Origin of the sequence: Micromonospora sp. NPDC005710, from assembly GCF_040630995.1 — a bacterium.
GTDB lineage: Bacteria > Actinomycetota > Actinomycetes > Mycobacteriales > Micromonosporaceae > Micromonospora.
Window position 1 is genome coordinate 1 of the sequence record NZ_JBEXYP010000018.1, and the last position, 57,671, is coordinate 57,671.

The window sequence follows — 57,671 nt, forward strand, 5'->3', positions numbered from 1 at the left end:
GGTACTGCACTCGTGAGGGTGTGGGAGAGTAGGACGCCGCCGGACAATCTTCCAGTCGAGGGCCGCCCCATCCGGGTCGGCCCTCGACTGCGTAGCGCCATTGGTGGCGCAATCAGGAAGGATGTACCTGTGAGTTCAGGACCGCAGGGCGGAGACCGTCCCCGTCGCTACGAAGACCGTACTGACGGCGCGGGCGGACGCGACCGCGGCCCACGCCGCGACGACCAGGGCCGGCCCCCGTACCGGGGAGACCGCGACAGCAGCGGCGGCGCCCGAGGCGGATACGCCGGCGCCCGCGACGCTGGATCCCGTGGTGGTGACCGGGACAGTTCGCGTTCCAGCGCACCCCGTGAGGGCGGCTACCGCGGTGGCGACCGCCGTGAGGGTGGATTCCGGTCCGGCGACCGCGACAACTCCCGTTCGAGCGGCCCGCGTGAGGGCGGCTACCGGGGCGGCGAGCGTGACGGTTCCCGCTCGGGTGCCCCGCGTGAGGGCGGTTTCCGGGGCGGCGACCGTGACAGCTCGCGTTCCAGCGCTCCGCGCGAAGGCGGCTTCCGTGGCGGCGACCGCGACGGTGGTTTCCGGGGCGGCGACCGCCGTGAGGGCGGCTTCCGTGGCGGCGACCGCGATGGTTCGCGCTCGGGTGCGCCCCGTGAGGGTGGTTACCGTGGTGGCGACCGGGACGGTTCACGTTCCAGCGCTCCGCGCGAGGGTGGTTTCCGTGGTGGTGATCGTCGTGAGGGCGGTTACCAGGGTGGCGACCGCACTCGTTCGGGTCCGCCGCGTGAGGGTGGTTTCCGTGGTGGTGACCGGGACGGTGGTTTCCGTGGTGGCGATCGCCGTGAGGGCGGCTTCCGGGGTGGTGACCGGGACGGTGGCTTCCGCGGTGGTGACCGGGATGGTTCTCGTTCGGGTCCGCCGCGTGAGGGTGGTTTCCGTGGTGGTGACCGGGACGGTGGTTTCCGTGGTGGCGACCGCCGCGAGGGCGGCTTCCGGGGCGGCGACCGCGATGGTTCTCGTTCCAGCGCTCCCCGTGAGGGTGGTTTCCGTGGCGGCGACCGCGATGGTTCTCGTTCGGGTCCGCCGCGTGAGGGTGGTTTCCGCGGTGGTGACCGGGACGGTGGTTTCCGTGGTGGCGACCGTCGTGAGGGCGGCTTCCGGGGCGGCGACCGCGATGGTTCTCGTTCCAGCGCTCCCCGCGAGGGTGGTTTCCGTGGTGGTGACCGGGACGGTGGTTTCCGCGGTGGTGACCGTCGTGAGGGCGGTTACCAGGGCGGCGACCGCACGCGTTCCGGCCCGCCGCGTGAGGGTGGCTTCCGTGGTGGCGACCGCGATGGTTCGCGCTCGGGTGCTCCCCGCGAGGGTGGTTTCCGTGGTGGCGACCGCGATGGTTCGCGCTCGGGTGCACCCCGCGAGGGTGGTTTCCGTGGTGGCGACCGCGATGGTTCGCGCTCGGGTGCACCCCGCGAGGGTGGCTTCCGCGGTGGCGACCGCGACGGTGGTTTCCGTGGTGGTGACCGTCGTGAGGGCGGTTACCAGGGTGGCGACCGTACCCGCTCGGGTCCGCCGCGTGAGGGTGGTTTCCGCGGTGGTGACCGGGACGGTGGTTTCCGTGGTGGCGACCGCCGCGAGGGCGGCTTCCGGGGCGGCGACCGGGACGGTTCGCGGTCCGGTGCCCCCCGCGAGGGTGGCTTCCGTGGGGGCGACCGGGACGCTTCGCGGTCGAGTGCTCCCCGTGAGGGTGGTTTCCGTGGTGGTGACCGGGACGGTTCTCGTTCGGGTCCGCCGCGCGAGGGTGGTTTCCGTGGTGGCGACCGTCGTGAGGGCGGCTTCCGGGGCGGCGACCGCGACGGCTCGCGTTCCAGTGCCCCCCGCGAGGGCGGCTACCGGGGCGGAGAGCGTACCGGGGGCTTCCAGGCCGACGAGCGGCCGCGTCGCGAGGGGGAGTTCCGTCGCGACGACCGCGCGGGTGGCTCCGAGTCGTTCGAGGGCGGGCGTAGTTCGGCCCCGGCGCTGCCGGACGACATCGTCGCGACCGACCTCGACAAGGACGTCCGCGCAGAGTTGCTCTCGCTGAACAAGCCGGTTGCCGAGACGGTGGCCCGACACCTGGTGGCCACCGGGCAGCTGATCGACGAGGACCCGGCCGAGGCGTTGGCGCACGCGCTTGCCGCCCGGCGGCTCGCGTCGCGCATCTCCGCTGTCCGTGAGGCCGTGGGCCTGGCCGCGTACCACGCGGGGGAGTGGCAGTCGGCGATCGCCGAGCTGCGTACGTACCACCGGATGAGCGGGCTGCAGAGCCACCTGGCCGTCCTCGCGGACTGCGAGCGGGCCCTCGGCCGGCCGGAGCGGGCCATCGACCTGTTCCGTGGCGCGGACCGGGAGAAGCTGGACCAGGCTGTGGCGATCGAACTGCTGATCGTCGCCGCCGGCGCGCGGGGCGACCTCGGGCAGAAGGACGCCGCGGTCGCGATGCTCCAGGTCCCGGACCTCACCAGCGAGGCCACTGTGCCGTGGACGGCTCGGCTGCGGTACGCGTACGCCGACGCGCTGCTCGCGGTGGGTCGGCGCGACGAGGCCCGCGAATGGTTCTCCCGCGCCGCCGACGTGGACACCGAGGACGAGACCGACGCCGCCGAGCGGCTGCTCGAACTCGACGGCGTGGTCATTGAAGGCGACGACGAGGACGAGGCCGCCGAGGAGATCGCCGCAGGCCCGGGCGCTCCTGGTGCGGTGCCGGCCCAACCCGACGCCGACCTGACCGGCGACGACGACTTCGAAGACGACGAAGACGACGAAGACGACGACGAAGACGACGAAGACGACGACGACGAAGACGACGAAGACGACGAGGACTTCGACGACGACGAGGACGAGGACGCCGCTGTCGGCCGTCCCGCCGACGACGAAGGCTTCGACGACGAGGACGAGGACCGTCACCCGACCGAGAGCGGCAACGCCGACGCGGACACCGCTGGCGACAGCGGCGTGACGTCCGGCGGCACCCCGGCGGACGGCGCCCCGGCGGACGCCGACGGGACCGCCCCGGCCCGGAACGACGAGTCGGGTTCGACGCAGCGGTGAGCGCGGGCGTGGGGGAGCGGCTGGTCGACGGGTACACCCTCGTCGTCTTCGATCTGGACGGCGTGATCTATCTGATCGACCGGCCGATCCCCGGCGCCGTCGACGCGGTGGCCCGGTTGCATGCCGAGGGGCGGGCGGTGGCGTACGCCACGAACAACGCGTCCCGCCGGTCCAGCGAGGTCGCTGACCTGCTGACCGGGATGGGTGTGCCGGCCCGGCCGGAGGAGGTCCTCACCTCAGCCGCCGCCTCGGCCGAGTTGCTGCGTGACCGGCTGCCCGCCGGCGCGTCGGTGTTGGTGGTCGGTGCGGAGGCGTTGCGTGCGGAGTTGCGCGCTGTCGGTCTCACCCCGGTCACCCAGGCCGATGAGAAGCCGGCGGCTGTGGTGCAGGGGTACGGCCCGCAGGTCGGCTGGGCCGATCTGGCCGAGGCGTCGGTCGCGGTGCGGGCGGGTGCGATCTGGATCGCCACCAACACCGATCGGACCCTGCCCAGTGGGCGGGGGCCGCTGCCCGGCAACGGTTCGCTTGTCGCCGTGCTGCGTACGGCGTTGGAGCGGGACCCTGACGTGGTGGTCGGAAAGCCGGAACCGGCGCTGTTCGAGACGGCCGCTCGGCGCAGTGGTGGTGGGCGGAGCCTGGTGGTGGGTGACCGGCTGGACACCGACATCGAGGGCGCCCGTCGGGCGGGGCTGGACAGCCTGCTCGTGCTCACCGGCGTCAGTGGCGTACCGGAGTTGCTGGCCGCCGAGCCGCAGCGCCGTCCCACGTACGTCGCGAGGGACCTGGCGGGGCTCTTCGACCCGGCTGCCGCGGTGCGGGTCCCGGGCTCGGCGGACGCCGGCGGTTGGTCAGTGACCGACCGGGACGGCACGCTGGAGTTGGCCGGGGCCGGTCGGCCGCTGGACGCCCTGGCCGCGCTCTGCGCGGTGGCCTGGTCGGCGTCGGTGCCGGCGCTGCCGAAGATCCGCCCGGTGGGTGTGGACGCTGCCCACGCGATGGAGAGTTTCGGTCTGACCGCGGCGGTGTGACACCCGCGCGGTCGTCAGAGCAGCTTGCGCAACTTGAGCAGGTCGAACGGATTGGCCTTGATCGAGACCCGGCGGGAGGTCACCGCGTTGGTGACGTCCAGGTCGCCCCGGACCAGGGCGAGCAGGTCGTCGCTCGACGTACTCAATGCGATCTTGGCCTTGGGGTTGTCACCATCGGTCAGCTCGACCAGCCGACCGCCGGTGATCCGACCGTGGAATGCAGTGTCCAGGTCGGTGATCCGGCACGCCAGCGTCCGGTCCAGGTCGATCCGTTCGCGAACCGTCTCGGCGTTTCGATCCAACCGGGCGGCCAGCTCCTGCAACGCCTGCCGGCACTCGTCCACGCTGGCCACATCTCCCCCTCGTTGATCGCCACGCCGTCCTCGGCACCGTACCGCACGGGTTGGTCCGGGGCGCCCGGTAGCGTGACACCTGCACACCTCGCCCCGTGGAAGGACTCAGGCATGCAGGACGCGTGGCGCGCCTACCTCGAACTGGCCATGGGCCTTGCGGAGGCGCCCCGGAAGAAGGCCCAGGACGTGGCACGTCGCCTGGTCGGCTCCGGTGGTGCGACAGCAGCCCAACTCCAGGCCCTCGGCGAGGAGCTGGTCACCACCGGCGCCGCCAACCGGGAGGCGCTGACCAAGCTGGTCCGTTTCGAGGTCGACCGGGCGCTCGGCGCTGTCGGTCTGGCCACCGCCGACGAGGTCGCCGAGCTGACCCGTCGGGTGCACGACCTGGAACGGCAGCTACGGGAGGCCCGGTCCGCCGAGCCGGCCGCCGGGCCGCCCGCCGCCGCCACGCCGCAACCGGACCCGACGGCTGCCGCGCGGCCCGGCTCCGGGCTCGTGCCGTCCGACGCCTCGGCGGGTGCCCCGGTCTCCGCGCCGGTGGCGAAGAAGGCCGTGGCGAAGAAGGCGGTCGCCAAGAAGGCCATCGCCAAGAAGGCGCCGGCGACCGTCAGCCGCACCACCGACGAGGACGTCCCGACGCCGGCCGTGATGCCCGCGAAGAAGGCGGTCCGCAAGCTCCCGCCGGACGACGCCGAATGACCCGGCCCGGTCCACCGCCCGGCGGGTCCTTCCCGGCGCGGCCCGGCCCGCCGGCCGGTGGTTCGTTCCCGGTTCGCCCCGGCCCGCCGGCCAGCGGCTCGTTCCCGGGCCGTCCCGGCCTGCCGGCCGACGGCCCGGCCCGGCCCGGTCCGCCGGTGGGTGCCCGTCCCGGGCCGCCACCGGACCTCGGCGACGACGAGACGCGGCATCCGGCGGTGGACGCCGCAGTGCGGTCCCTCGCCAACGCGGCGACGCTCGCCCCCGCCGACCAGATCGCCCAGTACGAGGCGGCCTACGAGACGCTGCGGGAAACCCTCGCCACCATCGACCAGACCTGAGCGGGACGACCAGGCCTGAGCAGACCGGAGAACCACACCCATGGCACGTCGTAACCGGCTGGACGCCGAACTCGTCCGCCGCGGTCTGGCCCGCTCCCGGGAGCAGGCCGGCGCGTTGGTGGAGGCCGGCCGGGTCCACCTGCGGGGCGTGGTAGCCCGCAAGGCGGCCGCGATGGTCGACCCCGCCGACCCGCTCCTGGTGACCGGCGCGGACCCGGCCGAGGAGTACGTCTCCCGGGGTGGGCACAAGCTCGCCGGCGCGCTGGCCGCGTTCGCCCCCGGTGGGCTGCACGTCGCCGGGCGGCGTTGCCTGGACGCGGGAGCGTCGACAGGTGGGTTCACCGACGTGCTGCTGCGCGCGGACGCGGCCGAGGTGGTGGCAGTGGACGTCGGTTACGGGCAGCTCGCCTGGCCGCTGCGCACGAACGAGCGGGTGCGTGTTCTGGAGCGCACGAATGTCCGTACCCTCGATGCGGACGCGATCGGTGGCCAGGTCGACCTGACGGTGGCCGACCTGTCGTTCATCTCGTTGCGGCTGGTGCTGCCGGCGCTGGCGGGCTGCACCCGCGACGACGGTGACCTGGCGCTGATGGTCAAGCCGCAGTTCGAGGTCGGCAAGGACCGGGTCGGTGCCGGCGGTGTGGTCCGCGATCCGGAGTTGCGCGCCGAAGCGGTGCTGGACGTGGCCGCGACTGCCGCGCGGCTCGGCCTCGGGTTGGCCGACGTGGCGGCCAGCCCGCTGCCCGGGCCGAGCGGCAACGTGGAGTTCTTCGTATGGTTGCGCCGGGGCGCACCGGCGGCCGACCCGCAGCGGGTGCGGGCCGTGGTGGCGGCCGGGCCGGACGGCTCGACGACGGCCGGCGGGGTGCCGGACGTGGCGGCGGAGGAGGTCGCAGGGTGAACACGCGTAGCGAGGGTGTCACAACGGGCCGCGCGCCGACACGCGGTCGTGCCGAGGCGTCGGTGGCGCGACGCCGCCCGGTCCGGTGCGGGCGGGTGGCCCGATGAGTCGGACCGCGCTGCTGGTGACGCACACCGGCCGTCGGCGTAGCACGGAACACGCCCGTTCGGTCGCCGCCGACCTGATCGACGCGGGTTTCGAGGTACGGGTGGTCGCCGACGAGGCCGACGACCTGGACCTGCCCGGCGTGGTGCCGGTCGCGGGCCCGCTGGCCGCCGAGGGCGCCGAGATCGTCTTCGCGCTCGGTGGGGACGGCACCTTCCTGCGCGCCGCCGAGCTGGCCCGGCCCGCGAAGGCGCCGCTGCTCGGCATCAACCTGGGCAAGGTGGGCTTCCTGGCCGAGGCGGAGATCGACGACCTGGACACCGCCGTGCGGGACGTCGTCAGCCGCAACTACACGGTCGACGAGCGGCTCACCCTCGACGTCACCGCCGAGTTCGACGGTGGGCCGACGATCGAGTCCTGGGCGCTCAACGAGATCAGCATCGAGAAGGGCGAGCGGGCCCAGATGCTGGAGCTTCTCGTCGACGTGGACGGGCGGCCACTGTCGCGTTACGGCTGCGACGGTGTCGTCTGCGCCACCCCCACCGGGTCCACCGCGTACGCGTTCTCCGGTGGCGGGCCGGTGGTCTGGCCGGAGGTGGAGGCGCTGCTGCTGGTGCCGATCAGCGCGCACGCGCTGTTCAGCCGCCCGCTGGTCACGGCCCCGACGTCCACCTTCGTGATCACCGTCGACCCGTTCACCACCCTCGCGGTGCTCTCCTGCGACGGCCGGCGCGTCTACGACCTGCCACCCGGTGCGCGGGTGACGGTGCGCCGGGGTGCCCTGCCGGTACGCATCGTGCGGCTGCGCCCCCGACCGTTCACCGACCGGCTGGTGGCCAAGTTCGGCCTCCCCGTGCACGGGTGGCGCGGCAGCCGCCGGTGACCGTGGCGCACACCGTCGGTGGATGTCAGCTGTCCACCTGACGACATGTCGCCGCTGCGGCGGCGGGCGACTAGTGACCTGGTGACACGCTCCGACGCAGACTCCGATCGGCCCTCATCTACGGATGGTGGGCCTGGAGGAGTAGAGGAGCCCATCGCATGCACTGGTCCCCACGCTGGCTCGCCGTCGGCGCGGTCGGCGCGTTGGTGGTCGGCGTCGCCGCACCGGCGTCCGCCGACCCGCCCGCCCGGCCCACCGGCCCGACATCGGGCACGCCCACCCCGCACACGGCACCCGTCCGCGTCACCCTGATCACCGGCGACCAGGTCGACCTGGTGCAGGGGGCACCCGGTCGGGTCGCGGCCACCGTCAACCCCGGCCCGGGGCGCAACCGGATCACCTTCCAGACCATCGAGGCCGACGGGGGGCTGCGGGTCCTGCCCAGCGACGTCGTGCCGTACGTCTCCTCGGGGGTGCTCGACCCCGACCTGTTCGACGTGCAGGAGTTGGCGGCCGACGGGTACGGCGACGCCGCGCAGGGCGCGTTGCCGCTGATCGTCAGCTACCAGGAACCGGCCGCCGGGCGGGTCAGGCCGCTGGCCGGCGCCACCGACGCGCGTCCCCTCCAGAGCATCAACGGTGCCGCGCTGCGGGTCGGCAAGGGTGACCTCGGTGGCCTGTGGACGTCGTTGCGTGGCGCACCCGGGCAGCGGGCCGCAACCGGTTCGCCGGCCCGGCTCGGCGCCGGTGTCGCGCGGATCTGGCTGGACGGGAAGGTCCGCCCGACGCTCGAGTACAGCGTGCCGCAGATCGGTGCCCCGATCGCCTGGGCCGCCGGCCGGGACGGTGCCGGCGTGAAGGTGGCGGTGCTCGACACCGGTGTCGACGACACCCACCCCGACCTGGCCGGTCGGATCGCCGAGGCGCAGGACTTCTCCGGCAGCGGCAGCGCCCGTGACGGGCACGGCCACGGCACCCACGTGGCCTCCACCATCGCCGGCAGCGGGGCGGCGTCCGAGGGGAGGCGCAAGGGCGTCGCGCCGGGCGCGCGGCTGCTTGTCGGCAAGGTGCTCGACGACGCCGGCTCCGGCTACAGCTCGTCCATCATCGCGGGCATGGAGTGGGCCGCCCACTCCGGCGCGAAGGTGGTCAGCATGAGCCTCGGTGGCGACCCCACCGACGGCACCGACCCGATGAGTCAGGCGGTGAACGACCTGACCGCCGAGACCGGCGCGCTATTCGTCGTCGCCGCCGGCAACTCGGGCGCCGCGCGGACCGTCGGCGCGCCCGGCGCGGCGGCGGCCGCGCTGACCGTCGGCGCGGTGGACCGCGCCGACAACCTGGCGGAGTTCTCCAGCCGGGGCCCGCGCCTCGGCGACAACGGCCTCAAGCCCGAGATCACCGCGCCGGGCGTCGGCATCATCGCCGCCCGCGCCGCCGGCACCACAATGGGTACGCCCGTCGACGACGCCTACACGACCGCGTCGGGCACGTCCATGGCCACCCCGCACGTGGCCGGAGCGGCGGCGATCCTCGCCCAGGAACACCCGGACTGGCCCGCCGCGAAGCTCAAGGACGCGCTGGTCAGCACCACGAAGGCGAACCCCGCGTTGACCGTCTTCGAGCAGGGCGCCGGCCGGGTCGACGTGGCCCGCGCGCTCGGCCAGCGGGTGTACGGGTCCGCCACCGCCGACTTCGGCCGGCTCGGCACCGGTGGCGCGACCGTCGAGCGGACCGTGACGTACACGAACGGCGGCACGGCCCCGCAGACCCTGCGGTTGGCACTGGATCTGCGCAACCTGGACACCCGCGTGGCCGAGACCGACGGGGTGAGTGTCGGTGGCACCGACGTGACCGTACCGGCCGGTGGCAGCGTCGCCGTGCCGCTGCGGGCCGACCCGGCGAAGCTGGACCGGGGTCTGCACAGCGGGTGGCTGGTCGCCACCGGCGCGGACGGCGTCACGGTGCGCACCGCCGTCGCGCTCACCCTCAGCGGCCCGCTGCACACCGTGACCGTGCGGGCGCTCGACATGCAGGGTCAGCCCGGTCTCGCCTCGGTGCTCACCCTCTTCGGTGAGCAGCCCGAATCGGACTGGCTCGGCTGGGTCGGCGGCGAGGTGCAGCTCCAGGTCGAGGAGGGTCCCTACCTGGTCCAGGCGCTGATCGAGCACGGAGCCCCACTGGACGAGCAGATCACGCTGGTCACCGACCCGGAGCTGCTTGTCGACCGGGACGTCACGGTGGTGCTCGACCCGCGGAAGGGCACCCCGGTGCGGATCGAGACACCGAAACCGACCGAGCAGCGCTCCACGATCAGCTTCTACGAGCACCGGGTCTTCGGCAATGGCCGGCAGGTCGACCACGGCGTGATGACCTACAGCACCGTCCAGCAGGTGAACGTCACCCCGACCCGTGCGGTTCGCCGGGGCGAGTTCGAGTTCGCCTCGCGCTGGCAGTTGGTCGCGCCGATGGTGGACGCGACGATCAGCGGGGTGTCCGGCCCGCTGGACATCAACCTGATGGGTTCCTCGCCAGCGACCGCCGACCGGCGTCGGCTGCCGCTGGTCTGGGCCGGCACCGGCACCCCCGCCGAGCTGACCCGGGTACGCGGCGCCGCGGCGCTGCTCACCGCCAGCCCGGACGCCTCGGAGGAGCAGCAGATCGCGGCGGCGGCCGCCGCCGGCGCGACTGTGGCGCTCGTCGTCCGACCGGCCGACCAGAGCGCGTGGACGTCGTGGACCCCGTTGGGCGACCGGCTGCCGATCCCGGCGATGGCGGTGGCGTACGACGACGGGCAGAAGATCGTCGCGGCGGTGCGGAAGCGCCACACGACTCTGGACCTCACGCTCACTGTGGAGAGCCCGTACCTGTACGACGTGTGGCAGGTCTCGAAGGGCCGCGTCCCGGAGCGGATCGTCCACAAGGTCACCGACGGCAACACCGCCGAGGTGACCACCCACTACGGCAACGTCGGCGGGGAGTGGGCGAGCGAGCAGCGGTTCGGGTGGCGTCCGTGGCAGGAGACCGCCTGGAACGACAACCAGCGGATGGTTCGTGCCGGCACCACCCGGCGAGACTTCGTCAGCGCCGGTGACAACTGGTGGCAGCAACGGGTGTTGCACAAGCTCATGTTCATGCAGTGGGGGCAGCTGACCGGTGGTCTGACCCAGCAGCCCCGGCGGTACGCCGCCAACGACAAGGTGACCGAGACCTGGCACGCGCCGGTGATCCGTCCGGCCGTCCCGGCCCGGGGGGTGCCGGTGCCCACCCGCACCGGTGACAACCTGGATGTGCGGGTGCCCGAGTTCGTCGACGCCGCCGGGCACTACAGCGTGGCCGGCGAGAGCGAGGAGTCGGACACGGTGACGGCGCGGGTCAGCCGCAACGGGCAGCAGATCGCGGACCTCTCCGAGGGCTGGGCGCCGGTGCCCACGACCGCCGGTGCGGCCCGTTACCGCCTGGACGTGACCACCCAGCGGTCCTCGGTCGAGTGGCGGTACGGCACGCGTACCGACACTGGCTGGGAGTTCACCTCGGCCCGACCGGCGGGCGACGCCGCCGCGCCGCTGTCGCTGCTCCAGGTCGACTACCGGGTGCCGGCCGACCTGCTCGGCGCGGTACGCGGCAACCGGCCGCACCAGCTCGGGTTGACCCTGCGGCAGCCGGCCGGGGTGCCGGCGCCGGCAGGTGCCAGCGTCCGGGTGCAGGTCTCCTTCGACGAGGGCGTCACCTGGCGTAACGCGCCGACCACGGGGTCGGGCGCCCGGTACACCGCCACCGTGCCGGCGGGACGCGGAACGGTGTCGTTGCGGGTGCACGCCGCCGACCGGGCCGGGAACACCGTCGACCAGACGGTGCTGCGGGCGTACGGGCTGCGCTGATCGGGCCGGGCGGGGGTCCCGCCCTGCGGTGAAGGGTCCGCCGTCGGTCGACGGCGGACCCTTCCGGCGTCAGAGCCAGCCGCGGCGGGCCACCTGGAACGCCAACCCGGGTCGGGTGTCCACGCCGGCGGCGGCCATCAGGTCGGCGATCCGCCGTTGCACTGTGCGCCGGCTCACCCCGAGCTGGGAGGCGATGGACTTGTCCGGTACGCCCGCCACGAACAGCGACAGCAGCCGCGCCTCGTCGGCGTCCGGCTGGTAACCGTCGCCCGGCCGGTCCTCGGGCTCCGGCCGTCGGGCCTCCGGCGTGGCCACGGCGAGCGGGTCGTCGAGCCGCAGCCGGGTGGCCACCCGCCAGTGACTCTCGAAGAGGGCGAGCAACGCGTCGAGCAGTTGACTGCGGCCGATCACCGCGGCGCTCGGCTCGCCGCCGTCGCGGTCCGGCACCAGCGGGCAGATGGCGGTGCTGGCGTCCACGATGGCCAGACGGACCGGCAGCCGGTCCAGGACGCGGGCCTGTTCCCCGGCGGCCACCCCCTTGGCCAGGTCGGCCAGGGCACCGGGCTCCAGCAGCAGGTCCCGCTCGTAGATGGCCCGGTAGCTCACCCCACGGGCCAGCGCGTCGAACTCCTCGACATTCTCCGGGCCGGCCATCGCGAGAGGATTGGCCCGGCAGAACCAGAGCACCTCGGTCCGCGCCGAGTTCTGCAGGTCACGCAGCCGGTCCCGCAGGACCCGGGCGCCGGTGATCACCTCCACCAGGTGGTCGACGTGGTGTCGGCGCAGCCCGGAGCGGTACTCCTCGGCCAACTGGGTGACCAGTCGGCGAGCCGACTCCAGATCCTCCTGACGGCGCAGCAGCGTTCCGCCGAGGGCGACGTCCGGGGCGGTCGGGCGCAGCGGGGCGTCCGGGTCGTTGTCGGTGGGCTGGACGAGACCCTTGGCGCGCAACGCCTCGACCTGGGCGACGACCTGCTCCCGGGGCCGGTGCAGGCGACCGGCCAACTCGTCGACACGGGCGGTGGTGAGCTGGAGCAGGCAGCGGTAGAGCTCCTCCTCAGCCGAGGTCAGGCCGATGACGTCCAACACGGGGCAGAACTGTACGTCGGCCGGGTACGGGCCCAACCCGGGCCCGTCGGCTGGTCAAGTGTCGGGCCTCGCGTCTACTGTCGGTGGCTGTGCTGGATGAGCTGCGCATCACCGGACTGGGCGTCATCGAAGACACCACGCTGCCGTTGACCGGCGGCATGAACGTCATCACCGGCGAGACCGGTGCGGGCAAGACGATGGTGGTCACCGGCCTCGGCCTGCTCTTCGGCGGCCGGGCCGACGCCGGGCGGGTCCGTGCCCAACCCGGCCGGGCCGTGGTGGAGGGGCGGCTACGGCTGCACGGGCGGGTCGGCGACGCCGTGCACGCGCGGATCGTCGAGGCTGGCGGCGAACCCGACGAGGACGGCTCGGTGCTGCTGAGCCGCACGGTGACAGTGGAGGGGCGCTCGCGCGCCCACGTCGGCGGCCGGAGCATGCCGGTGTCGATGCTCGGTGAGGTCGGTGAGCAGGCGGTCGCCGTGCACGGCCAGTCCGACCAGCTGCGGCTGCTGCGCCCGGCCGAGCAGCGGGCCGCGCTCGACCGGTTCGCCGGCCCCGCCCACGAGAAGCTGCTCGACGCGCTGCGCGAGGCGTACACGGGGTGGCGTCGGGTGGTTGACGACCTGGCCGACCGGCGGCGCAACGCCCGCGAGCGCAACCAGGAGGCCGACCTGCTGCGGTTGGGCCTCGACGAGATCACCCGGGTCGATCCGCAGCCCGGTGAGGACGACGAGCTGAAGACCGAGGCGCAGCGGTTGGAGCACGCCGAGGGCCTGCGCACCGCCGCGCAGATCGCCCAGCAGTGCGTGGCCGGTGGCGTGGAGGCCACCGACGAGACGCCGGACGCCGCGGCGTTGCTCGGCACCGCCCGGCGGACCCTCGAGGCGCAGTCCGGCACCGATCCGGCGCTCGGTGAGCTGGCGGCCCGCCTGGAGGAGGCTGCGACGCTCGTCACCGACGTGTCGGCGGAGCTGTCGGCGTACCTGGCGACGCTGGACGCCGACCCGGCCCGGTTGCAGCACGTCTACGAGCGGCGGGCGGCGCTGCGCGCGTTGACCCGCAAGTACGCCGACGACGTCGACGGGGTCATCGCCTGGGCTGACCGGGCGCGCACCCGACTGTCCGATCTGGACATGTCCGACGACGTGCTCGACGAGTTGGAGCGGGAGGGTCAGCGGCTCGCCGTCGAGGTGGCCGACCTCGCCGGGCGGGTGTCCACCTCCCGGCAGGAGGCGGCGGTCCGTTTCGCCGACCAGGTCACCGTCGAGTTGGCCGGGCTGGCCATGCCGCACGCGCGGATCGAGGTGGCGGTGCTGCCCCGTCCGGCTGGGCGCACCGAGCCGACGCTGTCGGTCAACGGCGTCGAGGTGGGTGTCACCCCGGACGGCGGTGACGAGGTGGAGTTGCGGTTGCTGGCCCATCCGGGTGCGCCGTCGCTGCCGTTGCAGCGGGGTGCCTCCGGCGGTGAGCTGTCCCGGGTGATGCTCGCCATCGAGGTCGTCTTCGCCGGCTCGGGTGGCCCGCCCACGTTGGTCTTCGACGAGGTCGACGCGGGGGTCGGCGGTCAGGCGGCGGTGGAGATCGGCCGCCGGTTGGCCCGGTTGGCCCGCAGCCACCAGGTGCTCGTGGTCACGCACCTGCCGCAGGTGGCAGCGTTCGCCGACCGGCACCTGGTGGTGGCGAAGGACACCGGCGGCGCGGTGACGACGAGCGGGGTGCGTGTGGTGGAGGACACCGAGCGGGCCCGTGAGCTGGCGCGCATGCTCGCCGGTTTGCCCGATTCGGATCTGGGTATCGCTCACGCCGAGGAGCTTCTGGCAGTGGCCGCCAAGGAAAGGCGTCTGTGACGCCGCGTATTGTGAGCGCAAGCACACCGGCTTGTGCCGGTGTGTGCTTCCCTGGGTAGGCGGCCCTGCTCAGGCATGTCGCGACAGAAAAGCCTGCCTCACATGCCAGGATGGTCACGATGCGTCTACCCACGTTGCGCCGGAACCGGAACTCCGAACCGGGCAGAGTCCTCGGCACCGCGCGCCTTGATCGCCGGACGAAACGCCTGGTCGGTCGGCTGCGCCCCGGTGACATCGCGGTCATCGACCACGTCGACCTCGACCGGGTGGCGGCCGACTCGCTCGTCGCCGTCGGAGTCGCGGCAGTGCTCAACGCCAAGCCCTCGGTCTCCGGCCGGTACCCGAACCTCGGCCCGGAGGTGCTGATCGCCGCCGGCATTCCGCTCCTCGACGACCTGGGTGAGGGTGTCTTCGAGCGCATCCGCGAGGGCGACCAGGTGCGCATCGAGGGCAACACGGTCTTCGCCGGTGACGAGCCGGTGGCGCACGGCAGCCTCCAGGACGCCGAGTCGGTGGGCAAGGCGATGGCCGACGCCCGGGAGGGCCTGTCGGTGCAGTTGGAGGCGTTCGCCGCCAACACCATGGACTACCTGCGCCAGGAGCGCGACCTGCTGCTCGACGGTGTCGGTGTGCCGGACATCGAGACCCAGATGCAGGGCCGGCACTGCCTCATCGTGGTGCGCGGCTACGACTACAAGGCCGACCTGGACGTGCTGCGCCCGTACATCAGGGAGTTCAAGCCGGTGCTCATCGGCGTGGACGGCGGCGCGGACGCCCTGGTCGAGGCCGGCTACACCCCCGATATGATCATCGGGGACATGGATTCGGTCACCGACGACGTGCTGCGCTGCGGCGCCGAGGTGATCGTGCACGCGTACCCCGACGGGCGCGCGCCCGGCCTGCCCCGGGTCAACGGCCTCGGTGTGCCGGCGATCACCTTCCCGGCCGCGGCGACGAGCGAGGACCTGGCCATGCTGCTCGCCGACGAGAAGGGTGCCTCGCTGCTGGTGGCGGTCGGCACCCATGCCACCCTCGTCGAGTTCCTCGACAAGGGGCGCGGCGGCATGGCGTCGACGTTCCTGACCCGGTTGAAGGTCGGCGGCAAGCTTGTCGACGCCAAGGGGGTGAGCCGGCTCTACCGGCAGAACATCTCCGGTTCGTCGCTGCTGCTGCTCGTGCTGTCGGCGATCGCGGCGATGGCGTCCGCGGTGGCCGTGTCGACAGTCGGGAAGGCGTACCTGGGCGTGGTCGCCGAGTGGTGGGACAATTTCGTGTTCCAGCTGTACCGGCTCTTCTAGTTCCCGACCGATCAAGAGGCTGCAAGCGTGATCAACTTCCGCTACCACGTGGTGTCCCTCACCGCGGTCTTCCTGGCTCTGGCTATCGGTCTGGTGGTCGGCACAGCCGCCCTCAACGGCCCGGTCGCCGACTCGCTCGAGGGGCAGGTCACCGGGCTGCGCAAGGACAACCAACACTGGCGCCAGACGGTCAGCAACATGGAGAAGCAACTCGCGCTGGAAGAGGAGTTCGCCGAGGAGATCTCCCAGGTCGTCCTGCCCAACACCCTCACCGGGCGTCGGGTCGTGGTGCTCAGCCTGCCCAACGGGCGCGACCACACCGAGGGCGTGCTCAAGAAGCTCCAGCTCGCCGGGGCCACCGTCACCGGCCAGGTCGACCTGCAGGACAAGTTCATCAACCCGGACAACAACTCCAACCTGCTGGAGTTGGCGGTCACCGCGGCCCGCCCGACCGCGCAGACCACCGGCCTGCCGGGTAACGGGCACGGCGTGGAGACCTCCAGCGCCCTGCTGGCCAGCGTCCTGCTGGACCGGGCCCAGGGCGTCACGCCGGTCAGCGACGCCGACCGGCGGGCGGTGCTCGCCGCGTACAACAACGCCGGCTACCTGACCACCGACAGCAACAAGGTCACCGCCTCGGCGGAGGCCGTCATCGTGGTCAGCGGTCAGCCGTACGTCGACAAGGACTCCGACAAGCGGGACGAGTCGGTGGTGAAGATCGCCGAGCAGTTCGACCGCACCGGGTCGATAGTCGTCGCCGGCAACGGCTCCGTCGGCGGCAACCTGGTCGGCGTGGTCCGCGGCGACCCGGTGCTCGCCCAGACCGTCTCCACGGTCGACAACGCCAACACCGTGCAGGGCCAGGTGGTCACCACCCTCGCCCTGGTGCAGCAACTCACCGAGAAGAAGGCCGGGCAGTACGGCGTCGGCGACAACGCCGCGTCGCTGCTGCCTAGACTGCCCCAGTGAGCGAACGACGTACCCAGGTGTCCGGATCCGACGAACTGGCGCGTGAGCGAGCCGCCGAGGTGGCGGCGTGAGCGCGCTGGACCGGCTGTTGATCGCCGGCGCGGGAGCCGCCGCGGCCCGGTACGCGCTGCGTGAGGCGCGCACCTCGCCGGCCGGCCCCGCGTTGGAGCGCACCAACTTCCGTGGCCGCACGGTGAGCCTGGCCGCCGGGCCGGCGCTCGCGGTCGGCGCGGCAGCCGCTGGCGCGTTCGGTGCCACCGGCGGCGCGGCCGGTGGGGCCGCCCTGGTCGCCGGTCTCGGCGCGGGCGGCGTCGGCCTGTACGACGACGTGGTCGGCGCGCGGCCGGAGCAGAAGGCGGCCAAGGGCTTCGCCGGGCACCTCGCCGCGCTGCGTGAGGGGCGGGTGACCGCCGGTCTGGTCAAGGTCGTCGGGGTGGGTGCCGCCGGGCTGGGTGCCGCCGCCCTGCTCGCCGCCGACCCCCGGGTCGCCGCGCACCCCCGCCGGCAGCGACACGGCGCATTCGGCCGGGGCGTCGACGTGCTGCTCGGCGCCGGTGTGATCGCCGGCACTGCCAACCTGCTCAACCTGCTCGACCTGCGGCCCGGTCGGGCGATCAAGTCCGGGCTGCTGCTCGCCGCGCCGCTGACCGGCGGCCCGCAGGGCGGGATCGCCGCGGGTACGGCCGGTGCCGCGGCCGGGCTGCTCGGCGACGACCTCGCCGAGGACGTGATGCTCGGCGACAGTGGCGCGAACGCGCTCGGGGCGCTGCTCGGCGTCGCGCTCGCCGCCCGTACCGGCCCGCTCGGCCGGGCTGGCCTGCTCGCCGTCCTCGCCGGGCTCACCGCCGCCAGCGAGAAGGTCAGCTTCACCGCGGTGATCCAGCGGACCCCGGGGCTGCGCAAGCTCGACGCACTGGGCCGACGCGCCGACTGACGTGAACAGACCGGCACCCCTCGCCGGCGCCGGCCGGCTGGCCGGGGCAGCCGCGCTCATCGCCGTCCTCACCGTCGCCAGCCGACTCGCCGGCTTCGGCCGCACCGCCGTCTTCACCTGGGTGGTCGAGCAGAGCGACCTGGGCGGCATGTACGTCATCGCCAACACGGTGCCGAACATCGTCTTCGAGATCGTCGCGGGTGGGGCGTTGGCCAGCCTGGTCGTGCCCCTGCTGGCGGGGGCGGTCGCGGCCGGGGACCGCCGGACGGTGGCGGCCACCACTGGTGCCCTGCTGACCTGGACGGTGAGCCTGCTGGTTCCCCTCGCCGTGCTCGTCGTCCTGTTCGCCGACCCGATCATCTCGCTGATCAGCGAGGGCCGGTCGGCGTCGGAACTGGCCTCCGGGGCCCGGATGTTGCGCGTGTTCGCCCCGCAGTTGCCGCTCTACGGGATCGGCATCGTGCTCACCGGTGTCCTCCAGGCGCACCGACGTTTCGCGTGGCCGGTCATCGCGCCGCTGCTGTCCAGCCTCACCGTGGTCGTCGTCTACGTGGCCTTCGGCGCCGCCCAGGGTCGCGGCGTGGCGGTGGCCCAGGTCGGCCGCAGCGGCGAGTTGCTCCTGTCCGGCGGCACCACACTGGGTGTGGTCGTGCTGTCGCTGTCGCTGCTGATCCCGCTGCGCCGGTTACGGCTGCGGCCCCGGTTCGGGTACGCGTTCACCGCCGACGCCCGGGCGCGGATCGGCGGGTTGGCCACTGCCGGCGCGGTGACGGTGGCCGCGCAGCAGATCGCGCTCCTGGTGGTCCTGAACCGGGTCTCCGGAGGGCCGACCGGTTCCCCGCAGGTGTTCAACCTGGCTCAGGCGATCTACCTGCTGCCGTGGGCGGTCCTCGCCGTGCCGTTGGCGGTGGCGTCCTATCCCACCCTGGCCACCGCCAGCGCCGCCGGTGACGAGGACGGCTTTCGGCGGACCCTCTCCGGCACGGTCCGCGGTGTGCTGCTCTTCAGCTGCCTGGGTGTCGCGGCACTGATCGGCACCGCGCAACCGATCGCCGCCCTCTTCTACCCGGACAGTCCGGCGTCCACCGCGGCGGCCATCAGCGGGTTCGCGCCGGGGCTGCTCGGCTACGGCCTGTTCGCGGTGCTGTCCCGGGCGCTGTACGCGCGCGGCGACACCCGGTCGGCGACGGTGGCGATCACCCTCGGCTGGCTTGTCGTGCCGGCCGTGGCGCTGCCGTTGACGGTGCTGCTTCCCACCGCCGACCGGGTGCTCGCCGTGGCGTCCGCGAACTCGGTGGGGATGCTCGTGCTCGGCGCGTTGCTGCTCGTGGCGGTGCTGCGCGGTGTCGGCCGGTCCGCCCTCGCGGGAGTGGCCCGGGCCGGGGCGGCCGGTGGCCTCGCCGGAGTGCTCGCCGGGCTCGCCGGGTGGGGCCTCACCCGGTGGCTCGACGGGCCGGACGACGGCACCCCGACGATGGCGGCGGCGTTGGGTCAGGGCATGCTGTCCGGGGTTCTGGTTGGTGTGGTGTTCCTCTCCGTGGTCTGGTTCGTCGACCGGCGGGACGTCCAGCCACTGCTCGCCGGGGCGCTGCGGCGTCTGGGCCGGCGGGGGCCGTCCGGCGGTGCGCCGCCGGGCACGGGCTCCCCGCAGCGGGGCGACGGGAAGGAGACGGTGGGCCAGTGAGCGCGGGACATGAGCCAGCTCCCTCCACCGGGTGGTCGGGCACCGTCGCGTTGGTGCTCGCGTCCAGCACCGGTGGGGTCGGCCAGCACGTCCGCTCGGTGGCCCGTGGCCTCGTCGCGGGCGGCGCCACCGTCCTGGTGTGCGGGCCGGCCGCCACCCAGGAACAGTTCGACTTCACCGGTGTCGGTGCCCGGTTCGAGCCGGTCGAGATCCCGGCCAGCCCGACTCCGGCCGACGCCCGGGCGGTGCTCGTGCTGCGCCGGGTGCTCGCCGCCGCCGCCGTCGACGTGGTGCACGCGCACGGCCTGCGGGCCGGTCTGGTCGCCGTGCTGGCCCGTCCGGCCGCCCCGCTGATCGTCACCTGGCACAACGCGGTGCTCGCCGGGGGACTGCGGGGCGGGGTGTCCCGGCTCGTCGAACGGGTGGTGGCCCGCGGCGTCCGGGTGGCGCTCGGGGCTTCCTCGGATCTGGTGCGACGGGCCGCCGAGGTGGGCGCCGCCGACGCCCGGCTCGCCCCGGTCGCCGCGCCGACGCTGCCGATGCCGCGTCGACGCCGGGCGGCGGTACGCGCCGAGTTCGGTGTCCGCCCGGACCAGCCGCTGATCCTCTCGGTCGGCCGGTTGCATCCGCAGAAGCGCTACGACGTGCTCATCGACGCGGCGGCCCGCTGGCGTACGCGTACCCCGCCGCCGGTGGTGGTGATCGCGGGCAGCGGGCCGGCGTATCTGCCGCTCGCCGCACGGACTTCGGCGGCCCGGGCGCCGGTGACCCTGCTGGGGCACCGTACCGACGTGGCCGACCTGCTCGTCGGCGCCGACCTGGCGGTGGTGACGAGCGACTGGGAGGCGCGGCAGCTCTTCGCCCAGGAGGCGCTGCGCGCCGGTGTGCCGTTGGTGGCCACCGCGGTGGGTGGCCTCCCCGAGTTGGTCGGTGACGCCGCCACGTGGGTGCCCGCCGGTGACGTGGACGCCGTCGACGCGGCCGTTCGCGCGTTGCTGGACGACCCGGCGGCCCGGGCGGAGTGGGGCCGGCGTGGCGCCGACCGGGCGGCGACCTGGCCGACCGAGGAGGACACCGTCGCCGCGCTGGCCGCCCTCTACGCCGAGCTGACCGGGGATCCGGGTGGCCCGGCGGCCGCCCCGGGCTCCGACGCCCCGAGAACGGGACACCGGTGATGCTGCGCCGAATCGCTCCCGCCCTGTTGACGGTCCTCGTGGTGGCGCTCGGCGTCACCGCGCTCGCCGCCCGCCCACCCCAGGGCACCCCGCAACGTACCGCCGACTTCGTGGTGCTCGCCGGGATTGCCGGGCTGCGCTGGGAGGACGTGGACCCGCAGAGCACCCCGACGCTGTGGCGGATGGCCGAGGAGGGGTCGATCGGCTCCCTGTCGGTGCGCTCCGCGCACCGACCCACCTGCCCGGTTGACGGCTGGTTGACGATGGGCGCGGGCAGTTTCGCCGCCTGGAACGGCAGCCGGTCGGTCGACGGTTGCCCGTCGGCCGGTGTGACAGTGGAACAGCCGGACGGTATCGGGGCGAACCTGCCCGACCAGGAGGGCGTGGTCCAGTACAACCAGCAGCGACTGCCCTGGGGTGCCGTGCCCGGCTCGTTGTCGGAGTCGGTGCGGTGTTCCGTCGCCGTGGGTCCGGGCGCGGCAGTGGCCGCCGCCCGACCGTTCGGCCGTGTCGACAGGTACGCCTCGGGGCTGCCGGCCGATCCGCGGCCACTGCTCGGCTCGTGTGTGCTGAGCATCGTCGACCTGGGCACGGTGGCGGGGGCCGACCCGGCGACCCGCGCCGAGGAGGCCCGCGCGGCGGACGCCCAGCTGGCCCGGGTGCTGGCGGCGCGACCCCCGCGGTCGTTGGTGCTCGTCGCGGGGATCTCCGACACCGCGCAGCCGTCGCGGCTGCACGTGGCGGTCGCCGACGGGCCGGGCTGGGGGAAAGGGTGGCTCACCTCGGCCAGCACGGGCCGGGACGGGTACCTGCAACTCGTCGACCTGGCGCCGACGGCCCTCGCCGCGTTGGGTCGGCCCATGCCGGAGCGGCTCTTCCTCGGCCGCCCGGCGCTCAGCACCGGTGGCCGTCCCGCCGACCTGGCCGAGGCCATCGACGCGCCGGCGAACGCCGACCGGGAGGCGGCCGCCCAGCGTTCCGTCTCGAAGGTGTTCTTCGCGCTGCTCGCCGGGGTGCAGGTGCTGCTGGCGTTCGCGATCCTGCCGCTGCTGCGCCGGGCCCGTCCGCACGCCGGCCCGGCCGGTCCGACGCCCGTCTCCGGGCGGGTCGTGGCGGTGATGGAGTTGCTGCTCGTCGCCGCGGCGTTGACAGTGCCGGCTGCGCTGCTGGCCGACGCGGTGCCCTGGTGGCGAGGGGAGCACCCCGGGTGGATCTTCGCCGGGGTGACCGCGCTGCTGGTGGTCGCCGGCACCGCGGCGGTGCGGTTCGCCCCCGGGTACGCGGGCACCCTCGGGCCGGTCGGCGCGGTGGCCGGCCTCAGCACGCTCGTGGTCGGGCTGGACGTGCTCACCGGGGCCCGCCTCCAGCTCAACGGCGTGGTCGGCTACTCGGCGTTGCAGGGCGGCCGGTACGCGGGGCTGAGCACGGTGGGGTTGGGGGTGTTCCTCGCCGGCGCGTTGCTCAGCGGCGGCTGGTTCGCCCAACGGGTGCACCGGGGCTGGCGTCCGGCGGTGATGGTGGCGGTGGGTGGTCTGGCCGTGGTGGTGGTCGGCAGCCCGTACCTGGGTGCCGACCCGGTCGGCGCTATCGCGCTCACCGCCGGGGTGAGCGTCGCCGCCGTGATCAGCGCCGGCGGCTGGTTGACGATCAGTCGGCTGGCCTGGGCCACGATGGCGGCGCTGGCGGTCGGCATCGGGTTCGCCGTGGTGGACCTGCGGCGTCCTCCGGCGGAGCGGGGCAGCCTGGGCCGGTTCCTGTCCGCGCTCGGTGACGGCACCGGCGGGTTCGCCGTGCACCGGTCCAGCACGGAGAATTTCGAGACGCTCGTCAACAGCCCGTTGACGGTGCTGGCGCTTGCCGGTGGGTTGCTCGTGTGGTTCGCCCTGTTGCAGCCGTGGGGTGGGCTGATGCGGCTGTTCGGCATCTACCCGGCGGTCCGGGCCGCGCTGGCGGGCACCGTGGTCGCCGCGGTGCTCGGTGGTGTGCTCGACGGGGCGGCACTGGACCTGATGGGCGCTGCCGCCGCCCTGGTGGTGCCGATGGCGGCCCTGGCGTCGCTGCGGGTGCTCGGGCACGCCGCGGACCGGACCAGGCCGGCTCCGGGTCGCCCGCGCGCCACCGGCGCCGACGACGACTCGGGGCCCGGTGGGGTCGGTCCGGTCGGTGGAGGTGACGGCCCGACCGGTGGCGGTGGACCCCTGGGCGCGGTGCACCCCCGTCCGATCAGCGGCCCGCCCGCGAGCGCACCGGCGACTGTCGCCCGAGCGGCGGACCCGCCGGGCGACGAGGGCGTCGACGAACCGGCCAACCCGACGGTGAGCGGATCGACGACGGGGCCCGCGCCGACGGTGCCGGTGCCGCCCCGGCAGGTCTCCCGGTCATCGACGGAGGTTGCCGCGCCCTGAGCACCGGACCTCGTCCCGATGGCCCGGAGGTGTCGCAGCCGGGGTGCGGCCTGCGGGTACCCGCCCGGGAGGTGTTACCGTCGAATCCCGTGGATCGCGTGATCACTTTGCTGATCAAGCACGGCGGTCTGCATGACCGCGACAGACGACACGGGAGCAGGCCTTGGCCCCATCAGCACGGACGACCAGGCACATTTTCGTCACCGGGGGCGTCGCCTCCTCGCTGGGTAAGGGCCTCACCGCCTCCAGCCTCGGCAACCTGCTGACCGCGCGCGGGTTGCGCGTGGTGATGCAGAAGCTCGACCCCTACCTGAACGTCGACCCGGGGACGATGAACCCGTTCCAGCACGGTGAGGTCTTCGTCACCGAGGACGGCGCCGAGACGGACCTCGACGTCGGGCACTACGAGCGGTTCCTCGACCGGGCGCTGTCCGGCAAGGCGAACGTCACCACCGGCCAGATCTACTCCGACGTGATCGCGAAGGAGCGGCGCGGCGAGTACCTGGGTGACACCGTCCAGGTCATTCCGCACATCACCAACGAGATCAAGTCGCGGATCCTGGCGATGGCCGACCCGGACGACGACGGCCAGCTCCCCGACGTGGTGATCACCGAGGTCGGTGGCACTGTCGGCGACATCGAATCGCTGCCGTTCCTGGAGGCGATCCGTCAGGTCCGCCACGACCTGGGCCGCGACAACTGCTTCTACCTGCACGTCTCGCTGGTGCCGTACCTGGCGCCGTCGGGTGAGCTGAAGACCAAGCCGACCCAGCACTCGGTGGCGCAGCTACGCAACATCGGTATCCAGCCGGACGCGATAGTGCTCCGCTGCGACCGGGAGATCCCGGTGAAGCTCAAGGAGAAGCTGTCGCTCTACTGCGACGTGGACGCCGAGGCGGTCGTCGCCTGCCCGGACGCCCCGAGCATCTACGACATCCCGAAGGTGCTGCACCGGGAGGGCCTCGACGCGTACGTGGTGCGCCGGCTCGGCCTCTCCTTCCGGGACGTGGACTGGGCCAGCTGGGACGACCTGCTGGAGCGGGTGCACCGCCCCCGGCACACGGTCACCGTCGCGGTGGTCGGCAAGTACGTCGACCTGCCCGACGCGTACCTGTCGGTGAGTGAGGCGATCCGGGCGGCGGGCTTCGGTCACCGGGCTCGGGTGCAGCTCAAGTGGGTGCCCAGCGACGAGTGCGTCACCCCCGCCGGTGCCGCTGCGGCGTTGGCCGGCGTGGACGGCATCCTCATCCCCGGCGGTTTCGGGGTACGCGGCATCGAGGGCAAGGTCGGCACCGCCCGGTACGCCCGCGAGGCCGGCATCCCGTTGCTCGGCCTCTGCCTGGGCCTGCAGTGCATGACCATCGAGGTGGCCCGGCACCTGGCCGACCTGGACGGCGCCAACTCGGTGGAGTTCGACGAGCAGGCGGCCCACCCGGTCATCGCCACGATGGCCGACCAGGAGGACATCGTCGCCGGTCGGGGCGACCTGGGCGGCACCATGCGGCTGGGCGCGTACCCGGCGACGTTGACCGAGGGCTCGATCGTCGCCGAGGCGTACGGCAGCACCGAGATCAGCGAGCGGCACCGCCACCGGTACGAGGTGAACAACGCCTACCGGGACGCGCTGACGAAGGCGGGCCTGCACATCTCCGGCACGTCGCCGGACGGCCGGCTGGTCGAGTTCGTCGAGCTGGACCGCAGCCTGCACCCGTTCTTCGTGGCCACCCAGGCGCACCCCGAGTTGAAGAGCCGCCCGACCCGCCCGCACCCGTTGTTCGCCTCGTTCGTGAGGGCCGCTGTGACGTACTCGCAGGCCGACCAGTTGCCTGTCGACCTGGACGCGGCGGCGGAGGCCCCGGCGACGCGTAAGGCCGCCCGCAACGGCGCCGCGACGAAGGCGTCGTCGGCCTCGTGAGCGAGCTGGAGCACCGCTACGAGGTGCGTTCCCGGGAGGAGCGCTACCGGGGGCGGATCTTCGACGTGGTCACCGAGGAGGTGACCATGCCGGGCGGTGGGACGGGGCTGCGTGACCTCGTCCGGCACGTCGGGGCGGTGGCCGTGGTGGCGCTCGACGACGCCGGCCAGGTGGTGCTGATCAGGCAGTACCGGCATCCGGTCGGGCGGCACCTGTGGGAGCTGCCGGCCGGTCTGATGGACGTCTCCGGTGAGGAGTTGCCGGCGGCGGCGCTGCGGGAGTTGGCCGAGGAGGCGGACCTCACCGCCGGGCGGGTCGACGTTCTGGTGGATCTGCACAGTTCGCCGGGGTTCACCAACGAGATCGTCCGGGTGTTCCTGGCCCGCGACCTGGGTGACGTGCCGGCCGACGAGCGGCACGAGCGCCACGACGAGGAGGCCGACCTCCAGGTCGTCCGGATCGACCTGGACGAGGCGGTCGCCATGGTCCTGGCCGGTGAGATCACCAACGCGTCGGCGGTGGCCGGGCTGCTGGCCGCGGCCCGCGCCCGGGACACCGACTTCACGTCTCTGCGTCGGGCGGACGCGCCGCTGCCGCGCTGAGCGTCGCCGCCGGTCCAGCCGGTTGAGGGAGTACGCGCCAAAGGGGCCCCGCGGTCAGCCGCGGGGCCCCTTTCGCTGTCAGGTCTAGGAGTCGCGCAGCGGACGGCCCTGCGCATCAGTGCCGCCGTTGACCAGGATGAGGATGCCGTCGATGAGGCCCCAGAATGCGCCGAGGCCGCAGGTCACCACGCTCACGACGAGCTGGAGAACGGCGATCTTGGTGTGTCCGGTGTAGAACCGGCCGGCACCGAAGGTGCCGAGCAGGATGCCGAGGACACCCGCGACGATCTTGCTCTTGTCGGAGACGCCCTGCGGGTACCCCGGCTGGGGGTAACCGGGCTGGTAAGGAGGAGTGGTCATGGGCGGACACATTAGTGATCCACTCGCCTGCTGTCCGCACCGCCACCCGGCAGATGGGACGATAATGGTGAAACACTGTCCTGTTGGCTGATGTGACGATCGTCCGGCCGAACCGGGGCGATGCCCTGACACATCGTCAGGACACCCGGGCACCGGATGCCACTGTGCTGGCTCGCGACCGCGCCGGGCGGGCCTAGACTGCCGCCGCGGGACCGGTGTACCGCGGTGGCAAAGGGGCCGTCGCGGCACCGAGCAGTCGGGGGAGAGCAGCCCCGAAGAGAGGTGTCTGCATCGTGAAGGTCGGAATCCCACGCGAGGTCAAGAACCACGAGTACCGCGTGGCGATCACGCCAGCGGGTGTCAACGAGTTCACCCGCAGCGGCCACCAGGTCTTCGTGGAGGCCGGCGCCGGGGTCGGCTCCAGCATCACCGACGAGGAGTTCACCGCCGCCGGCGCGACGATCCTCGCCACCGCCGACGAGGTGTGGGCGACCGCCGAGCTGGTGCTCAAGGTCAAGGAGCCGATCGCCGAGGAGTACCACCGCATGCGCGAGGGGCAGGTGCTCTTCACCTACCTGCACCTGGCCGCCTCCAAGGAGTGCACCGACGCGCTCGTCGACCGCAAGGTCACCGGCATCGCCTACGAGACAGTCGAGCTGCCCGACCGCTCGCTGCCCCTGCTCGCCCCGATGTCCGAGGTCGCCGGCCGGCTCGCCCCGCAGGTGGGCGCGTTCTACATGATGCGCACCGGTGGTGGGCGTGGTGTGCTGCCCGGTGGTGTCTCGGGCGTGTACGCGGCCAAGACCGTGGTCATCGGCGCCGGCGTCTCCGGCCTGAACGCCGCCGCGATCGCGTTGGGCCTGCAGTCCGAGGTGCTGCTGCTGGACAAGAACGTCGCCCGGCTGCGGCAGGCCGACGCGATCTACCGGGGCCACCTGCAGACCGTCGCGTCCAACGCGTACGAGGTCGAGCGGGCCGTACTCGACGCCGACCTGGTCATCGGCGCGGTGCTGGTGCCCGGCGCGAAGGCACCGACGCTGATCTCCAACGAGCTGGTCTCCCGGATGAAGCCGGGCAGTGTGCTCGTCGACATCGCCATCGACCAGGGCGGCTGCTTCGAGGACTCGCGCCCCACCACGCACGCCGACCCGGTCTACAAGGTGCACGAGTCGATCTTCTACTGCGTCGCGAACATGCCCGGCGCGGTGCCCAACACCAGCACGTACGCGCTGACGAACGTCACCCTGCCGTACGCCCTCGAACTGGCCAACCACGGCTGGCGCCAGGCGCTGCGCACCGACCCGGCGCTGGCACTGGGCCTGAACACCCACGCCGGTCAGGTCACCTACGGCCCGGTGGCCGAGGCGCACGGCATGGACGTGCTCCCGCTGGCCGACGCGCTCGCCTGAACGGTGGCGGGCTGACCGGCGACACGGACTCCGCCGGCGTGGGCGCCCTGCCCACGCCGGCGCTGCGCCGTGCCGTCCGCGGTTACCTCGACCACCTGACCGTCGAACGTGGCCTCTCCGCCAACACGCTCGCCTCGTACCGTCAGGATCTGGAGCGGTATCTCGCGACCCTCGCCGACGCCGGCGTCACCGACCTCGCGTCGGTCGGCGCCGGCGTCGTCGAGTCGCACCTGACGCGGCTGCGCGCCGGCGACGACGCGCACCCGCCCCTCGCCGTCTCCTCCGCCGCCCGCGCGGCCAGCGCGGTCCGCGGCCTGCACCGCTTCGCGCTGCGCGAGGGCCTGGCCGGCGCCGATCCGAGCCGGGACGTCCGCCCGCCCACGCCGCCCCGACGGCTGCCCCGGGCGCTTCCCGTCGACGACGTGGTCCGGCTGCTGGAAACCGCCGGCCCGATCACCGCCGCCGGCGACGACGCGCCCCTCGCGCTGCGCGACCGGGCGCTGCTGGAGTTCCTGTACGGCACCGGCGCGCGGATCTCCGAGGCCGTCGGCGCCGCGGTGGACGACCTCGACACCGACGAGGGAACGGTGCTGCTACGCGGCAAGGGCGGCCGGGTACGGCTGGTGCCGATCGGCGGGTACGCCGTCGACGCCGTCCGCGCCTACCTGGTCCGGGCCCGCCCCGGGCTGGCCGCCGCCGGCCGGGGCACCCCCGCGGTGTTCCTCAACGCCCGCGGCGGCGCGCTGACCCGGCAGGGGGCCTGGGGCATCCTGCGCCGCGCCGCCGACCGGGCCGGGCTGCCCGTCGACGGGCCGGCCGCCGTCTCCCCGCACACCCTTCGCCACTCGTACGCCACCCATCTGCTCGACGGCGGCGCCGACGTCCGGGTGGTCCAGGAACTGCTCGGACACGCGTCGGTGACCACCACCCAGGTCTACACGTTGGTCACCGTGGAGCGGTTGCGCGAGGTGTACGCCACCGCCCACCCGCGCGCCCGGGGCTGAACCGGTAGCGGTCGACGCCGACACGCCGGGCCGGTGCCGAACGCCCTGCTGGTCCGTGGCGTACAGTCGGCATCGGCGCGGACCTCCTGGAGCGACATGACCGGGGTGCGCAGCGGCGCCGCGAAGGACGTCGGACGGCTCCGACGCCGGGGTGGGTCGTCGGGAGGGGGCAACGAGCACATGGCTGGCAACGGTGACCGTGCCGAGACCTGGACGACGGAGCTCCGCGAGCAGCAGGCCACGCTCGGCGCGGACCTGGGTCCTGCGGACCCGGCGGCCTACACGATGCGCAAGCCCATCCCGGAGCCGATGCCGACTGATCGGCACGGCCCCGCGCGCATCATCGCGATGGCCAACCAGAAGGGTGGCGTCGGCAAGACCACCACCACCATCAACCTGGGCGCGGCGCTCGCCGAATACGGCCGCAAGGTGCTGCTCGTCGACTTCGACCCGCAGGGCGCGCTCTCGGTGGGGCTGGGCGTCAACCCGCACAACCTCGACCTGTCCATCTACAACCTGCTCATGCAGGACGACATCCTCGCCGAGGACGTCGTCATCAAGACCGACGTGGCGGGGCTGCACATCCTCCCGGCCAACATCGACCTCTCGGCCGCCGAGATTCAGCTGGTCAACGAGGTCGCCCGGGAGATGGCGCTGGCCCGGGTCCTGCGTACGGTCCGCAAGGAGTACGACTACATCCTGATCGACTGTCAGCCGTCGCTCGGCCTGCTGGCGATCAACGCGCTCACCGTCGCGCACGGCGTGCTCATCCCGCTGGAGTGCGAGTTCTTCAGCCTGCGCGGTGTGGCACTGCTGCTCGACACCATCGACAAGGTGCGCGAACGCCTCAACTTCGACCTGGAGCTCGAAGGCATCCTCGCCACCATGTACGACAGCCGCACCACACACTGCCGCCAGGTCCTCCAGCGGGTGGTGGAGGCGTTCGGCGACAAGGTCTACCAGACGGTCATCACCAAGACGGTCAAGTTCCCCGAGTCCACCGTGGCCGGTGCCCCCATCACGACGATGGACCCAGCCTCCTCCGGGGCACGGAACTACCGTCAGCTGGCCCGCGAGGTGATCGCCGCCCAGTCGGAGCGGTAGCCGGAACGCCCGGTGCCCGACTCGTGGACTACGGTCGTCCGGTGACCGCGCCACCCCTCGACCAGCCCGAGACCGCCGAAGCGGCAGTGGTCGACGGTGTGCAGCCCGCCGGGTTCACGGTCCGGCTGGCCAACTTCACCGGTCCCTTCGACCTGCTGCTGCAACTGATCGGCAAGCACAAACTCGACGTCACCGAGGTGGCCCTGCACACCGTCACCGACGAGTTCATCGCCTACATCAGGGCGATGGGCGACGACTGGGACCTGGACGAGGCAAGCGAGTTCCTGCTGATCGCCGCGACGCTGCTCGACCTGAAGGCGGCCCGACTGCTGCCCGCCGCCGACGTCGAGGACGAGGCCGACCTCGCCCTGCTGGAGGCACGGGACCTGCTCTTCGCCCGACTGTTGCAGTACAAGGCGTACAAGGAGGCGGCGGCGCACATCGCCGAGTTGGAAGCCGTCGGCGGCCGACGCTACCCGCGGGCGGTCAGCCTGGAGGCCCGCTACGCCGAGGCGCTGCCCGACCTGGTGCTCGGCATCGGCCCCCAACGGCTGTTGAAGCTGGCCGTGCGGGCGATGACCCCGAAACCGGTGCCCGAGGTCTCCATCGCCCACATCCACATGGTCCGGGTCAGTGTCCGAGAACACGCGGCCATCCTCGCCGCCCGCCTGCGCCGGGCCGGCACCGCGACGTTCTCACTGCTCTGCGCCGACTGCGAGGCCACCCTGGAGGTGGTGGCCCGGTTCCTCGCCCTGCTGGAGCTGTACCGGGAGGGCCTGGTGTCCTTCGTGCAGGAGGAGGCTCTGGAGGAGCTGACAGTGCGCTGGACCGGCCCGGCCGACGGCGACACCGAGCTGCACGTCGACGAGTACGCCGGCACCCCGACCGACCCGGAGACAGCGCCTGGTTCGGTGGGGCCTGAGCCGGCCGGGCCCGGGGCTGAGCCGGCGTTGGTGGGGGAGGCCGACGGGCCGGACGGGACGGACATGGCGGAAGGTGCGCGGGATGAGTGACGAGCAACGCCGGGACTCGCTGGCCGACCAGGCTGCCGCCTGGGTGCCCCCGTGGGACCGCCCCCGCCCGCCCACCGCCGACGACCCCCGGACGCCGGAGGGCGAGTCACCCACACCACCGGACACCGAAGAACCTGAAGCGACACCGCCCCCGGGCCCTCAGGTCGCCTCGGCTGAGCCAGACCGTGTTGAGCCGGCCTCCGACGACGCGGCCTCGGCTGAGCCAGACCGTGGCGAGGCACCCCCGGACGAGACGGGCTCGGTGGGACCGGAGCCCGCCGCGGTGACGGAGAGCACGCCGGGGGTTGGGGACGTACCCCGGCGGCAGCAGGCAGTGCGGCGGCGGGTGACTGTCGCGCCGGAGCCCGCGCCCGACCTGTCCGACACCGAGCTGCGCGGCGCGCTGGAGGCGATCCTGCTCGTCGTCGACGAGCCGGTCAGCGAGCTGGTCCTCGCCCAGGTGCTGGAGCAGCCCGCCGAGCGGGTCGGGCCGATGCTCGACGAGATCGCCGCCGGCTACACAGCGGCCGGGCACGGGTTCGAGCTGCGCCGGGCGGCCGGCGGGTGGCGGCTGTACACCCGACCGGAATACGCTACGTACGTTGAGCGGTTCGTGTTGGACGGGCAGTCCGTACGACTGACCCAGGCGGCGTTGGAGACGCTCGCCGTGGTCGCGTACAAGCAGCCGGTGACCCGTTCGCGAATCTCAGCCATCCGGGGTGTGAACTGCGACGGGGTCATCCGTACGCTGGTCACCCGCGGCCTCATCGAGGAGTGCGGCACCGAAACGGACAGCGGGGCGTTCCTGTACCAGACCACCACGCTGTTCCTGGAGAAGCTTGGGCTGAACACCGTCGACGAGCTGCCGCCCCTCGCCCCCTTCCTGCCCGACGACGTAGAAGAGCTTGCCGATGCGACCCGATAACCGTTCCCCGAAACCCGACGCCCCCGTCTACGAGGGGGCTGAGCGCCTGCAGAAGGTGCTCGCCGCCGCCGGCGTGGGTTCCCGGCGCGCCTGTGAGGATCTGATCTTCCGCCGCCGGGTCACCGTGGACGGGCGGGTCGCCAAGCTCGGCGACAAGGTCGACCCGGCCACGTCCGTGATCCACGTGGACGGGGAACGCCTCCAGGTCGACATTCGCCTGGTCTACGTGGCGATGAACAAGCCGCGCGGGGTGGTCACCTCGATGGCGGACGACAAGGGGCGCAACGAGCTGGCCGAGTTCATCGGCAACCGGGTGGAGCAGCGGGTCTACCACGTGGGGCGGCTCGACGCGGACAGTGAGGGCCTGCTGCTGCTCACCAACGACGGCACCCTCGCGCACAAGCTCATGCATCCCTCGTATCAGGTGTTGAAGACCTACCTCGCCGAGGTGGTCGGGCCGATCCCGCGCAACCTGAGCAAGCGGCTGCTGGCCGGCGTCGAGCTGGAGGACGGGCCGGTCACCGTCGACTCGTTCAAGGTGGTGGACACTCTGGGTAAATCCGCCCAGGTGGAGCTGAGCCTGCACGAGGGACGCAAGCACATCGTCCGACGCCTGATGGAGGAGGTCGGCCACCCGGTCACCCGGCTGGTGCGTACCTCGATCGGTCCGATCCGGCTCGGTGAACTGCGCACCGGGCGGATCCGGCGGCTGACGAACGCCGAGGTCGCCGCCCTGTTCACCGCGGTGGGTGACTGACCCCCGAGTTCGGGGAACGGCAGCCGGTAGGCTCCGGTTCGGCCGAGACGCGGTCCGTCCGGGTGGCGTGGGTCGCCTCCGGCGGTGTCGCACGCGGGTCCTTCAGAGGGTCCGGGCATGATTGATGACGATTGACAAACCGCTTGCGGCGCCAGCTCACCGGGCGATCCGTGAGGTACGGGCTGAGGAGGACACGGTGGAGGAAAACGTACGGGCCGGGCGATGTGTGGTCGCCGTGGACGGGCCATCCGGTTCGGGTAAGTCCACCGTGTCGCGGCGGCTCGCCGTGAGCATCGGTGCGCGCTACCTGGATACCGGGGCGATGTACCGGGCGATCACGTGGGCCGTGCTGCGCTCCGGCGTGGACCTCACCGACACCGCGTCGGTGGCCAAGGTCGCCGGTGAGGTCAACCTGCGCATCGGCACCCACCCGCAGGGGTATGCCGTGACCGTCGACGGTGTGGGTGTGGACGCGGACATCCGTGGCGCCGAGGTGACCGGCGCGGTCTCCGCCGTCGCCGCCATGGCGGCCGTTCGGGAGCTGCTCGTCACCCGTCAGCGCGAGATGATCGCCAACGCTGGTCGAATGGTGGTCGAGGGTCGCGACATCGGCTCGGTCGTGGCGCCGGACGCTGACCTGAAGGTCTTCCTGACCGCCTCCGAGGCGGCCCGCGCCGCCCGGCGCAGCGCCGAGGACTCCGCCGACGTTGCGGCCACCGCCGCCGACCTGGCGCGACGGGACCGTCTCGACTCCACGCGCAAGCTCAACCCGCTGGCCCAGGCGCCCGACGCGGTGGTGCTGGACACCACCGAGCTCAGCATCGACGAGGTCGTGGCGCGGATCCGCGACCTGCTCACCGAGCGGGGCGTGGCATGAACAGCGCGGTTGTGTCTCATGACGGTCCGGAGCGAACCGGAGGAGCGGCATGAGCACCGATGGTGGTGGGTGGGTCGAGCTGCGTGAGCCCGACGTCGTCGTCGAGGAACCGAGCGGCCCGCAGCCGGTGGTGGCAGTGGTCGGCCGCCCCAACGTGGGCAAGTCGACGCTTGTCAACCGGATCATCGGTCGTCGGCAGGCGGTCGTCGAGGACGTCCCGGGCGTGACCCGCGACCGGGTCCCGTACGACGCGCAGTGGAACGGCCGGGCGTTCACAGTGGTGGACACCGGCGGCTGGGAACCGGACGCCAAGGACCGGGCCGCGGCCATCGCGGCGCAGGCCGAGACGGCGGTCGTCACCGCCGACGTGGTGCTCTTCGTGGTCGACGCGATGGTGGGCTCCACCGACGTCGACGAGGCAGCGGTGAAGATGCTGCGGCGCAGCGCCAAGCCGGTGATCCTGGTGGCGAACAAGGCCGACAACAACTCCATCGAGATGGAGGCCACCTCGCTGTGGTCGCTCGGTCTCGGTGAGCCTTTCCCGGTGTCCGCGCTGCACGGACGTGGCTCCGGCGACCTGCTCGACGCCATCCTCGCCGCGCTGCCGGAGGCACCGGCGATCGTGGAGAACCGTCCGCGCGGGCCGCGCCGGGTAGCGCTTGTCGGGCGGCCGAACGTCGGCAAGTCCAGCCTGCTCAACCGGTTCTCCGGCGAGGAACGGGCCGTTGTCGACTCGGTGGCGGGCACCACTGTGGACCCGGTGGACAGCATGGTCGAGATCGGCGGCCAGACCTGGCAGCTCGTCGACACGGCCGGGCTGCGCAAGCGGGTCGGCAAGGCCAGCGGCACCGAGTACTACGCCAGCCTGCGTACCGCCGGCGCGATCGAGGCCGCCGAGGTGGCCGTGGTGCTGCTCGACTCCAGCGAACCCATCAGCGAGCAGGACCAGCGGATCCTGTCGATGGTGACCGAATCGGGCCGGGCGCTGGTCATCGCGTTCAACAAGTGGGACCTGGTCGACGCCGACCGTCGGTACTACCTGGACAAGGAGATCGACAGGGAGCTGCGCCGCATCCCCTGGGCGATCCGGCTGAACCTGTCGGCGATGACCGGCCGAGCCGTGGACAAACTGGCCCCAGCCCTGAACAAGGCGCTGGCCAGCTGGGAAACCCGCGTGCCGACCGCGCAGCTCAACCAGTGGCTCACCGCGCTGGTGCAGGCGACCCCGCACCCGATCCGCGGTGGACGCGCGCCGCGCATCCTGTTCGCGACGCAGGCTGGTGTGGCACCGCCACGGTTCGTGCTCTTCACCACCGGCCCGCTGGACGCCGGGTACCAACGCTTCGTCGAGCGCAAGCTCCGCGAGGAATTCGGGTACGAGGGCAGCCCCATCGAGATCTCCGTCCGCCCGCGCAAGAAGCTCGGCCCCGGTGGCCGAGGCAAGGCGCACGGCTGACGAGCTGCCGTTCTGCTTGACGAATGCCGGATGGGCGAACCAGCCCATCCGGCATTCCTGTCACCCCCACCCTCCTAGGACGCTTTAGGGGTTGTGCGGTGCGCCGGATGCCGGGTGGCACCGGTGGGGCCTGTGCGGACTACCCGGAGGTGCTGCGCTAAGCTGTATCGGCTGCCGCGGGGGAAACCACGCGGGGGCGGGACGTGGCGCAGCTTGGTAGCGCACTTGACTGGGGGTCAAGGGGTCGTCGGTTCGAATCCGGCCGTCCCGACCGATTGACCTGGGGAGATGAAGATCTTCTCGGGCAACGGCGGTAACATCCGGTAACGGATGATCTTTATTGGCGGCAACCGTGTGGATGGTTGGCCGTTGACGTGTCCGCTGCACAACGCTCTGACCTGCCGCTTCATCTCCGTTCCGGATGGAGCGGCAGTTTTGCTCTTGATTGCGCGTCAAGCGCTGCAGATGTTGCCACCTGTCGCTACGTCGTCCGGTCCCAGGAGCCTCGGCGCGGCAGGATTTCCGGTTAGCCCGGCTGCTGGCCTGAGTAAGGCGACGGTCGCAGGTACCGATGCCCTGTCCTGTTGATCACGTGAATGCGTGGCCTGGTCGTGTGCTCGCGGCTATCGGCCCCAGCCGGCACCTCGCCCGTGCCGCTGCAAGAGCCATCACGTCGCGTGCCACGATTTGATCCGCAGTCTTGAGCCGACCAACGTCACGCCCTCTCGCTGGTGGCTCGCGCCGCCTGAGCAGGTAGACGAGGCCGTTGCCCAACTGGTTGCTGACCTGAAGGCTTACGGCGAGCCGTTCTTGGCCAGGCATCAGACGTTGTCGGCCGTGATTGACACGCTGCCCGGACGGCCCAAGTCGCAGGTCGAGTACGGAACTTTGGTTGTCTGCCTGGCGATGTTGGGCGACCTGCCCAAGGCTCGCGCCATGCTTGCGCAGTTTGGGTCGACACGCCAGGTGTTCGCGGGAGGTCCAACCGAGACGTTTGTCCACAACTTCACCGAGCGGTTCGGCATTTAGAGGGCTCGCTCCGATCGTGGAAGCCAGGTGGTCGCGGCGATCAGGACGAGGCTGGCCCGTGAGGCCTCCGGTCTAGAGACGCGTCCGCAGGCGAGCGACCGCCTGGCGGAGCGTGAGGTCGATAACGACCAACCTGCCGTTCTGCTCCCACACTGTGAGGGCGTCAGCGTGGCGCCGGAAGCCAATTGCACCGTCAGCGGGCGGAAACACGACGCGCAGGTTGCCGTCAGCGATTTCCACAGTGGTGTCGTTTGGACGATCGATGCGTAGGGCGGACATCCCGCAGCTGGCCAACAGTGTCGGCTTCGTATCCACATCCCGGGCCTCTGCACCGTGCCCAATGACGTTATAGGTGTCGGAGTACTCGTCGTGCCTGGTAGTTATCAGCCTCGAGGAAGCGAGCAGGGCGCTGCCGGTGAGGCCGTTGAGATCAACTGTTCTTCGGGCCCGCAGCATGAGTGAGGGTAAGTCCCAGCGCCACACCTCGGTGCGGGCTGCGCTGGAGCCCAGTTGGTGGTTGACCTGGACCAGCGCGGCGAGGCTGGTCGGGCTCCGGGTGATGTCGAGAACCGCGATGGTGGGGTCCAGTTCACGCCAGGTGATGTGGGGGGTGTCGGCGGTCAGGTCGATGAATGCGATGCCGTCGTCGTCGACCACGGTGAGCAACGCACCGTCGTAGCTGGGCAGCACGTGGTGCGCGGTGATGACGACGGGCGGCCGGAGCCGGCGCGTGCTCAGGTTCAGGCTGCGGATTTCGCAGGCGGGACCGCGTCGCGCGACGAGCAGGACGTTGCCGCCGTGATCGGCGACGACAAGCTGGTGTGCGGGGGTGTCCCAGCTGGCACGGATTCGGCCATCCAGGCCGATCAGGCGTACACCGAATTCGCCGTGTGCGGTCAGGATGGTGCGGCCCGAGAGCAGGACTGCGTCGTGGATCGGCAGTTGCCCGGCCTCGTCGGTCGACGTGATGTCGATCGGGGTGTCCTGGGCAGGTGCTCGTCCGGCCGGCAGCGGTGGCAGGTCGGCGGCGGCCAGCCGGTCAGCCCGGCGCCGGAGCCTGCCGGCGATCCGCCTGCGCTCGTCGGCATCTCCGTTGGGATCACCTGCCGCATTGCGGACAATGAGACGCAGCGCGGCGGTGCAAAGCCGGCGGTCCTGTGCCTTGTCGGCGCAGTGCAGCTCGGACAGTGCCACCAGGAAGCCGCGTTGGGCCGGCGCCAATTCCTGGTCACGACCGTCGAGCAGCGTGATTGCGGTGGTCACCGTGTCGGTGCTCGGACGCCAGGTTACGAGGTGTGCGAACAGGTACCCCGCGGTGTGGCCGCTGAGCGTCATGCCGGCCTGGAGGTTCGTCACCACGAGCGGGCGCAGCTCGGTGTCCGGCCATGCCGCGTCAATGGCACCGACATGATCCTCGGCGGCCTGTCGTGCGCGCACCCACTCGGCCCGCAACTGTCGGGCAGCCACTGCGTCGACCCGGGCCAGTCGTTCGACAGCTCCGGCAAATGCGCCCCGTGACCGCGCAACGTGCAGCGCACGGTCACGCTCGCCGGCCCGCCACCACAGTCTTGCCGCCAGGTCCGGATCGAGCTCGCGTCCCTCGGCGAGGGTGGCGGCAAGGCGGTACTTGTGGTGTCGCTCCAGCAGTGCGACGGCCTCGCCCGGTAGACCAAGCAGGTCTGCGAGGACGAACGCGGATTCCTCGACGCGTCCGGCGCGGTCGAGCTCGGTGGCCGCCTGCCGGTAGAGCGTCCGCAGGTGTTGCTCGGCCCCGAAGCCGAGCGGGACCGTCGAACCGCCCTCGAGCTGGGCGTGCGGCACGAGATCCCCGGTGCGTGGTCGGGGAAGCCGAAGTGTCGGGCGCCCATTGGAACCACCGACAGCGATCGCCTCACGCAGCGCCTTGTCCCAGTCGCGACGCTCGAATGCGGCGTCGAGCCGCCGTAGGTAACGCTGCTGCGCGCTGATAGCCAGCCAGGCGGCTCGGCTGGTCAGCACGAGCCGGGCGAGCAGCGTGTTCCACCAGCCACCCGACGACGTGCCGCGACCAGTCTGCGTTGGGCCGTTGTCCGCCGCAGCGGTGGCGCCTGAAGCGATCACCATGCTGAGGCCGTACAGCAGGCCCGCGCCGACGCCGATAACCAGCATCCGGAGCGGCGCTGCGACGAGCGCGGCAAGGCTAAACACGAAAACGACCGCGGCGACCGCAGCGAGCTTCCCGGAAGCAGTGGGAGAGAGCCGCATTCGACGGTTCGGACGGGTCGACGCGGCCAGCAGCCGGCGGATCCGCCGCGGCGGCGGCGCGACACCGGCCACCGCGCGCAGGCCGGGTGCGGGTGTGGGCGGCTGCCAGGGCGATGGCGCGACCGCCGCGACAACGGGGCGGTCCAATGCCGCGAGCGGCTCGATCCGCAGGGCGGTCAGGTCGGTCCAGGAGTCCCGGTCGACGCGAGTCAGAGCCGCCCGGCTGACCAACATCGCCGCGCCGGCGCGGGGGATCAGCACGTCGCCGGGCGCGGCGCCCTCGACGGGTGTGCCGCTGAGGTGTAAGACGCCGCCGCTGTCGACGAGAACGAGGCCGGGAGCCAGTTCCGCGCGCACCTCGACCGCATGGTCGAACTCCAGCAGCCACGCCCCGCCGGGTAGCTCGAACAGTGCGGCTGCGGGCTGCCAGGCCTCGACGACCCGACGGCGCGCCTCGGCCTCCCCGATCAGGCAGACGTCGATCAGGAGTGCGCGGGCCGGGAGCCGGCCGCGGAACGAGCTCATCCGGTGCTCCGGACGGTACGCAGGATTTGGTTCGTGGCGAGGTCGACGACGTCGATCAGCCCTTCCGGGCGTGGCACCGCCAGCCATGGCTCGGTCGGATGCAGGGCCGGCTCGGCGATACCACCCGACCAGCGAGTAAGGGTCTGGGTTCGAGCCGGCGAGACCAGACGGACGATCAGTCCGCCGCTGGACAGGGTCACCAACTGCGGACCGTCGATGTCGACCATGCCGATCACCGTTGCCTCCTTCGTGACTGTCACGTCACCGACGAGACCGGCCGCAGCGTGGATGCGCCAGGTGGTGCCGCCCAACGACCAGGCCGTCCTCGTCCCGGCTCCGAGGACTACCTGAGCATCAGCGGGGATCCGCGCCCCACCGGCCACGCCCGTGACCCCGATATGGGTGCCGGCCCGCCAGGCCAAGCGCGGGTCGTCCATCTGCCTGCCGGGGGCAACCGTCACACACGACGACAGCTGGTGGCTGCCTTCGGTGGACAGACTCCACCAGTTGCCACCGAGCTGGCAGAGCAGGACACCCCCCTGGAAATAGAGTGGCGACAGCGCCCCTTCCGTGGCTGCCTCGACCTCGCTGACCGTCATGCCAATCGTGGCCAGTGGTACCGAGAGCTCCTGCAGTTGGCCCAGCGTCTTACCAGTCACGACAGCCCGTAGCGTCTCGTCGACGCAGGTCAGGACCACGAGCCGGCGACCCAACCAGGAGGCTGCCAGCGCCGGACCGGGCAGCTGGTGTCGTCGCGGTCGCCCGGTCGGCACCCGGACCGCGAGGACTACAGCAGGGCCGTCTCCACGGGCGATCAGGTACGGCGCGGCGCTCGGGAACATCGGCCTCCGCAGGGGAGCGGTGCCAGCGCTGACACCGACGGAGGCGTCACGGAAGCCGGTGCCGCGCAGGACCCGCAGGGCGACCTCACCGCGAGGCATCGGGAGATCGAGATGCCGCTCGCCGACGACGACTCGTACAACTGTCGCTCCGTCGACACCCCATTCCTGCTCGTTACTCACCAGCACCCGGCTCCTGTCGGGCAGGTGGCTGGCCAGTCGCGGCCCGGTCAGCAGCCAGGCCTGATCGGCCGCATCCAGCTGCTCCCTCCACTCCCTTACAGTCGACGGGGTCGGTTCGGCAGCTTTGCGGGCGACCAGCCAACCGGCGAGCTGTTTACTCAGTTCACCGCCCCGCCAGCTACCCGGCCGTTCACCCAGCACGCCGACCACCATTGACCGCCCCTGGCCGGCGGCCCGGCGATGCAGAACGATGAGCGCAGCGAGCTGGACCAGCCGGGCGGCACCAAGCTGCCCTGGGCCGGTGTCGACGAGGACGGCTACCCGTCCACGCAGCGCGGCCGATCGATTGGCCGGTGCCAGGTACAGAAGCTCCCCGCCGGCGGCGCGGCGAATGAACTCGTCCGGTAGCTCCTGCATCAGCAGCAACTGCGACGGGAGCAGCCGCTCGATGGTGCCACGTGCCGCCAGGCCGTCGTACCCGTCTGGCTGGCCGTCTTCCGTCGAGCCGCCCTCCGTCACGGGAAACAGGTCATTGATCTGTCGTACCAACGGGCCCATGGCAAGTGCCACATCGCTGGTCAATGCGGACAGCGCCGACGCCCAGGGAACCAGCGCTGCCGGGAGAGCCAAGCGGTCGGTCATGAGGATGCCAGCCGTGCGGGGTCGAGTGGTTCCCGCGGCAGCGGACCAGCCAGGACCAGTCCGGGCAACAATGCGATGAGTCCGGTCTGCTGGTTGGTGAGGTGGCGCAGAGGCTCGCGCAACAGATCCGCGCACGGCCACGGCTGGGCGAGCGTCGGTACCAGCACACCATCGTCCCAGCCGAGGTAGATGGCGCCGTCAGCCCACGGAAGCTCTGCCCGATCGCCAAGCACGATCAACCAGCCCTGTTCCCGGCCGGCGCAGGCACGTAGGTGGGCGCCTGCGGTTACCCGCATCAGCGCGTCCGCGCGCAACTCCGCCACCACCGCACCCGACGCTGCCACAGCCGCAGCGGGCAGCGGGGTGTCGCGTCCACGCCATTGCAGGGACAGGGGAGGCGCGCTCACCGCCGGATCGCGGCGACTAGGAGGCCGCGCATGTCCTGCAGCGCCTGCGGGGCATCGGCCAGGACGAACCCCGCGTCGATCTCCCGTAGCGTCGCTTCGTAGCGCAGCCGGCCGTCGTGCGTCAGCGGCCCGGTACCCAACTCGTCGAGCAGGCGCCGGCCAGCCTCGACCAGCCGGGCTGCACGGGCCTGCGGACCCCGGGCGAACTCCTCCGCCGCGTACACCAGACTGGCGTTTCGCCCCTGCGCCACCAGGTCTGACAGCACGTCCAGGGCCGAGGCTTGAGCGTCGAGTGTCGGCGCGATCAACGGAAGCACCCAGAGGTCGTCGGCAGTCGCCGCACCGCGCCCGTCCAGGGTCGCCGCAGCGGCCACCAGGCGCTGCGAACGCACCACCCGACGGTCACTGAGCGGTACGCCGGCTTGGCGCATCTGACGGATCGCGGACGCCAGCAGGCCGTGCACACCCTTAAGGTCACATTCACGAGCCGCCTGAGAAAGCCGATCCAACGCCGGCAGCATCGATCCCGTCAGATCGGGCGGCCGAGAACCCACGTTCCACCCCACCTCCAGCAGCTCGTCGAGTCGCGCGTCCGGGACCGGAGTGACGAAGACGCGAGCCAGAAACCGGTCCGCGAACGCGGCGAGAGCGGGATCATCAGGCAAGCTGTTTGCGGCGCCCACGCAGACACGCAGCGGGCACGACAGGACACTTGATCCGCGCCGAAACACTCGTTCGTTCAAAATCCCCAGCAGTGTATTGAGGACCGCCGTCGAACCGAGAAAGACCTCGTCGAGGAACGCCACCTCCGCCTCGGGCAGCATGCCCGAGGTCTCGAACTCCACCGACCCCTCACGTAACCGGCGGAGGTCGACAGGGCCGAAAATCTCGTTCGGCTCGGTGAACCGTCCCAGCAGGTACTCGAAGTACCGACCGCCGAGCTGGTCAGCCGTTCGCCGTACGGCCTCAGACTTGGCGGTGCCCGGTGCGCCGATGACGAGCACATGCTCGCCAGCGACGGCACAGAGCACGACAACCTCGGCGACCACCTCCCGGTCGACAAGACCGGTTTGTGCCCGCGTGATGGCTTCGCGAAGGACGATGGCGTCCGTCGACAAGGGGGCCGGCTGCATGGAGATCATTTGCACCGGCGAAGTCTACGAAATCAGAGCCTTCACCGAGTACCACAATCTTTGCCAGATGCGGTGCGACGATGCGCTCCAGTCGGCGTTCCCAGATGTGCCGTGCACGCGCTGGGCATGAAGCCCTGCAGAACCGCGCTGGGTGGTGGCGGTCTGCCTGGCTGCGTCTTCGCGACGAAACTACCCGAACCTGGCGGCACCAATGGTCCTTGACTTCTCGCGGCAACGGGAACGGTAACGACGAGAGTGTGTGGGTGGCGTCGTGCCCAACACCGGGTGGCAGGGGCCGTCATGGGGAGATATCGCTCTGTCCGGATTGGAGGACGCACAAATAGATTCCGGCATGCCGTGACAGAATCGTTGTAAAACTGGGGGTCAAGGGGTCGTCGGTTCGAATCCGGCCGTCCCGACAGCGAGAGGGTTTCCACAGGTCAGAGCCTGTGGAAACCCTCTTTTTTGTGTTCACGGTGGTTCGTCGAGGTCGAGCACGCCGCTTATCGACCCCTTGACTCGACGGGTGACCGACATGGCTCTACTGAACCTCACCAAGCTCACCACCGACCTGTCCACGACCTGGGCGGGATACCTCCGGGACTGGGACCGGACGCTGCGGGCGGGCAACTACCCGGAGACGACCCGGTACAACTACCTCCTCGCCGCGGCGCAGTTGGCCCGCTATCTGGCCGAGCACTCGCCCGACCCCGATGCCGCCGACGCTGCGGAGGACGCCACGGAGGTGAGCCGTGGGCATGCGGAGGCGTTTCAGGCGTGGATGATCGAGACCCGGTCCGCGCCGACCGCGTTGAACAAGCACAAAGGTCTGCAGCAGTTCTTCAAGTGGTTGCTGGCTGAGGAGGACATCGACCGTTCTCCGATGGATCGGGTCCGACAGCCCAAGACGCCCCAGAAGCTGATCCCGATCATCCGGGACGAGGACACGAAGAAGCTCCTCGACGCCTGCAAGGGCAAGACCTTTCCGCACCTGCGCGACGAGGCGATCATTCGCCTGTACTACAACACGGGAGCGCGTTTGTCGGAGGTCGGCAACCTGCTGCTCGATGATGTCGACCTGAACACGGAGTCGGTGCACTACCACGGCAAGGGTGCCAAGGACCGCCGGGTGCGATTCGGGCCGAAGACGGCGCGGGCCATCAGCCGCTACCTACGGGCGCGGGGCAAGCACAAGGGATCGGAGCTGCCGGATCTGTGGCTCGCCGACCGTGGTGGGCGGAGGTTGGCGGCCAACGGCATCAAGATTCGCCTGAAGCGGTTGGGTCTCGCCGCGGGCGTGGCGAACGTGCACGCCCACCGCTGGCGGCACAACTTCGCCCACGAGTGGAAGCGTGCCGGCGGGAACACCGGTGACCTGATGCTGCTGTTGGGCTGGACCTCGGAGGACATGCCCCGGCACTACGGCGCCAGCGCGGCGGCCGAACGGGCCCAGGAGATCCAGGTGCAACTGGGCATCGGGGAAGGGGTGTAGACGCGGGCAACACGGTCGGCCGGTCCGAGTACCTTGGCCGACCGCGTTGCTCCCGTCGTCGATCGGCGGACCCGAGTCGAGTCAGGCTGGATTCGGCTCACTGGCTCCGGTGCAGATTTCGGTACGACCGGTTGTACACAGCAGCATCCGAGTAGCCGGCCTAATGCTGATCGGCATCCATGACGCCTGTAGGACCGGCCGACGGTCCGATTGCTGACGTTGCATAAGGGTGACCTACCAGTGACGGGCGGCTCGGCGTTCGGATCTGCCGATGAGCGGGTAGGAGATCATGCGCGATGATCCGGTGCGGCATAGGAGGCGTCACTGTTCGGGTGCTGAGCTGAACTTTCGTGTATTGCCACGTGCCAGTACTTCTTTGATCATCGGTCGGGTGTAGGCCTTCTCCGGATCCTCCGAAGCATCGCCGCCGTGGTAATACTCGCCTTCGTCGAACGCCTCGAACACGTCAAGAAACACCTCGGGTAGCGCTGTGTCGAGGGTGGCCGTGTGGTGAGCATGAAACCAGTTGACAATCTCGTCGCACGTCCCAAACGGCAAGCGGCCCTGGTCATAGCGGGTGGCCAGTTCCATGGCCAGACCATCCAGGAAGGCGTCGTAGTCGAGCCGGGTCCACGCCGTCCATCGTTCGATGTCCTCCGTTCCCGTGATAATTTCCTCGCCGCGCGCGTCCCGGCTGACGAGCTCTGTCAGCACCTCGCTTATCCGCATACGGAATTTCACCACGTACGCGACCGCCCGACGACTCTCTTGTCGATCATCCAGTAGTTCCCTGCCTCGAGTACCGGTGAGCCGGCAGAGGCCATGCACGCTTCTGCCGCCAGGCGGGCGGTTGCGTCAGATACGGGTCGTGAGGCGGACGAGCGCTGATCGGCGATGACCGGTACGGTGCGGCGGTGTCTGTAAGCGACGGACGACCGTTGATCTTTGTCGACATCGACGGCGTGCTCATCCCGTTCCGGGCCCGGCCGGCCAGTGCCGAGGGTCAGCGCAGCGGCAGCGTGGGAGACGGTCCCGACTGTGACGGCAATCCTCTGCTGGATCGTCTCGAACCCGACGACGGTCGCCGGCTGCTCGCCTTGCCCGGTGAACTGGCCTGGGCGAGTACGTGGATGGCTGAGGCAAACGAGGTGGTGGCACCTCGGCTCGGCCTGCCTGCACTACCTGTGGTCGGCTGGATCGACGTTGACAAGGAACCGCCGTACGGCGTGCATTGGAAGACCGCGTCGTTAGTGCGGTGGGCGACAGATCGTCCGTTCGTCTGGCTCGACGACGAGATCACCGACGCCGACCGGCGATGGGTTGCCGCACACCACCCGTACCCGGCGCTGCTGCACCGTATTGACCCGCAGCTGGGACTTACCGACATCGACCTCACGGCAGTGCGTCAATGGCTCTGCCACCGGGGCGAGACCAATTGATCCGCTGCGCCATGCATAGCGGGATCGGCTCGTCTGCTCGTGCCGCGGGTAGCTTGCCACCGTCCGTGGCCAAGGGGCTCAGGGTTCAACCGGTGGCGGCACCGGCGGTCGACAGTTGCGGTTGTTCTCGTCGGGGCTGGGCTGTTCAGTCGCGGCGGCCTCGGTCAGCCAGCGGTGGTCGTAGTTCAGGTGGTCCCAGCGGGACCGCAGCCAGTGGCGCTTGGTCGCGCTCGCCGTTTGCCACAGGTATCGCAGCCCGTCGGCGAGTTGATCACGTCGTTGCGGCGCGAGGAGTCCTGGAAGCTGGTGGCAGATGTCGGCGATCAGGTTGGCGCGCTCACGACGTCGGTGCAGTGCGTGCGCCGGATGGGTTTCCAGCAGTGGCGCGGTGAAGAACCGGATCTCCAGGAAGCCCACATGGAGCAGGTCCGCCGTCGCCGCCTCCATCGCAGCTTGGGGCGGCTGGCCCGGCTCCATAACAACCTCCTCCTCCGAGCGGTGAACAGCGGTGCCCCATGCCATCCGCTCATGCCGCCGACCGGGCAGGCGGCTCAGCATCGAGCATCAGGCTCCGCACGCCGATTCGCCCTGCCCGGTACGTGCTCGTTCCGAAAAGTGCGCTCAGATCTGATCGAGGTCAATCGTGAGGTGTCGAGGGGCGTGTACGCCGGCCAGCGCCCATGCCCAGCCGGGAAGGGCGAGAGCCTCGGCGAACAAGTCGTCGAGAGGCATGCCGAAGGACCATAGGACTTTGGACCCGAGCGCTTCGGTTTCGGCGCTGGGAGTCCAGTGGAGCGTGCAGCGCGGTTGCCAAATCACGTCCTGGTCGTCGGCCTCGATGAACTGCCGGGTGAGATCGGCACAGAATTCACGCACGCCATCGAAATCGAACGTTCCGGTCTGGGCGAGGACCCCGTCGCCGTCCTCCGCGGGCGACACGGCGTCATCGACCGGGATGGTGGCGAATCGCCGGAAGACCTCGACCGTCGTCAGCACGTCGGCGGCAGAGACCTCGCCAGGGCGTACCCCGGCAAGGTCAAGCATCGACGTCAGCAGCAACTTCGTCTCGCTGATCAACACGATCTCATCATCCCGCGTCGTTGCCTCACAGCTGCCCTGAGCAAAGCAGTCCACACGAAGATCACGTGCGCGCTTCTGCCGCGATCGGCGCGTCGCCCGACGGCGGCTGTCACCGCCGGTGCGACGAGTTGCGCAGGAGCAGCTCGAAGGCCGGCCCCGGGCGGGAGGGCTGCCAGCCGGCGGCCAAGGCCCGGCGGACGCCTACAGCCACCGTGCCGGGCAACACCGGCTGGCTCGGTAGTCCGATCCAGTTGCCGGGATGGGCGCAGGGTAGCGCTGCCACCAGGACGGCACCTGGCTGCCCTGCATGCTCGACGACGAAGGTCAGCGGTGACCAGCCGTTGGCTTGACAGTAGGTGGGTCTGCGCCGAACCGACCAGCGGTAGGTCACGCCGTCCACCGCGATCCTCCGAGAACCCTTGATCGCCAGCGTCATTCGCACCCCTGTCGGTCTCGGTCGCCCCGCGGCGTGGCGAGAACCGTAGCGACAACCCTGATGTCACCGCTATCGATATGGCGTAGCTCGGTGCTCAGATATCCGGATCTAGCCGCGAAGTGCGCGTGTCACGGACCTACGTTAGAGGCAAATGGCCGGCACACGATTGCCGGCTGGCCGTCGCACCTGGTCAACGATGCCACCGCGGACACCGAGGCTGCCCCGCGCGGCGCGGTAGAAGCCGTCACGAGTCTCATCGGCCCGCCGAACCAGTTCCGTAAGGTCATCGGGCGGGTCCGGTAAGGAACGCGCGGCCTGCTCCAGAGCCCGCACTGCGTGACGCCAAGCGGAGGCCGCCCCTACGGTGACCTCATCACCGAGCAGCAGAACCGCCTCCCATGTCAGCGTGTGCCGCACATCCGCCTCAGCCAACCGCGCCAACCCCTCCTCGCGGTCAAGTGCGGGGGTACGGGCGCCGGGCCGGTGGGCGCTGAGCATTCCCAGCGCCAGCAGGTGGATCTCCTTCACGGCACGCGTGAATTCGGCGTAGGCGTCCAGCCGCCGCTCGTCCCATCGCACCATCTGACTGCGCCGCCACCGAGTTCGCTCGGCCACTGTCGTGGCAATGATCGTGCCAACAGTGCCGACCACCACGCCGATCAGCGCCGCTACCTGCGGCATCATCGTCTCCAGCAGTCTCATCGACGTCCCCTCGCCGTGGGTGGACCCAGCCCGTCAGCCATGGTTTGCACTACCGTCAGTTGCCATGCCGGCGGCGCCGGCCGCGCTGCCGGTGGCATCCAGGCCGGCCGACTGACGAATCCGGTGACAGTGGGCCCCTGTTGTTGTCGCGATTGTCTCTGTTGGAGGGACCATCGTGGTGGACTGGCTTCACCGGCGCGCCGCTTCGTCCAGGCGTCGCTGCCGAGGAGGATCTCCCACCGCGCCGATGGGAAGCGCGACGCTACAGTGTCGCGCGCCGGAGGCCGGATCCCGCTCGGTCACGGTGCCTCATGCTGTGTCCGGCGACCTACACCCAGCCTTGTTCCCGAGCGAGCAGCATCGCCTCGGTACGCCCGCCGACGCCCAGCCGAGCGTAGAGGTCCCGCAGCAGCCGGAACATCATCCGTTCGGAATAGCCGGATGCGGCCGCCACCCTTGCCACCGTCGCTCCGCCCGCGAGCATCCGCAGCCAGCCCAATTCGCGGTCGTCGAGGTGCACGTCGTCGTCCCAGCGGGCGGCGTGGCGCAGAAGTTCGCGGACGGTCGCGGCGGGCAGCACGGATTCGTCGCGGCGGACCGCCCGGCAGGCTTCGAGCAGACGTTCTGCGGTCACGTCACGGGGGAGCACTGCGGTGGCGCCGGCCCGGACGGCCCGTGTGGCGGCGGCCGCATCTGGCAGTAGGGCGACGATTCTCGCCGCCGGACGGGACCGGCCGAGGTCGCTGAGCAGCTCCCACTGAGCCGGAGTGGTCAGGCCGATGATGACGAGGACCGGTGCCTCGTCGGCGCACCAGGCCAGCAGGTCGGCGGGTTCGTCGACCGGATGGCCGTCCCGGCGAAGGGCGGCTGCGATGCCGGTGCGCAGCAGTGGAAGCGGATCGGAGATTGCTGCCCGCACCATCATCGGCAAACTGTGCCGCAGTCTTCGAGGGCCGTCGCGCAGGCGCGCCTGATCTGGCGTCAGACCCTGCCACGGCCGGCCGGGCGCGGTACCGATGCGTCATGGACCGCTTGCGGGCCGCTGTTTACCGTCGGGTCGGAGGAGGGCTGATGACCGACGAGACCAACATTCCGCCGAAATCTAAGGTCCGCCTGCCCAAGACAATCAAGAAGTTGCGCAAGCGGCTGCGGGGCCGCAAGAAGAAGGGCACCTCAGTCGGCAAGAAGTGAGGCGGCCGCTGCCCTGGCGCGGTCCACCACTGGCGATGGCGACGCTGGCGCAACCTGGTCGATCAGGAGCTGTACCCGGCCTACCGCGCCGGATGCGCTGGTCAGGCGACGCGCGTTCTGAAAGGCCTCAATCATGCGTTCCTCGTAGGTGAGTGGATCGTCGATCGCACGCACCAGCAGCACGATGCCGAGGAGGTCGTAGACCTCGAAGCTCTGCTTCTCGAGGCGCAGGTAGTCATCCGCCAACCGATAGGCCTTGTCGAGGCTGGCGTCGGCGTTCGGGTCACCCAGGCGGTACTCGACGAGTCCCCGCAGCGTGAACGCCGGCAGCCCAGTGTGCCGCTGCTCGACAGTGGTGGCGAAGCGTGCCTCCTCGAGGGCGGGTGCCAACTCGTTGCGGCAGAGCAGCGCGAGAACGATGCGGTTCTTCGCCTCACGTAGCACGCGATTGTCGTTGCGCAGCGCCGCGCAGTCGATCGCCCGCTGGGCTGCAACGTAAGCGGCGTCGTACCGACGAAGATCAAGGTCTCGGGCGGACTGGGCGCAGTAGGTCCAACCCAGCAGAGTCGTGTCGCGATGCCGCCCGTCGCGGCTGATCTTCCGGGCGGCCATGTAGCAGCTCTCGGCGGAGTCGGTATCGCCCTCGAACCCCCGCAGCCACGCCTCGTTCAACCACAGCTCCCCGGACAGCAGGGACCCGCCGTCATGGTGCCTGATCAGCAGGTCGCGGGCAGCCCGGATGTGAGTGCCGGCGCCCGGCAGATCGCCCGTGCGAGTGGCGCAGATGGCGAGTCCCGACCGCGCCTTGACGGCCTCGTGCCATTGGTCGTCCCGAGTGGCGTGGGCAAACGCGTCGGCATAATGACCGGCGGCCGCCTCAACTCTCTTGTGCTGGTAGTTGATGCTGCCCGCCTGGAGGTGGAACTCAACGAGGCGATCGACCGGCAACGACTGCACTAGCTCGGCCGCCGCGCCGATGCGGCTCGTCGCCTCGGCGAACTCGCCCAGCTGGAGGTGTCCGTTAGCCAGCATGGACAGCACTGGCACCTGCATTTCAGGCTCGGTGAACTCTCCTTCCAGCCGGCGCAGCCACGGTGCGAGCAGGTAGGTCTGCCCCCAGGCGAACAGCCACCCGTCGTCCATAGCCTCGATCGACTGCACCGCGCCGCTAAGGTCACCGGCCTGGATCCGCAGCTCGACCTCGCTGAACTGCGGTCCCAAATCCTCGACGCGCTGCGGATCCTCCCGTGCCACCGAGATCTGATACTCGGCTGCCCAGACGCTGAGGTCGAGCAAATTCCAGTCAAGCGACTCCTCGTCGTACTCATCGATGTCCCCGGCCGGAATGCCGCCCAGCACGATAGCGGCGTCGTCCGCGGATGGGACGAAGTACCGGTCACCGTCGGCACGTATGACGCGTCGCGCGCTGAGGAGCCGCAATGTGCTGGCGCTGCGGGTCTTGGGGCGGTAAGGGCTGAGCAGGAAGTCGACCGCCACCGCGGGGACCGGCTGGCCGAAGACGGCGAGCGCGGTGAGGACCATACGGTCCAGGTCCGGCAGGACGTCGAGGATCCGGTCCATCAGGTACGCCGCGGGCGTCGCGTCGCCCAGCTTGGTCTCCAACGACGCGATCAGCGACGCGACCGTGCAACGGGCATCGCTGTGCAGCAGGGCGGTCACGAGCTCCAGCGTGCGTGGGTGCCCCTGCGCGAGGTAGGAGAGGAATCGGCGTTCGGCATTCGTGGCGATGCCGAGCCCGCGGCGGTCCTGCGCGTCCATCTCCTTTAGGAGCTCCGCGCCGGAGTCGGCGTCCAGACCGGCGTCGAGCTTGATCCGCGTAGAGGGCGATGGGCGGAGCGGCAGCTCGATCGGACGCGACGAGGCGAGCACCAGCACGATGGACTGCTGTTCGCGGCGGTGGATGGTTTCGATGAGTCGTCCCAGCTCGGTGTCGGTCAGTCGTCCCTCGGTGTCGACGATCCGTTCAACGTTGTCGAGTGCGAGCACCACGCGGCCAGGCCGGAGGCGGTCCAGGATTTCGCTGGCCGCGCTGCGCCAGCTTACGTCACCGTCCCGAAGCATCTCCTGACAGCGGCCGTCCTCATGGTCATCGTCGGCCATTCGGGCGAGCGCACCCAGCACCGTCGCGGGCGACACCTCCAGCTGGCCGAACGCCGGCAGGTAGGCGAACCACCGCACCTCGTCGTGTGAACCGTCCAGAGCGTCCGCCAACTTCGACAGCATCGCTGTCTTGCCGCTGCCGGCCTCACCGGTCAGCAGGACGACGAGCGGACTTTCGGCGTCCCGGACGGCCTCCAGCAGCGCGCGCCGCTCCGTCACGCGATCTTTGAACTCGGTCGGAGGCACGGTCGGCGGCCTGCTGAGGAAGCGGGTGCCCGGTCCGGATGTGCTGCGTGGCTGGCGCCGGGCCCCGCGTTCAGTGGCTAGCTCGGTCTCGAGTTCGGCGTCGTCGCTGGCGGCGTCGAGCTCGAGACGGCGCTGCTCGTCGGCGATCTGCCGGTCGGCGAGCGCGAAGAAGTCATCGTCGCCCGGGTGGTGTCGCGCCCATAGTTCGCGATCCTGCAGAAGTCGGGTGCGCTGATACTCAGGCGATGAGAGCTGCATCAACCGCCTGCGCAGAGCGGCCCAGTCGGGTGCGCGCGGTGTGGAGAGATCGAGCCGAGTGAACTGACTTAGTTGCAACGGCGTCTCGGCCTTTGACGTCATCCTCAGGGGAATGATCGGCCGATCCAGATCCCGGGCTTTTCCGACCTCCTGCGCGCAGACGACGCTGGTGTCCGCCGCGTAGCCCGGAGTCATCACGGCGAGCAGTACGTTGCACTCGCGGATCGCCCGCTGGATGACGGTGGGGAAGTGCTCACCCGGCGGCCGCTCGATGAAGAGGAACGGGCTCGCGTTCATCGTGGTGCGCAGCCAATGCGCCAGCCGGACGGCGTGCGGCTTACCGTCATGGCTTGAGAAAGAGACGAAGACCTTCAGGTGGTCGACCGGTGGGGACACGGCGACCTCCCCACGCCGGAATCACATCCTGTGCTCAGGCAGTCTCGCAGTGCGACCGTGGCGGGGTCAAGACACCGATGGCATGGTCCTGCCGGCCTTGCCGCCGAGAAGGCGGGCCTGCTCCTTCTTGAGCGTCGCGAAGCCGTTCCCCACGTACGTGATGAACGGCTCGCCAGGGTGCGCGATCAACGCCCGCCGCGGCGGCGACCCCGCCGGCCGGGCCAGATGCACTTCATAGGACGCCACGTGCGCGCAAAAGTCCTGTAACGGCACGGGCACGTCATCCTCGACGATTAGGTCGGCGTGCTTGACGATGAGGTCCCGCATCTGCTTGTTCGCCGGCATCAGCCCTTGCTGCAGCCACCGGGTCCACTGTTCGGACTCGTCGACCGTCATCGCGCCGGCGCGGCGATCTTCCCGCTCCGGCAGGTGTGATGCTCGCATGGTGCGCCACAGATGCTCGTTCACCGACACGAGTGCGTGCAGCGGCCCATACAGTTCGCGCAGCTGATCGCTGACCCGGGTCAGGCGCACTTTGCGCCGCTCGTTACGCAGGGACGCGAGCTGGTTCGCGACGAAGACGATCACCGCGATCACGACGCTCGCCGAGGCGGTGATGACGGCTGGTTCGATGCTCTGTGTCGCGGTGACGGCCATGACGTCATCGTCGCCGAGCAGCGAATAGCCGGTCAATCGCCGGTACGCCGCCTGTGGTATTCGGCCAGCGAGCGACCGGAGTGGAAACTCACCACCGAGGCGAGCGGGGATGCGCGAAAGTGGCGCGGTCCGGCTGTTGGTCCAGACGCCGACGAGATGTACGTCGCTGGAGAGGAGCGCCCCAGCGGATCAAATCCTGCAGGAAAAACTCATTTGTTCCACCGGTGACCGGCATCCACCTATGTTCGAAGAGTGTGGGCGGCGTTACGGCGAGCAGGTTAGCCGTGAATGTCAGGACCTGCATCGCCGTCCAAGATCAAAGTATTCTCATGCTGCCGTTCGCGCGCTACCGAGGATGTCACGGGCGTTAGCGCTGGCCGGCGTTCACGGGCGGCGTGGGTCAACGGTACGACCCGGCGGGCCTGCTGGCGTCACGCGCCCGTTCGACTCCTCTTCAGAGGCGGTGTCTTGCCCCGACGTGGGTCCGTCTTCAGATAGCAGGATGATGCCATTCCTTGAGCCGGTGCGCGGGCATGTCGCCGGCCGACGGCCAGAGTTGTACCCGCCACCTGTCGCCGGGAGTGATCGAGCCGGGCCAGCCGCGGTTGACGAACCCCCGAGCCGATATTCGGGCGGCATAACGACCGCTCGGAACCTCGAAGTTGGCGACGGCGTTCGTGGGGCTGAAGTAGCGAAGCACGTCATCGACCACCAGGAGGCTGGCCTCAAAGACCTCCTCTCAATCCTCGTGATCGTCAAGCGGCCGGCCGTCCCACACCTCTAGGCGGAACCGCATCTCGAAGTTGTTCAGATGGGGGAGATAACGATGCCCCCGTTGTCGTATGCCGCGATGCTTGAGCCGTTCGTCGCTTGTTCGAGCAGGGGCATGTAGTCGGCATCGGGCGATGGATTACCGCAGATGCAGAACTGCCCGTAGTCGAGCCGAACGGCTCTCTCCTCGACCCGACGCGGTGCTGGCGCGCTCACGTAGGGCACTCTGCCCGATCGGCGGTGCAAGGCGACGCGTCCTTCTTGGCCGATCCGCTTGTGCGTTCGCGCATGCCTCGACTTAGTACTGCAACGGCAGTTGGTCAGGGGTAGCCGTGTCGTCGGTAGTGGCAGGTTCGGGCTTGGTGTTGGCGTCGTCGGCGCCATCGGGACCAGGCCCAGACGTGCTCTGGTGGGTGCGTTGATCGGACTGCGAGTGCGGTGAGCAATCTTCGGATCTCCGGTACGGTGTAGCCGATCATCATGTCGTCGCTGGGACTGGATCCCCTTCTGCGGTAAGGGATCGGGCCACGGACAGCCAGGCGTGGGCGGCCATGGACAGGGTGATGTGGGTGTACCAGGCCCGCCAGTCACGGACCTGGTACTCGTCGAGGCCGGCTTCGTTCTTGGCCTGCTGGAAGCACTCCTCGATCGCCCACCTGGCCCCCGCGATGCGGGCAAGGTCGACCAGGCGGGTGCGGCGGGGTCCGTAACAGACGTAGTACGCGATTTCCCCGGTCGTCATGCTGCGCCGGGCGAGCAGCCAATGCCCCCGGCCCGGTTGCCAGCAGATACGCACCGGCACCCGCGCCCACCAGTACTCCCGAGGCCCGTGCGCACCGGCGCCGGCGGACAGCCGACACCACGCCTGAGCAGGGAGGTTCGCGATGAGCTGGTCGGCGCGAGCGGTGCCCATGCTGGTGGTGATCATGTCGTCGTTGCGGCCGGTCGCGACCACATAACCCACATCCCGCTGCTCCAACCAGACCCGCAAGGCTTTCGACTGCCCGTAGGCCTCGTCCATCGTTACCCAACCCACCGGCACCCCAGCGTCCAACGCGCGGCCCAGCATCTCCCGGGCCATCTGCACCTTCGTGGCGAACTCCACCTCGTCCGGGATCCCCGCCGCCCGGTACCGGTCCCGGTCATCGGTCCACGACGTCGGGAGGTAGAGCTGCCGGTCGATCAGCGCGTGGCCCTTCGCAGACCGATAGGCCAGGAAGGTCCCGACCTGGCAATTCTCTGTCCGCCCGGCGGTGCCGGAGTACTGGCGCTGCACCCCCGCCGACCGGCTGCCCTTTTTCAGGAACCCGGTGTCGTCGACGATCAACACACCGCTCGGATCTCCGAGGTGCTCAACGACGTAGTCCCGCACGTCGTCGCGGACCGCGTCGACGTCCCAGTCCGCCCACCGCAACAACCTCTGCATGCCGTCCGGCGACACGTCCCCGGCCTGCTCAGCAAGGGTCCAGCCGTTCTTGCGCCCCAAGCCCGAGACCAGCCCGCACAGATACTGACGCACCCGCAGCCGTGGTTCCGACCGGCGAAACCGAGGCCCGATCCGGGCATGCAACCGGTCCAACTCGCCGTGCCACTGATCGACATCAACGTCCGTCACAGCCAGACCAACGAACGCGAGTCGAACTCGATTCGCCTACTGCCGTTGCAGTATTAGGGGTCGACGCGAGGCCACAGGGCGAGCAGGTCAACGGCAGCCACCGACGCCAGCCGACGGCCTTTGTGAAGCGGGGGAGCGAGGCGTGCCTGCGGCGTGCCCGATGGAACGTGTGGCGGGGGCACCGGCGTTCAGCTCCTGGACGTGTGACCGGGGACGAGATGATCCACGCGCTCGGGAGCGACGAGGTCAAGAGCGCGCGTGGTGACCACCGATCGCTGGCCCGACTTCACCACCGAGTCATCAAGCGGGGGAACTGGCTCGGTGGTGAAGGTCTGTCGTTGTGTGCTCTGGTCACCGGCTGGCGAGTTCGGCGAGGATCTCCACCAGTTCGGGTGGGTCGAACGGGCCGACGTGGGGGCCGCGACGCTTCGTACGTCTCGGCACCGTCCACGGTGTGGTCCCGTGGCTGCGTTTCACCACCGAACGCACTTTGCCGGCGGCCGTCGGCGTCGCCGCGCTCGTACTCACCGCGGCGGTGCTCGCCAGCGACCAGCGCCTACGTGCCCTCATTCCTCGACAACGACCCGAAGGCCCGCGGCGGCCAGGACGTCGTCGGAGCGTCCCGTCGATCATTGCCGCGCACTCCCTGACCGGGGCGGGCTTCGGCAGTCGGATTTCACGGCGGTCGATGAAGTCATTGTTGGTCGATGACGAATCTGTTAAATTTTCCAAACCTCGCTGAGAGAGCGCTCTCCCACCGATAGAGGTCGAAGTAGATGACGGCGCTGCACCCCCGACCAGGCACCGTCAACAGCCGCCCACGTAAACCCGACCCCACAACCCCACCCCCATCACGGCGCCGCGCGACCTTCACTAAGACGCGACGTGCCAACGACCCTCCAACGCCCGGGACAGACGCGGCACCGCCATGCGCGTCCCGGGACCTACCCGCGGGGCCGTCTACCGCGGCCACGTTCGAGACGTGATCGGCGCACGTTTCGGCTGCTTCCTCACGAGAGGTAACCAACCGATCATGATTCGCAGAGTGCTGCTCATCGTCGCTCTTGTACTGGCTGGGGTGGGCGTCAACGTCGCCCCGGCATTCGCGGCCGACTTCTCGGTGCTGGTCTTCAGCAAGACCGCGGGGTTCCGGCACGACGCGATCCCCGCAGGGATCACTGCGATCCAGCAACTGGGCACGCAGGGCAACTTCACGGTCGAGGCGACCGAGGACGCCGCCCAGTTCACCGACGCGAACCTGGCCAGGTTCAGAGCGGTCATCTGGCTGTCCACGACCGCCGACGTGCTCGACTCGACCCAGCAGGCCGCGTTCGAGCGGTACGTCCGCGCCGGCGGCGGTTATGTCGGCGTGCACGCCGCCTCCGACACCGAATACGACTGGCCCTGGTACGGCAACCTCGTCGGTGCCTACTTCTCCAGTCACCCCGCGATCCAGCCGGTCACCGTCCGGATCGAGGACACCGCCCACCCCTCGAACGCGGGCATCCCGGTGAACTGGAACCGCACCGACGAGTTGTACAACTACCGCACCAACCCCCGCTCGCAGGTGCATGTCCTCGCGAATCTCAACGAGGCCACGTACACAGGCGGCACCATGAATGGCGACCACCCGATCTCGTGGTGCCGGCCCTACGACGGCGGCCGCTCCTGGTACACCGGCCTCGGCCATACCCAGGAGAGCTACACCGAGGCCAACTTCCGCACCCACCTGCTCGGCGGCATCAGGTACGCCGCGCAGAACATCGGCAACTGCTCGGTGCAAGCCCCCGTCGGCACGTTCAACCAGGTGAACCTGGCCAAGGGCGTGGAGGAGACCGGTGAGCCGATGGGCCTCACCGTGCTGCCCAACCGGGGTGTGCTGCACACCTCGCGGAACGGCGTCGTCCGATACACCGACGTCAACGGCAACACCAAGGTCGCCCTGACGCTGCCGGTCTATAGCCACGACGAGGAGGGTCTGCAGAGCATCAAGGCCGACCCGAACTTCGCCAGCAACCGCTGGGTGTACGTCTACTACGCGCCGCCGCTCAGCACGCCGGGCGGCGACGCTCCGTCCACCGGCACGGCGGCGCAGTTCGCCCCGTTCAACGGCTCCAACAAGCTGGCCCGGCTCACCGTGCGGGACGACAACACGATCGACCCGGCCTCGCTGGTGACGGTCCTCGACGTGCCGACCAGCCGTGGGCTGTGCTGCCACGTCGGCGGTGACATCGACTTCGACGCCGCCGGCAACCTGTACCTGTCCACCGGTGACGACACCAACCCGTTCGATTCCGCCGGTGCCGCGCCGCTCGACGAGCGGGCCGACCGCAACCCCGCCTACGACGCGCAGCGCACCTCGGCCAACAGCAACGACCTGCGCGGCAAGGTGCTGCGGATCAAGCCGGGTGCAACGGGCGGCTACACCATCCCGGCCGGCAACATGTTCGCCCCGGGCACGGCGAACACCAGGCCCGAGGTGTACGCCATGGGCTTCCGCAACCCGTTCCGGATGAGCGTGGACAAGGCGACCGGGGTCGTCTACCTCGGTGACTACGGCCCCGACGCCGGTTCTGCCGACCCGCAGCGCGGGCCGGCGGGCACCGTCTCGTTCGAGCGGATCACGCAGCCGGGCTTCTACGGCTGGCCGTACTGCTCCAACTACAACACCCCCTACCAGGAGTTCACGTTCCCCAGCGGGCCGTCGTCCGGCCCGTACAACTGTGCCGGTGGGCCGACGAACAACTCCCGGAACAACACCGGCATCACCACGCTGCCGCCGTCGCAGGCGGCCTGGCTGCCCTACGGTGGGCAGGGGCCCTGGCGGCCCGAGTTGGGTGGGGGCGGGCCCATGGGCGGTCCGGTCTACAGCTTCAACCCGGCGCTGGCCTCCGACGTGAAGTTCCCGGCGTCGTACAACGGGAAGGTCTTCCTCGGGGAGTTCACCAGTCGCTGGATCAAGGCGGTCACCTTGAACGCCAACGGCACGGCCGGCGCGATCGAGCCGATCCCGTGGTCCGGGACCGCGATCATGGACATGGAGTTCGGGCCGGACGGCGCCCTGTACGTGCTCGACTACGGCACCACCTGGTTCGGTGGCGACGCCAACTCGGCCCTCTACCGGATCGAGTACAACACCGGCGGCAACCGGGCACCGATCGCGCAGATCAGCGCCACCCCGTCCTCCGGCGCGGCGCCGCTGGCCGTGCAGTTCAGCTCGGCGGGTAGCAACGACCCGGACGGCGACCCGATCACGTACGCCTGGGACTTCACCAGCAACGGCAGCACCGATTCCACGGCGGCCAACCCGACGTTCACCTACCCGGCTAACGGCGAGTACACCGCGACGCTGACGGTACGGGACCCCGGCGGCAGAACCTCGACGGCCAGTACCGTCATCGGGGTCGGCCGCCCATCCATCCAATTGATCACACCCGCCGACGGATCGGTGTTCCAGTTCGGTGACCTGGTGCCCTACGAGGTGAGGGTCACCGATCCGAACGCCGGCACCATCGACTGCAACCGGGTCCAGCTCAACTACATCCTCGGCCACGACAGTCACGGTCACCCGATCACGAGCAAGAACGGCTGCACCGGGTCGATCCAGACCACGGTGGATGGTGAACACGACGCGTCCGCGAACATCTTCGGGGTGCTCGCCGCGGTCTACACCCCGGTCAGCGGGGTCGCGGTCCAGGACCAGCACGTGCTGCAGCCGCGGACCCGGCAGGCCGAGCACTTCGGCACCATGAACGGCGTCCAGGTCGCCGCCAAGCCCAGCGCCCACGGCGGCAACGCCATCGGGTACATCGAGAATGGCGACTGGATCTCCTTCACGCCGTACAACCTGGCCGGCGTTACCGGTATCAAGGCGCGGGTCGCCTCGGCCGGCGTCGGTGGCACGCTGACCGTGCGGGTCGACTCACCGACCGGCCCGGTGGCCGGCACGGTGCAGGTCGCCCCGACCGGTGGCTGGGAGACGTGGGCCGACGTCACCGGGACGATCAGCCCACCAACTGGAACGCACCAGCTGTACCTGGTGTTCACCGGCGGCGCGGGATCACTGTTCGACATCGACGACTTCACGTTCACCTCCGGCACCACGCAACCGCCGTCGGGAAACCTGGCGTTGAACAAGCCGGTGACGGCGTCGAGCACGGAGTCCGGCAC

General features: G+C 70.7%; 46 protein-coding genes and 1 tRNA gene (1 of these 47 running past the window's edge). 29 read left to right on the forward strand and 18 right to left on the reverse strand.

Annotated elements, in window-relative coordinates; translation table 11 throughout:
- Positions 1 to 687: 687 nt before the first annotated feature.
- Complete coding sequence (locus ABZ406_RS22775; protein ID WP_357764991.1) at positions 688 to 2,109, reverse strand: hypothetical protein; 1,422 nt, start codon at positions 2,107 to 2,109, stop codon at positions 688 to 690.
- Here ABZ406_RS22775 and ABZ406_RS22780 point away from each other — a divergent pair.
- Positions 2,098 to 3,084 (forward strand): Replicase polyprotein 1ab, encoded by a 987-nt coding sequence (locus ABZ406_RS22780; protein WP_357765266.1) that lies wholly within the window; start codon positions 2,098 to 2,100, stop codon positions 3,082 to 3,084. The genes ABZ406_RS22775 and ABZ406_RS22780 overlap by 12 nt on opposite strands.
- Positions 3,081 to 4,112 (forward strand): HAD-IIA family hydrolase, encoded by a 1,032-nt coding sequence (locus ABZ406_RS22785; RefSeq protein ID WP_357764993.1) that lies wholly within the window; start codon positions 3,081 to 3,083, stop codon positions 4,110 to 4,112. Before ABZ406_RS22780 ends, ABZ406_RS22785 begins: the two co-directional genes overlap by 4 nt.
- A gap of 14 nt (positions 4,113 to 4,126) precedes the next feature.
- On the opposite strand, the gene ABZ406_RS22790 is transcribed toward ABZ406_RS22785, so the two are convergent.
- Entirely contained in the window at positions 4,127 to 4,465 is a 339-nt protein-coding gene (locus ABZ406_RS22790; protein ID WP_124815234.1) for an SCP2 sterol-binding domain-containing protein, read from the reverse strand.
- A 111-nt stretch (positions 4,466 to 4,576) separates the two neighbouring features.
- Between ABZ406_RS22790 and ABZ406_RS22795 the strand changes: the two genes are divergently transcribed.
- From ABZ406_RS22795 to ABZ406_RS22815, 5 genes are all read left to right on the forward strand, one after another.
- Entirely contained in the window at positions 4,577 to 5,164 is a 588-nt protein-coding gene (locus ABZ406_RS22795; protein ID WP_357764997.1) for a hypothetical protein, read from the forward strand.
- Between the two features lie 155 nt (positions 5,165 to 5,319).
- Positions 5,320 to 5,502 carry a hypothetical protein gene (locus ABZ406_RS22800; protein ID WP_357765269.1) on the forward strand — a complete coding sequence of 61 codons (183 nt, stop codon included), beginning with the start codon at positions 5,320 to 5,322 and terminating at the stop codon, positions 5,500 to 5,502.
- 40 nt (positions 5,503 to 5,542) lie between these two features.
- Entirely contained in the window at positions 5,543 to 6,403 is an 861-nt protein-coding gene (locus ABZ406_RS22805; protein ID WP_357764999.1) for a TlyA family RNA methyltransferase, read from the forward strand.
- A gap of 103 nt (positions 6,404 to 6,506) precedes the next feature.
- Positions 6,507 to 7,391, forward strand: a complete 885-nt coding sequence (locus tag ABZ406_RS22810) for an NAD kinase (RefSeq protein WP_357765002.1) — start codon at positions 6,507 to 6,509, stop codon at positions 7,389 to 7,391.
- A gap of 158 nt (positions 7,392 to 7,549) precedes the next feature.
- Entirely contained in the window at positions 7,550 to 11,272 is a 3,723-nt protein-coding gene (locus tag ABZ406_RS22815; protein ID WP_357765005.1) for a S8 family serine peptidase, read from the forward strand.
- A 69-nt stretch (positions 11,273 to 11,341) separates the two neighbouring features.
- Here the strand turns inward: ABZ406_RS22815 and ABZ406_RS22820 are convergent, their stop codons facing one another.
- The gene (locus tag ABZ406_RS22820) at positions 11,342 to 12,361 is read right to left on the reverse strand and encodes a helix-turn-helix domain-containing protein (protein WP_357765008.1); all 1,020 of its coding nucleotides are present in this window, start codon (positions 12,359 to 12,361) and stop codon (positions 11,342 to 11,344) included.
- Positions 12,362 to 12,450: 89 nt separating this feature from the next.
- On the opposite strand from ABZ406_RS22820, the gene recN reads away from it, so the two are divergent.
- The 9 genes from recN (at position 12,451) to ABZ406_RS22865 (ending at position 25,190) form a co-directional block, all read left to right on the forward strand.
- The gene (gene recN, locus ABZ406_RS22825) at positions 12,451 to 14,208 is read left to right on the forward strand and encodes a DNA repair protein RecN (RefSeq protein WP_357765011.1); all 1,758 of its coding nucleotides are present in this window, start codon (positions 12,451 to 12,453) and stop codon (positions 14,206 to 14,208) included.
- A gap of 119 nt (positions 14,209 to 14,327) precedes the next feature.
- The gene (gene steA, locus ABZ406_RS22830; RefSeq protein WP_357765014.1) at positions 14,328 to 15,506 is read left to right on the forward strand and encodes a putative cytokinetic ring protein SteA; all 1,179 of its coding nucleotides are present in this window, start codon (positions 14,328 to 14,330) and stop codon (positions 15,504 to 15,506) included.
- A 27-nt stretch (positions 15,507 to 15,533) separates the two neighbouring features.
- A complete protein-coding gene (locus tag ABZ406_RS22835; RefSeq protein WP_357765017.1) occupies positions 15,534 to 16,475 on the forward strand; it encodes a copper transporter in 942 nt (313 codons plus the stop codon).
- Between the two features lie 67 nt (positions 16,476 to 16,542).
- A complete protein-coding gene (locus ABZ406_RS22840) occupies positions 16,543 to 17,409 on the forward strand; it encodes a hypothetical protein (protein ID WP_357765020.1) in 867 nt (288 codons plus the stop codon).
- A 1-nt stretch (position 17,410) separates the two neighbouring features.
- On the forward strand, positions 17,411 to 19,093 hold the full coding sequence (locus ABZ406_RS22845) for a lipid II flippase MurJ (RefSeq protein WP_357765023.1): 1,683 nt from the start codon (positions 17,411 to 17,413) through the stop codon (positions 19,091 to 19,093).
- Positions 19,090 to 20,268 carry a glycosyltransferase family 4 protein gene (locus ABZ406_RS22850; RefSeq protein WP_357765026.1) on the forward strand — a complete coding sequence of 393 codons (1,179 nt, stop codon included), beginning with the start codon at positions 19,090 to 19,092 and terminating at the stop codon, positions 20,266 to 20,268. Before ABZ406_RS22845 ends, ABZ406_RS22850 begins: the two co-directional genes overlap by 4 nt.
- The gene (locus ABZ406_RS22855) at positions 20,268 to 22,673 is read left to right on the forward strand and encodes a hypothetical protein (protein WP_357765029.1); all 2,406 of its coding nucleotides are present in this window, start codon (positions 20,268 to 20,270) and stop codon (positions 22,671 to 22,673) included. The genes ABZ406_RS22850 and ABZ406_RS22855 overlap by 1 nt, the downstream gene beginning before the upstream one ends.
- A gap of 163 nt (positions 22,674 to 22,836) precedes the next feature.
- Positions 22,837 to 24,588, forward strand: a complete 1,752-nt coding sequence (locus ABZ406_RS22860; protein WP_357765032.1) for a CTP synthase — start codon at positions 22,837 to 22,839, stop codon at positions 24,586 to 24,588.
- Entirely contained in the window at positions 24,585 to 25,190 is a 606-nt protein-coding gene (locus ABZ406_RS22865) for an NUDIX hydrolase (protein ID WP_357765035.1), read from the forward strand. The genes ABZ406_RS22860 and ABZ406_RS22865 overlap by 4 nt, the downstream gene beginning before the upstream one ends.
- 84 nt (positions 25,191 to 25,274) lie before the next feature.
- Here ABZ406_RS22865 and ABZ406_RS22870 read toward each other — a convergent pair whose 3' ends face one another.
- Complete coding sequence (locus tag ABZ406_RS22870; RefSeq protein ID WP_357765272.1) at positions 25,275 to 25,616, reverse strand: TM2 domain-containing protein; 342 nt, start codon at positions 25,614 to 25,616, stop codon at positions 25,275 to 25,277.
- A 227-nt stretch (positions 25,617 to 25,843) separates the two neighbouring features.
- Between ABZ406_RS22870 and ald the strand changes: the two genes are divergently transcribed.
- The 10 genes from ald (at position 25,844) to ABZ406_RS22920 (ending at position 35,124) form a co-directional block, all read left to right on the forward strand.
- Complete coding sequence (ald, locus tag ABZ406_RS22875) at positions 25,844 to 26,959, forward strand: alanine dehydrogenase (RefSeq protein WP_357765038.1); 1,116 nt, start codon at positions 25,844 to 25,846, stop codon at positions 26,957 to 26,959.
- A gap of 38 nt (positions 26,960 to 26,997) precedes the next feature.
- Positions 26,998 to 27,963, forward strand: a complete 966-nt coding sequence (locus ABZ406_RS22880; protein WP_357765041.1) for a site-specific tyrosine recombinase XerD — start codon at positions 26,998 to 27,000, stop codon at positions 27,961 to 27,963.
- Positions 27,964 to 28,143: 180 nt separating this feature from the next.
- On the forward strand, positions 28,144 to 29,067 hold the full coding sequence (locus ABZ406_RS22885) for a ParA family protein (protein WP_357765274.1): 924 nt from the start codon (positions 28,144 to 28,146) through the stop codon (positions 29,065 to 29,067).
- A 23-nt stretch (positions 29,068 to 29,090) separates the two neighbouring features.
- Positions 29,091 to 30,080: a segregation/condensation protein A gene (locus ABZ406_RS22890; protein ID WP_357765044.1), complete on the forward strand. Its 990-nt coding sequence runs from the start codon at positions 29,091 to 29,093 to the stop codon at positions 30,078 to 30,080.
- Positions 30,073 to 31,005 (forward strand): SMC-Scp complex subunit ScpB, encoded by a 933-nt coding sequence (scpB, locus tag ABZ406_RS22895; protein WP_357765047.1) that lies wholly within the window; start codon positions 30,073 to 30,075, stop codon positions 31,003 to 31,005. Before ABZ406_RS22890 ends, scpB begins: the two co-directional genes overlap by 8 nt.
- Positions 30,992 to 31,762, forward strand: a complete 771-nt coding sequence (locus ABZ406_RS22900) for a pseudouridine synthase (protein ID WP_357765050.1) — start codon at positions 30,992 to 30,994, stop codon at positions 31,760 to 31,762. Before scpB ends, ABZ406_RS22900 begins: the two co-directional genes overlap by 14 nt.
- A 196-nt stretch (positions 31,763 to 31,958) precedes the next feature.
- Entirely contained in the window at positions 31,959 to 32,639 is a 681-nt protein-coding gene (gene cmk, locus ABZ406_RS22905) for a (d)CMP kinase (protein WP_357765053.1), read from the forward strand.
- 49 nt (positions 32,640 to 32,688) lie between these two features.
- Positions 32,689 to 34,095, forward strand: a complete 1,407-nt coding sequence (der, locus tag ABZ406_RS22910) for a ribosome biogenesis GTPase Der (RefSeq protein ID WP_357765056.1) — start codon at positions 32,689 to 32,691, stop codon at positions 34,093 to 34,095.
- Positions 34,096 to 34,292: 197 nt separating this feature from the next.
- Positions 34,293 to 34,366 (forward strand) — tRNA-Pro (locus ABZ406_RS22915).
- A 416-nt stretch (positions 34,367 to 34,782) separates the two neighbouring features.
- The gene (locus ABZ406_RS22920) at positions 34,783 to 35,124 is read left to right on the forward strand and encodes a hypothetical protein (RefSeq protein ID WP_357765058.1); all 342 of its coding nucleotides are present in this window, start codon (positions 34,783 to 34,785) and stop codon (positions 35,122 to 35,124) included.
- Positions 35,125 to 35,196: 72 nt separating this feature from the next.
- On the opposite strand, the gene ABZ406_RS22925 is transcribed toward ABZ406_RS22920, so the two are convergent.
- From ABZ406_RS22925 to ABZ406_RS22940, 4 genes are read right to left on the reverse strand one after another with little or no spacing between them, the layout of a single operon-like run.
- The gene (locus ABZ406_RS22925; RefSeq protein ID WP_357765061.1) at positions 35,197 to 37,893 is read right to left on the reverse strand and encodes a bpX6 domain-containing protein; all 2,697 of its coding nucleotides are present in this window, start codon (positions 37,891 to 37,893) and stop codon (positions 35,197 to 35,199) included.
- Complete coding sequence (locus ABZ406_RS22930) at positions 37,890 to 39,557, reverse strand: hypothetical protein (protein ID WP_357765064.1); 1,668 nt, start codon at positions 39,555 to 39,557, stop codon at positions 37,890 to 37,892. Before ABZ406_RS22930 ends, ABZ406_RS22925 begins: the two co-directional genes overlap by 4 nt.
- Positions 39,554 to 39,964 carry a hypothetical protein gene (locus ABZ406_RS22935; RefSeq protein WP_357765067.1) on the reverse strand — a complete coding sequence of 137 codons (411 nt, stop codon included), beginning with the start codon at positions 39,962 to 39,964 and terminating at the stop codon, positions 39,554 to 39,556. Before ABZ406_RS22935 ends, ABZ406_RS22930 begins: the two co-directional genes overlap by 4 nt.
- Positions 39,961 to 41,106, reverse strand: a complete 1,146-nt coding sequence (locus ABZ406_RS22940; protein WP_357765277.1) for an AAA family ATPase — start codon at positions 41,104 to 41,106, stop codon at positions 39,961 to 39,963. The genes ABZ406_RS22935 and ABZ406_RS22940 overlap by 4 nt, the downstream gene beginning before the upstream one ends.
- A 526-nt stretch (positions 41,107 to 41,632) precedes the next feature.
- On the opposite strand from ABZ406_RS22940, the gene ABZ406_RS22945 reads away from it, so the two are divergent.
- Positions 41,633 to 42,589: a tyrosine-type recombinase/integrase gene (locus tag ABZ406_RS22945; protein ID WP_357765070.1), complete on the forward strand. Its 957-nt coding sequence runs from the start codon at positions 41,633 to 41,635 to the stop codon at positions 42,587 to 42,589.
- Positions 42,590 to 42,910: 321 nt separating this feature from the next.
- Here the strand turns inward: ABZ406_RS22945 and ABZ406_RS22950 are convergent, their stop codons facing one another.
- Positions 42,911 to 43,303: a hypothetical protein gene (locus ABZ406_RS22950; RefSeq protein WP_357765072.1), complete on the reverse strand. Its 393-nt coding sequence runs from the start codon at positions 43,301 to 43,303 to the stop codon at positions 42,911 to 42,913.
- Between the two features lie 224 nt (positions 43,304 to 43,527).
- Between ABZ406_RS22950 and ABZ406_RS22955 the strand changes: the two genes are divergently transcribed.
- Positions 43,528 to 44,028: an HAD domain-containing protein gene (locus ABZ406_RS22955; protein ID WP_357765074.1), complete on the forward strand. Its 501-nt coding sequence runs from the start codon at positions 43,528 to 43,530 to the stop codon at positions 44,026 to 44,028.
- A gap of 78 nt (positions 44,029 to 44,106) precedes the next feature.
- On the opposite strand, the gene ABZ406_RS22960 is transcribed toward ABZ406_RS22955, so the two are convergent.
- The 9 genes from ABZ406_RS22960 to ABZ406_RS23000 form a co-directional block, all read right to left on the reverse strand.
- The gene (locus ABZ406_RS22960) at positions 44,107 to 44,505 is read right to left on the reverse strand and encodes a hypothetical protein (RefSeq protein WP_357765076.1); all 399 of its coding nucleotides are present in this window, start codon (positions 44,503 to 44,505) and stop codon (positions 44,107 to 44,109) included.
- 144 nt (positions 44,506 to 44,649) lie between these two features.
- Positions 44,650 to 45,108 carry a hypothetical protein gene (locus ABZ406_RS22965; RefSeq protein ID WP_357765079.1) on the reverse strand — a complete coding sequence of 153 codons (459 nt, stop codon included), beginning with the start codon at positions 45,106 to 45,108 and terminating at the stop codon, positions 44,650 to 44,652.
- Positions 45,109 to 45,217: 109 nt separating this feature from the next.
- Positions 45,218 to 45,544, reverse strand: coding sequence for a hypothetical protein (locus ABZ406_RS22970; RefSeq protein WP_357765082.1), 327 nt, complete (start codon positions 45,542 to 45,544; stop codon positions 45,218 to 45,220).
- A gap of 141 nt (positions 45,545 to 45,685) precedes the next feature.
- Positions 45,686 to 46,246, reverse strand: coding sequence for a hypothetical protein (locus ABZ406_RS22975; RefSeq protein ID WP_357765084.1), 561 nt, complete (start codon positions 46,244 to 46,246; stop codon positions 45,686 to 45,688).
- A gap of 328 nt (positions 46,247 to 46,574) precedes the next feature.
- Complete coding sequence (locus ABZ406_RS22980) at positions 46,575 to 47,171, reverse strand: DNA-binding response regulator (RefSeq protein ID WP_357765087.1); 597 nt, start codon at positions 47,169 to 47,171, stop codon at positions 46,575 to 46,577.
- Between the two features lie 248 nt (positions 47,172 to 47,419).
- The gene (locus ABZ406_RS22985; RefSeq protein ID WP_357765090.1) at positions 47,420 to 50,458 is read right to left on the reverse strand and encodes a TIR domain-containing protein; all 3,039 of its coding nucleotides are present in this window, start codon (positions 50,456 to 50,458) and stop codon (positions 47,420 to 47,422) included.
- A 66-nt stretch (positions 50,459 to 50,524) separates the two neighbouring features.
- Positions 50,525 to 51,151 carry a hypothetical protein gene (locus ABZ406_RS22990; protein WP_357765093.1) on the reverse strand — a complete coding sequence of 209 codons (627 nt, stop codon included), beginning with the start codon at positions 51,149 to 51,151 and terminating at the stop codon, positions 50,525 to 50,527.
- 771 nt (positions 51,152 to 51,922) lie between these two features.
- A complete protein-coding gene (locus ABZ406_RS22995) occupies positions 51,923 to 52,102 on the reverse strand; it encodes a hypothetical protein (RefSeq protein WP_357765096.1) in 180 nt (59 codons plus the stop codon).
- 262 nt (positions 52,103 to 52,364) lie between these two features.
- Positions 52,365 to 53,465 carry an IS701 family transposase gene (locus tag ABZ406_RS23000; protein ID WP_357765099.1) on the reverse strand — a complete coding sequence of 367 codons (1,101 nt, stop codon included), beginning with the start codon at positions 53,463 to 53,465 and terminating at the stop codon, positions 52,365 to 52,367.
- 1,069 nt (positions 53,466 to 54,534) lie between these two features.
- Between ABZ406_RS23000 and ABZ406_RS23005 the strand changes: the two genes are divergently transcribed.
- Positions 54,535 to 57,671: the 5' portion of a ThuA domain-containing protein gene (locus ABZ406_RS23005; RefSeq protein WP_357765101.1), read on the forward strand. Its footprint extends 736 nt past the window's final position; 3,137 of the gene's 3,873 nt are visible here — the first part of the coding sequence; its start codon is at positions 54,535 to 54,537; its stop codon lies off the right edge, out of view.

Excerpts from the sequence above, each read along its gene's own strand:
- ABZ406_RS22795 (WP_357764997.1), top strand. The coding sequence starts at position 4,577 with ATGCAGGACGCGTGGCGCGCCTACCTCGAACTGGCCATGGGCCTTGCG.
- ABZ406_RS22805 (WP_357764999.1), top strand. The coding sequence starts at position 5,543 with ATGGCACGTCGTAACCGGCTGGACGCCGAACTCGTCCGCCGCGGTCTG.
- ABZ406_RS22810 (WP_357765002.1), top strand. The coding sequence starts at position 6,507 with ATGAGTCGGACCGCGCTGCTGGTGACGCACACCGGCCGTCGGCGTAGC.
- ABZ406_RS22815 (WP_357765005.1), top strand. The coding sequence starts at position 7,550 with ATGCACTGGTCCCCACGCTGGCTCGCCGTCGGCGCGGTCGGCGCGTTG.
- steA (WP_357765014.1), top strand. The coding sequence starts at position 14,328 with ATGCGTCTACCCACGTTGCGCCGGAACCGGAACTCCGAACCGGGCAGA.
- ABZ406_RS22855 (WP_357765029.1), top strand. The coding sequence starts at position 20,268 with ATGCTGCGCCGAATCGCTCCCGCCCTGTTGACGGTCCTCGTGGTGGCG.
- ABZ406_RS22885 (WP_357765274.1), top strand. The coding sequence starts at position 28,144 with ATGGCTGGCAACGGTGACCGTGCCGAGACCTGGACGACGGAGCTCCGC.
- scpB (WP_357765047.1), top strand. The coding sequence starts at position 30,073 with ATGAGTGACGAGCAACGCCGGGACTCGCTGGCCGACCAGGCTGCCGCC.
- ABZ406_RS22900 (WP_357765050.1), top strand. The coding sequence starts at position 30,992 with ATGCGACCCGATAACCGTTCCCCGAAACCCGACGCCCCCGTCTACGAG.
- der (WP_357765056.1), top strand. The coding sequence starts at position 32,689 with ATGAGCACCGATGGTGGTGGGTGGGTCGAGCTGCGTGAGCCCGACGTC.
- ABZ406_RS22925 (WP_357765061.1), bottom strand. The coding sequence starts at position 37,893 with ATGAGCTCGTTCCGCGGCCGGCTCCCGGCCCGCGCACTCCTGATCGAC.
- ABZ406_RS22930 (WP_357765064.1), bottom strand. The coding sequence starts at position 39,557 with ATGACCGACCGCTTGGCTCTCCCGGCAGCGCTGGTTCCCTGGGCGTCG.
- ABZ406_RS22940 (WP_357765277.1), bottom strand. The coding sequence starts at position 41,106 with ATGATCTCCATGCAGCCGGCCCCCTTGTCGACGGACGCCATCGTCCTT.
- ABZ406_RS22945 (WP_357765070.1), top strand. The coding sequence starts at position 41,633 with ATGGCTCTACTGAACCTCACCAAGCTCACCACCGACCTGTCCACGACC.
- ABZ406_RS22960 (WP_357765076.1), bottom strand. The coding sequence starts at position 44,505 with ATGGAGCCGGGCCAGCCGCCCCAAGCTGCGATGGAGGCGGCGACGGCG.
- ABZ406_RS22970 (WP_357765082.1), bottom strand. The coding sequence starts at position 45,544 with ATGACGCTGGCGATCAAGGGTTCTCGGAGGATCGCGGTGGACGGCGTG.
- ABZ406_RS22975 (WP_357765084.1), bottom strand. The coding sequence starts at position 46,246 with ATGAGACTGCTGGAGACGATGATGCCGCAGGTAGCGGCGCTGATCGGC.
- ABZ406_RS22980 (WP_357765087.1), bottom strand. The coding sequence starts at position 47,171 with ATGATGGTGCGGGCAGCAATCTCCGATCCGCTTCCACTGCTGCGCACC.